The 55745-nt window shown below is 72.3% G+C and carries 56 protein-coding genes (1 of these 56 running past the window's edge); 28 read left to right on the plus strand and 28 right to left on the minus strand.

Annotated features, from left to right (window positions below):
• Nucleotides 1–458 (plus strand): HAD-IC family P-type ATPase (locus FLW16_RS37025; RefSeq protein ID WP_142560663.1); only part of this gene is annotated, 458 nt, incomplete at its 5' end.
• A 78-nt stretch (nt 459–536) separates the two neighbouring features.
• On the opposite strand, the gene FLW16_RS37030 is transcribed toward FLW16_RS37025, so the two are convergent.
• Nucleotides 537–857, minus strand: a complete 321-nt coding sequence (locus FLW16_RS37030) for a hypothetical protein (RefSeq protein WP_142565473.1) — start codon at nt 855–857, stop codon at nt 537–539.
• A gap of 171 nt (nt 858–1028) precedes the next feature.
• Here FLW16_RS37030 and FLW16_RS44130 point away from each other — a divergent pair, with 171 nt between their 5' ends.
• The 4 genes from FLW16_RS44130 (at nt 1029) to FLW16_RS37050 (ending at nt 4513) form a co-directional block, all read left to right on the plus strand.
• Nucleotides 1029–1307, plus strand: a complete 279-nt coding sequence (locus FLW16_RS44130; protein WP_185949758.1) for a hypothetical protein — start codon at nt 1029–1031, stop codon at nt 1305–1307.
• A 108-nt stretch (nt 1308–1415) separates the two neighbouring features.
• Nucleotides 1416–1886 (plus strand): MarR family winged helix-turn-helix transcriptional regulator, encoded by a 471-nt coding sequence (locus tag FLW16_RS37040; protein ID WP_142565477.1) that lies wholly within the window; start codon nt 1416–1418, stop codon nt 1884–1886.
• A 241-nt stretch (nt 1887–2127) separates the two neighbouring features.
• Nucleotides 2128–2961, plus strand: a complete 834-nt coding sequence (locus tag FLW16_RS37045) for an alpha/beta fold hydrolase (protein ID WP_139575377.1) — start codon at nt 2128–2130, stop codon at nt 2959–2961.
• Nucleotides 2962–3091: 130 nt separating this feature from the next.
• A complete protein-coding gene (locus tag FLW16_RS37050) occupies nt 3092–4513 on the plus strand; it encodes a PhoX family protein (RefSeq protein WP_260616005.1) in 1422 nt (473 codons plus the stop codon).
• 41 nt (nt 4514–4554) lie between these two features.
• Here the strand turns inward: FLW16_RS37050 and crcB (FLW16_RS37055) are convergent, their stop codons facing one another.
• The 3 genes from crcB (FLW16_RS37055) to crcB (FLW16_RS37065) are packed head-to-tail and all read right to left on the minus strand — an operon-like array spanning nt 4555 to nt 5809.
• Nucleotides 4555–4926: a fluoride efflux transporter CrcB gene (gene crcB / locus FLW16_RS37055; RefSeq protein ID WP_142565481.1), complete on the minus strand. Its 372-nt coding sequence runs from the start codon at nt 4924–4926 to the stop codon at nt 4555–4557.
• Complete coding sequence (locus FLW16_RS37060; RefSeq protein WP_142565483.1) at nt 4923–5276, minus strand: DUF190 domain-containing protein; 354 nt, start codon at nt 5274–5276, stop codon at nt 4923–4925. Before FLW16_RS37060 ends, crcB (FLW16_RS37055) begins: the two co-directional genes overlap by 4 nt.
• Nucleotides 5273–5809 (minus strand): fluoride efflux transporter CrcB, encoded by a 537-nt coding sequence (crcB, locus tag FLW16_RS37065; RefSeq protein WP_260616006.1) that lies wholly within the window; start codon nt 5807–5809, stop codon nt 5273–5275. The genes FLW16_RS37060 and crcB (FLW16_RS37065) overlap by 4 nt, the downstream gene beginning before the upstream one ends.
• Nucleotides 5810–6204: 395 nt before the next feature.
• Between crcB (FLW16_RS37065) and FLW16_RS37070 the strand changes: the two genes are divergently transcribed.
• The gene (locus tag FLW16_RS37070; RefSeq protein ID WP_142565485.1) at nt 6205–7356 is read left to right on the plus strand and encodes a hypothetical protein; all 1152 of its coding nucleotides are present in this window, start codon (nt 6205–6207) and stop codon (nt 7354–7356) included.
• A gap of 38 nt (nt 7357–7394) precedes the next feature.
• Nucleotides 7395–9200 (plus strand): BTAD domain-containing putative transcriptional regulator, encoded by a 1806-nt coding sequence (locus tag FLW16_RS37075; RefSeq protein WP_142565486.1) that lies wholly within the window; start codon nt 7395–7397, stop codon nt 9198–9200.
• Here the strand turns inward: FLW16_RS37075 and FLW16_RS37080 are convergent.
• A complete protein-coding gene (locus FLW16_RS37080; RefSeq protein WP_142565488.1) occupies nt 9147–10469 on the minus strand; it encodes an MFS transporter in 1323 nt (440 codons plus the stop codon). The two genes, FLW16_RS37075 and FLW16_RS37080, sit on opposite strands and share 54 nt — an antisense overlap.
• 210 nt (nt 10470–10679) lie before the next feature.
• Here FLW16_RS37080 and FLW16_RS37085 point away from each other — a divergent pair, with 210 nt between their 5' ends.
• From FLW16_RS37085 to FLW16_RS37105, 5 genes are all read left to right on the plus strand, one after another.
• Nucleotides 10680–10892 (plus strand): aroma-sacti cluster domain-containing protein, encoded by a 213-nt coding sequence (locus FLW16_RS37085; RefSeq protein ID WP_142565490.1) that lies wholly within the window; start codon nt 10680–10682, stop codon nt 10890–10892.
• On the plus strand, nt 10889–13981 hold the full coding sequence (locus FLW16_RS37090; protein WP_142565492.1) for an AAA family ATPase: 3093 nt from the start codon (nt 10889–10891) through the stop codon (nt 13979–13981). The genes FLW16_RS37085 and FLW16_RS37090 overlap by 4 nt, the downstream gene beginning before the upstream one ends.
• Nucleotides 13978–14904: a S8 family serine peptidase gene (locus FLW16_RS37095; RefSeq protein WP_142565494.1), complete on the plus strand. Its 927-nt coding sequence runs from the start codon at nt 13978–13980 to the stop codon at nt 14902–14904. The genes FLW16_RS37090 and FLW16_RS37095 overlap by 4 nt, the downstream gene beginning before the upstream one ends.
• Nucleotides 14891–15517 carry a GAF domain-containing protein gene (locus FLW16_RS37100; protein ID WP_142565496.1) on the plus strand — a complete coding sequence of 209 codons (627 nt, stop codon included), beginning with the start codon at nt 14891–14893 and terminating at the stop codon, nt 15515–15517. The genes FLW16_RS37095 and FLW16_RS37100 overlap by 14 nt, the downstream gene beginning before the upstream one ends.
• A 112-nt stretch (nt 15518–15629) precedes the next feature.
• The gene (locus tag FLW16_RS37105; protein WP_142565498.1) at nt 15630–15914 is read left to right on the plus strand and encodes a DUF1540 domain-containing protein; all 285 of its coding nucleotides are present in this window, start codon (nt 15630–15632) and stop codon (nt 15912–15914) included.
• A gap of 7 nt (nt 15915–15921) precedes the next feature.
• On the opposite strand, the gene FLW16_RS37110 is transcribed toward FLW16_RS37105, so the two are convergent.
• The 5 genes from FLW16_RS37110 to FLW16_RS37130 all read right to left on the minus strand — a co-directional run bounded on the left by FLW16_RS37110 (nt 15922) and on the right by FLW16_RS37130 (nt 22256).
• Nucleotides 15922–17733, minus strand: a complete 1812-nt coding sequence (locus FLW16_RS37110) for an IucA/IucC family siderophore biosynthesis protein (protein WP_142565500.1) — start codon at nt 17731–17733, stop codon at nt 15922–15924.
• Nucleotides 17730–18347, minus strand: coding sequence for a GNAT family N-acetyltransferase (locus FLW16_RS37115; protein ID WP_142565502.1), 618 nt, complete (start codon nt 18345–18347; stop codon nt 17730–17732). Before FLW16_RS37115 ends, FLW16_RS37110 begins: the two co-directional genes overlap by 4 nt.
• Nucleotides 18344–19636 carry a lysine N(6)-hydroxylase/L-ornithine N(5)-oxygenase family protein gene (locus FLW16_RS37120; protein ID WP_142565505.1) on the minus strand — a complete coding sequence of 431 codons (1293 nt, stop codon included), beginning with the start codon at nt 19634–19636 and terminating at the stop codon, nt 18344–18346. The genes FLW16_RS37115 and FLW16_RS37120 overlap by 4 nt, the downstream gene beginning before the upstream one ends.
• The gene (locus FLW16_RS37125; protein ID WP_142565507.1) at nt 19623–21143 is read right to left on the minus strand and encodes an aspartate aminotransferase family protein; all 1521 of its coding nucleotides are present in this window, start codon (nt 21141–21143) and stop codon (nt 19623–19625) included. Before FLW16_RS37125 ends, FLW16_RS37120 begins: the two co-directional genes overlap by 14 nt.
• 87 nt (nt 21144–21230) lie before the next feature.
• On the minus strand, nt 21231–22256 hold the full coding sequence (locus FLW16_RS37130) for an ABC transporter substrate-binding protein (RefSeq protein WP_142565509.1): 1026 nt from the start codon (nt 22254–22256) through the stop codon (nt 21231–21233).
• A gap of 87 nt (nt 22257–22343) precedes the next feature.
• Between FLW16_RS37130 and FLW16_RS37135 the strand changes: the two genes are divergently transcribed.
• The 6 genes from FLW16_RS37135 (at nt 22344) to FLW16_RS37160 (ending at nt 28983) form a co-directional block, all read left to right on the plus strand.
• A complete protein-coding gene (locus tag FLW16_RS37135; RefSeq protein WP_142565511.1) occupies nt 22344–23420 on the plus strand; it encodes an iron ABC transporter permease in 1077 nt (358 codons plus the stop codon).
• Nucleotides 23421–23496: 76 nt separating this feature from the next.
• On the plus strand, nt 23497–24537 hold the full coding sequence (locus FLW16_RS37140) for an iron chelate uptake ABC transporter family permease subunit (protein WP_260616008.1): 1041 nt from the start codon (nt 23497–23499) through the stop codon (nt 24535–24537).
• 50 nt (nt 24538–24587) lie between these two features.
• The gene (locus FLW16_RS37145; protein WP_142565607.1) at nt 24588–25403 is read left to right on the plus strand and encodes an ABC transporter ATP-binding protein; all 816 of its coding nucleotides are present in this window, start codon (nt 24588–24590) and stop codon (nt 25401–25403) included.
• A gap of 54 nt (nt 25404–25457) precedes the next feature.
• Complete coding sequence (locus tag FLW16_RS37150; protein ID WP_142565513.1) at nt 25458–27689, plus strand: penicillin acylase family protein; 2232 nt, start codon at nt 25458–25460, stop codon at nt 27687–27689.
• Nucleotides 27679–28260: a GNAT family N-acetyltransferase gene (locus FLW16_RS37155; RefSeq protein ID WP_142565516.1), complete on the plus strand. Its 582-nt coding sequence runs from the start codon at nt 27679–27681 to the stop codon at nt 28258–28260. The genes FLW16_RS37150 and FLW16_RS37155 overlap by 11 nt, the downstream gene beginning before the upstream one ends.
• 15 nt (nt 28261–28275) lie before the next feature.
• The gene (locus FLW16_RS37160) at nt 28276–28983 is read left to right on the plus strand and encodes a (2Fe-2S)-binding protein (RefSeq protein ID WP_142565518.1); all 708 of its coding nucleotides are present in this window, start codon (nt 28276–28278) and stop codon (nt 28981–28983) included.
• A gap of 49 nt (nt 28984–29032) precedes the next feature.
• Here FLW16_RS37160 and FLW16_RS37165 read toward each other — a convergent pair whose 3' ends face one another.
• From FLW16_RS37165 to FLW16_RS37210, 10 genes are all read right to left on the minus strand, one after another.
• The gene (locus tag FLW16_RS37165; RefSeq protein WP_142565520.1) at nt 29033–29950 is read right to left on the minus strand and encodes an RNA polymerase sigma-70 factor; all 918 of its coding nucleotides are present in this window, start codon (nt 29948–29950) and stop codon (nt 29033–29035) included.
• The gene (locus FLW16_RS37170) at nt 29950–31155 is read right to left on the minus strand and encodes an NAD(P)/FAD-dependent oxidoreductase (RefSeq protein ID WP_142565522.1); all 1206 of its coding nucleotides are present in this window, start codon (nt 31153–31155) and stop codon (nt 29950–29952) included. Before FLW16_RS37170 ends, FLW16_RS37165 begins: the two co-directional genes overlap by 1 nt.
• A 115-nt stretch (nt 31156–31270) precedes the next feature.
• A complete protein-coding gene (locus FLW16_RS37175) occupies nt 31271–31543 on the minus strand; it encodes a hypothetical protein (protein ID WP_142565524.1) in 273 nt (90 codons plus the stop codon).
• Complete coding sequence (locus FLW16_RS37180; RefSeq protein ID WP_142565526.1) at nt 31540–31740, minus strand: hypothetical protein; 201 nt, start codon at nt 31738–31740, stop codon at nt 31540–31542. Before FLW16_RS37180 ends, FLW16_RS37175 begins: the two co-directional genes overlap by 4 nt.
• Nucleotides 31741–31851: 111 nt before the next feature.
• On the minus strand, nt 31852–32520 hold the full coding sequence (locus tag FLW16_RS37185; RefSeq protein WP_142565528.1) for a response regulator: 669 nt from the start codon (nt 32518–32520) through the stop codon (nt 31852–31854).
• Complete coding sequence (locus tag FLW16_RS37190) at nt 32517–35135, minus strand: sensor histidine kinase KdpD (RefSeq protein ID WP_142565531.1); 2619 nt, start codon at nt 35133–35135, stop codon at nt 32517–32519. The genes FLW16_RS37185 and FLW16_RS37190 overlap by 4 nt, the downstream gene beginning before the upstream one ends.
• Nucleotides 35136–35141: 6 nt before the next feature.
• Nucleotides 35142–36005 carry a potassium-transporting ATPase subunit C gene (locus FLW16_RS37195; RefSeq protein ID WP_142565610.1) on the minus strand — a complete coding sequence of 288 codons (864 nt, stop codon included), beginning with the start codon at nt 36003–36005 and terminating at the stop codon, nt 35142–35144.
• Between the two features lie 14 nt (nt 36006–36019).
• Entirely contained in the window at nt 36020–38128 is a 2109-nt protein-coding gene (gene kdpB / locus FLW16_RS37200; RefSeq protein ID WP_142565533.1) for a potassium-transporting ATPase subunit KdpB, read from the minus strand.
• 2 nt (nt 38129–38130) lie between these two features.
• Nucleotides 38131–39792, minus strand: a complete 1662-nt coding sequence (kdpA, locus tag FLW16_RS37205) for a potassium-transporting ATPase subunit KdpA (RefSeq protein WP_142565535.1) — start codon at nt 39790–39792, stop codon at nt 38131–38133.
• A complete protein-coding gene (locus tag FLW16_RS37210) occupies nt 39792–39881 on the minus strand; it encodes a potassium-transporting ATPase subunit F (protein ID WP_051762707.1) in 90 nt (29 codons plus the stop codon). The genes kdpA and FLW16_RS37210 overlap by 1 nt, the downstream gene beginning before the upstream one ends.
• Nucleotides 39882–40203: 322 nt before the next feature.
• Between FLW16_RS37210 and FLW16_RS37220 the strand changes: the two genes are divergently transcribed.
• Nucleotides 40204–40656: a DUF3147 family protein gene (locus FLW16_RS37220; RefSeq protein ID WP_185949760.1), complete on the plus strand. Its 453-nt coding sequence runs from the start codon at nt 40204–40206 to the stop codon at nt 40654–40656.
• A complete protein-coding gene (locus FLW16_RS37225) occupies nt 40653–41096 on the plus strand; it encodes a DUF3147 family protein (RefSeq protein WP_142565539.1) in 444 nt (147 codons plus the stop codon). Before FLW16_RS37220 ends, FLW16_RS37225 begins: the two co-directional genes overlap by 4 nt.
• Before the next feature lie 36 nt (nt 41097–41132).
• On the opposite strand, the gene FLW16_RS37230 is transcribed toward FLW16_RS37225, so the two are convergent.
• Nucleotides 41133–41738: a dihydrofolate reductase family protein gene (locus FLW16_RS37230; protein ID WP_142565541.1), complete on the minus strand. Its 606-nt coding sequence runs from the start codon at nt 41736–41738 to the stop codon at nt 41133–41135.
• 312 nt (nt 41739–42050) lie between these two features.
• On the opposite strand from FLW16_RS37230, the gene FLW16_RS37235 reads away from it, so the two are divergent.
• Complete coding sequence (locus FLW16_RS37235) at nt 42051–43151, plus strand: RICIN domain-containing protein (RefSeq protein WP_142565543.1); 1101 nt, start codon at nt 42051–42053, stop codon at nt 43149–43151.
• A gap of 26 nt (nt 43152–43177) precedes the next feature.
• Here the strand turns inward: FLW16_RS37235 and FLW16_RS37240 are convergent, their stop codons facing one another.
• Entirely contained in the window at nt 43178–43822 is a 645-nt protein-coding gene (locus tag FLW16_RS37240; protein WP_142565545.1) for an isochorismatase family protein, read from the minus strand.
• A 94-nt stretch (nt 43823–43916) separates the two neighbouring features.
• On the opposite strand from FLW16_RS37240, the gene FLW16_RS37245 reads away from it, so the two are divergent.
• From FLW16_RS37245 to FLW16_RS37270, 6 genes are all read left to right on the plus strand, one after another.
• Nucleotides 43917–44555, plus strand: a complete 639-nt coding sequence (locus FLW16_RS37245; protein WP_142565547.1) for a TetR family transcriptional regulator — start codon at nt 43917–43919, stop codon at nt 44553–44555.
• Between the two features lie 143 nt (nt 44556–44698).
• Entirely contained in the window at nt 44699–45973 is a 1275-nt protein-coding gene (locus FLW16_RS37250; RefSeq protein WP_142565549.1) for a cytochrome ubiquinol oxidase subunit I, read from the plus strand.
• Nucleotides 45974–45986: 13 nt separating this feature from the next.
• On the plus strand, nt 45987–47000 hold the full coding sequence (cydB, locus tag FLW16_RS37255) for a cytochrome d ubiquinol oxidase subunit II (protein ID WP_142565551.1): 1014 nt from the start codon (nt 45987–45989) through the stop codon (nt 46998–47000).
• Nucleotides 47001–47102: 102 nt separating this feature from the next.
• The gene (locus FLW16_RS37260; protein WP_185949761.1) at nt 47103–47972 is read left to right on the plus strand and encodes an MEDS domain-containing protein; all 870 of its coding nucleotides are present in this window, start codon (nt 47103–47105) and stop codon (nt 47970–47972) included.
• Entirely contained in the window at nt 47962–48765 is an 804-nt protein-coding gene (locus FLW16_RS37265) for an STAS domain-containing protein (RefSeq protein ID WP_142565555.1), read from the plus strand. Before FLW16_RS37260 ends, FLW16_RS37265 begins: the two co-directional genes overlap by 11 nt.
• A gap of 47 nt (nt 48766–48812) precedes the next feature.
• Nucleotides 48813–49355, plus strand: coding sequence for a hypothetical protein (locus tag FLW16_RS37270; protein ID WP_142565557.1), 543 nt, complete (start codon nt 48813–48815; stop codon nt 49353–49355).
• A 4-nt stretch (nt 49356–49359) separates the two neighbouring features.
• On the opposite strand, the gene FLW16_RS37275 is transcribed toward FLW16_RS37270, so the two are convergent.
• From FLW16_RS37275 to FLW16_RS37285, 3 genes are all read right to left on the minus strand, one after another.
• Nucleotides 49360–50406, minus strand: coding sequence for a glucose 1-dehydrogenase (locus tag FLW16_RS37275; protein WP_142565559.1), 1047 nt, complete (start codon nt 50404–50406; stop codon nt 49360–49362).
• Nucleotides 50406–50630 carry a hypothetical protein gene (locus tag FLW16_RS37280; RefSeq protein WP_142565561.1) on the minus strand — a complete coding sequence of 75 codons (225 nt, stop codon included), beginning with the start codon at nt 50628–50630 and terminating at the stop codon, nt 50406–50408. Before FLW16_RS37280 ends, FLW16_RS37275 begins: the two co-directional genes overlap by 1 nt.
• Before the next feature lie 218 nt (nt 50631–50848).
• Nucleotides 50849–51259 (minus strand): helix-turn-helix domain-containing protein, encoded by a 411-nt coding sequence (locus tag FLW16_RS37285; RefSeq protein WP_260616010.1) that lies wholly within the window; start codon nt 51257–51259, stop codon nt 50849–50851.
• A gap of 50 nt (nt 51260–51309) precedes the next feature.
• On the opposite strand from FLW16_RS37285, the gene FLW16_RS37290 reads away from it, so the two are divergent.
• The gene (locus FLW16_RS37290; protein WP_142565563.1) at nt 51310–52206 is read left to right on the plus strand and encodes an NAD(P)-dependent oxidoreductase; all 897 of its coding nucleotides are present in this window, start codon (nt 51310–51312) and stop codon (nt 52204–52206) included.
• 57 nt (nt 52207–52263) lie between these two features.
• On the opposite strand, the gene argG is transcribed toward FLW16_RS37290, so the two are convergent.
• The 3 genes from argG to FLW16_RS37305 all read right to left on the minus strand — a co-directional run.
• Entirely contained in the window at nt 52264–53712 is a 1449-nt protein-coding gene (gene argG, locus FLW16_RS37295) for an argininosuccinate synthase (protein WP_142565565.1), read from the minus strand.
• Between the two features lie 89 nt (nt 53713–53801).
• Nucleotides 53802–54887 (minus strand): ROK family protein, encoded by a 1086-nt coding sequence (locus tag FLW16_RS37300; RefSeq protein ID WP_260616011.1) that lies wholly within the window; start codon nt 54885–54887, stop codon nt 53802–53804.
• A gap of 320 nt (nt 54888–55207) precedes the next feature.
• Nucleotides 55208–55745: the 3' portion of a M56 family metallopeptidase gene (locus tag FLW16_RS37305; protein WP_142565569.1), read on the minus strand. 536 nt of this gene lie beyond the right edge of the window; the window shows 538 of its 1074 coding nt (coding positions 537–1074); its start codon lies beyond the right edge, outside the window — the gene reads right to left on this strand; the stop codon is at nt 55208–55210.

Here is a 55745-nt window from a genome sequence, read left to right on the forward strand (position 1 = left end):
CCGGCGACAACCAGGCGGTCGCCCGGACGGTCGCCGCCCAGGTGGGCATCGATGAGGTGATCGCCGAGGTGTTGCCGGCCGACAAGGTCGATGTGGTCAAACGGTTGCAGGCCGAGGGCAAGACCGTGGCGATGGTCGGGGACGGGGTCAACGACGCCGCCGCGCTGGCTCAGGCGGATCTGGGGCTGGCCATGGGCACGGGCACCGACGTGGCGATCGAGGCGGCCGATCTGACCCTGGTGAGGGGGGATCTGCGGGTGGCGGCCGATGCGATCCGGCTGTCGCGGCGCACGTTGCGCACGATCAAGGGCAACTTGTTCTGGGCGTTCGCCTACAACGTCGCGGCTCTGCCGCTGGCCGCCGCGGGGCTGCTCAATCCCATGATCGCCGGAGCGGCGATGGCGTTCTCCAGCGTCTTCGTCGTCAGCAACAGTCTCAGGCTCCGCCGCTTCCGCTGAATGGTTCAAGGGCCGGGTCGTCCACAGCCTGTGGACGACCCGGCCTCAGTCATACGTGGAGCGCCGGCCGGCGGGGCGTCAGCGGGCCAGGCGGCGGCCGGTCTCCTCGATCAACTGCCACAGGACCGCCGCGAGCTCCGGACGCTCCTCCAGGACGCCCTCGATCCGGGCGCGCCAGGCGCCGACCTCGGCGGACAACGCGTCCTCGCGAACGCCCTGCACAGGCCGGGGCTCGTCTCGGTGGAGGCGCGCGCGGGTGCGGGTCAGGTCTCGTTCGTACGTGTGCCCGAGATGGCGTCCGAGCGTCTCACCGAGCCACCAGTAGGCGTCGTCCGTCGCGGCCGCGACGAACACCCTGGCGCTCTCCCACGCCACACGCTCCCTGTGGATGACGGCCACGCCATCGACGGTACGTCCGGACTTCACGGCGGGCAATGGCCGCTTCGCCACCGGTTTCTCGCCGGGCTTTTGGTGCTTCACCGGGAGCGCCCTGAGTTTGTCGCAACCCGCACACGGATACGAAGAGTAACGATCGAGCACGATTAGTTACACCTGAGATGAGGAATCTTCATGCACCACCCTTTCCGTCTTCTGTCCCTGGCCGCCCTGACCTGCGTGGGCCTGCTCGCCGCCGCGCCCGCCTACGCGGGCTGCGGTTGTGACACGCCGAAGGTCGCCAAGCCCGCGGCCGCCGCCGTGGACCTCGGCGCGAGGGCCGACGCGGGCCTCAGCCTGGGCCTCGGCCTCGCCGTCGACCTGGACCTCCGCCTCGGCCTGGACGCGCGGGCCGGCACCCACCCGGGGACCATGAGCTGCGGCAGGCCCATGGTGCTGCGCCGGTGCCGCTGACGGGGCCGGCGTGACCCGGCCGGCGCCGGGTCACGCCACCCGGAAAAACCTCGTGCACGATTGGACCGTTCACGTGCAGATGGCGGGCCAGGCTCCTAGAGTGGAAGGATGACCGGCACCACGAGCGAGCGGCTTCCCCGCATCCTCGATGACAAGATGTGCTTCGCGCTCTACGCCGCCTCCCGCGCCGTCACCGCCCTCTATCGTCCGCTTCTCGACGAGATGGGTCTCACGTACCCGCAGTTCCTGGTCCTGCTGGTCCTGTGGGACGGCCCCGAGGAGGGCGTCACGGTCAAGGAACTCGGCGCCGCGCTGCACCTCGACTACGGCACGATGACGCCGCTGCTCAAGCGCCTGGAGGCGAACGGCCTGCTGCGCCGGGAGCGCCGCATCGACGACGAGCGCACGGTGCAGATCACGCTGACCGAGAAGGGCGCCGGGCTGCGGGAGCGCAGCGACGACATCTTCGCCTCGGTCGGTGACGCGATGGCGCTCGAATCCGGGGAGTTCACCCGCACACTGGCCACGCTGCGCCGCCTGACCGCGAACGTCACCGCGTACGCGAACCGGCGAGACTGAGGGGCTGACGCTTCGCGACCAGCCGCCGCCTTTGTCGTCGGCAGCCCCGGCGGCCGGCCGCGCCCGCTCGCCTGCACCCTTCATGATCCGCACAACCGTGACCTTATCGGCGGCAGGCCCATGAGGTGCTGAGCGCGCGATTACCTTGCGCACAACTTAATTGTGCCCTAGTCTCTGGGGCGTGCGAGGAAACCGGTTGCAAAGGCCGGGGTCACGAACCGGAGATCAGAAGGAGCACGTCATGGCGTACATCACCGTCGGCCAGGAGAACAGCACCGACATCAACCTGTACTACGAGGACCACGGCAGCGGGCAGCCCATCGTGCTCATCCACGGCTACCCGCTGGACGGCCACTCGTGGGAGAAGCAGATCCCCGCCCTGCTCGGCGCCGGCTACCGCGTCATCACCTACGACCGCCGCGGCTTCGGCCAGTCGAGCCAGCCCACCGTCGGCTACGACTACGACACCTTCGCCGCCGACCTGAACACGCTGCTGGAGACCCTCGACCTGCGTGACGTGATCCTCGTCGGCTTCTCCATGGGCACCGGCGAGGTCGGCCGCTACCTCGGCACGTACGGCTCGGCGCGGGTGGCCAAGGCCGCGTTCCTGGCCTCCCTCGAACCGTTCCTGCTCAAGACGGAGGACAACCCGGAGGGCGTGGACGGCAGCGTGTTCGAGGGCATCCTCGAGGCCGTCACCAAGGACCGCTACGCCTACTTCACCGACTTCTACAACGCCTTCTACAACACCGACGAGAACCTCGGCACGCGCCTGAGCGAGGAGGTCGTCCGGGCCAACTGGAACACCGCCGCGGGAGCGTCGTGGTACGCCTCGTCCGCGGCCGTCCCCACCTGGACGACGGACTTCCGGGCCGACATCCCCAAGATCGACGTTCCGACGCTCATCGTGCACGGCACCGCCGACCGCATCCTGCCCATCGAGTCCACCGGCCGCCCGTTCCACCGGGCGCTCCCCCAGGCCGAGTACGTCGAGATCGAGGGCGCCCCGCACGGCCTGCTGTGGACCCACGCCCAAGAGGTCACCGACGCGCTCCTCGCCTTCCTGGCGAAGTGACCCGCAGGCGGGACATCCCGTCCTGAGATCGTTGTCGCGCGTTCACCCTCGCGTCCGTTTCACGGAAGGAGGGGTTCAGGACGAGGAAATGGGATCACATGGCCTGCCGTATGCACCGAAAGGTACGTCTGTGAGTTCCTCCCTCTCCCGCCGCGACCTCATGCGCTCGGCCGCCGCCGGCGGCCTCGGCATCGCCATCGCGGGCAGCATCGAGGCCATCGCCGGCCCCGCCGCCGCCCAGGCCGCCCAGGCGGGGGCCGGCAAGACGACCGGGTACGGCCCGGTCGTCGCCGACCCCGCCGGCCTGCTCGCCCTGCCCGCGGGCTTCTCCTACAAGATCGTCGCTCAGGCCGGCAAGACGGTGCTGGAGTCGGGCGAGCCGACCCCCAGCGACGCCGACGGCACCGGCTGCTTCCGCGGCCGTGACGGCTGGGTGCTGGTGAACAACCACGAGATCGGCGGCGACGAGCCCTACGGCGTGCCGGCCCTGCCCGGACTGACCTACGACCCGGGCGCGAAGGGCGGCACGACGACCATCGAGGTCGACAGGAACGGCAACAGGGTCCGCGAGTACGTCAGCGTGGCCGGCACGCACAACAACTGCGCGGGCGGCATCACGCCGTGGGACACGTGGCTGACCTGCGAGGAGACCGAGCAGCGGGCCGGCGGGGCCTTCCAGAAGGACCACGGATACGTCTTCGAGGTGGACCCGTTCGACCGCGAGGCCAACAAGAACCCGGTGCCGCTGAAGTTCCTCGGCCGCTACTCCCACGAGGCCGTCGCGGTCAACCCGCGCAACTCCGAGATTTACCTGACCGAGGACGCGAGCGGCCCGAACGGCCTGTACTTCCGCTGGACCCCGCCCCACGGCTTCCACGGCCGCAAGGGCGCGCTGCGCGCGCTGGCCCTGGGCCCCGGCGGCGACACCGCGGGGAAGCTGCAGGCCATGCGGTGCCGCAAGGGCAACAGGCACATCGCCGACCTGTCCGAGGCGACCCAGCCGGGCACCCGCTACAAGGTCGAGTGGGTCGACGTGCCGGACCGGGACGCCAAGACGACCTCCGTGCGCAAGCAGTTCACCGACGACCAGATCACCCGCAGCCGCAAGCTGGAGGGCGCCTGGTGGGGCGACGGCGGCGCGTACTTCGTCGCCAGCTACGCCCGGCACGACGACGGCAGCGTCAACGAGCACGACGGCCAGGTCTGGTTCTACGACCCCGAGTCGGAGACCGTCACGCTCAAGACGATCTTCGGTGTCAACCCCGACCCGGAGCAGGACACCGACTACGACGGGCCGGACAACATCACCGTCTCGCCGTACGGCGGCGTCATCCTGGCCGAGGACGGCGAGGGCCTGTCGCACCTGGTCGGCGTGACCGACAAGGGCACGCCCTACCCGATGGCCCGCAACGAGCTCAACGACAGCGAGTTCACCGGCCCGACGTTCAGCGACGACGGCCGCATCCTGTTCGCCAACATCCAGACCCCCGGCTACGTCTTCGCGATCACCGGTCCCTGGACCCAGAAGCACAACGGCCACGGGCACCACTGACCCCGTGCCGCAACCGCCCCACCCGGCCGGGTGGGGCGGTTTCAGGCCAGGAGGGCGGCCAGCGCGAATCCGGCGGCGGCGGCGAGAAGGCCGAGGACCAGGCTGCCGAGCGCGTTGAGCCCGGCCTCCAGGACCGAGCCCTCCTCCAGCAGCCGTACGGTCTCGAAGCCGAACGTGCTGAACGTCGTGAACGCACCGCAGAAGCCGGTGCCGAGCAGGGTGACCATCGCGGCGGGCAGCCCGAGGTCGTCCCGCGCGCCGAGCAGCAGCCCGAGCACGAGCGACCCGGACACGTTGATCGTCAGCGTGCCCCAGGGGAACACGCTGTCGTGCAGGCGCTGCACCAGCCGATCGATCAGATAACGGGCGGGGGCGCCGACGACGCCGCCGAGGAAGACGAGCAGCAGGGTCACGGCTCCGCCCGCCCCGGCTCACGCCCCACGTAGCGGTAGACCTCCACCGGATCGACGATCACCAGTCCCTCGGTCACCAGTTCGTCCAGTTCTGCCACGAACGCGCTGATCCTCTCCGGGACGTCCACGATGACGACGGCGACGGGCAGGTCCTCGCTGAGCGACAGCAGGCGGCTGGTGTGGATGCGCGAGGAGGCGCCGAAGCCCTCGATGCCCCGGAACACGCTCGCCCCGGCCAGTCCCATGGCGCGCGCCCGGTGCACGATCTCGGTGTACAGCGGCCGGTGCCGATACTGGTCGCTCTCCCCTATCAAGATCGTCAGGCGCTGCGCGGGGCCGTGCAGCCTCATCCGTCCCCCCTCCTGCGCCGCCGTACGGGGAGGCCCGCCAAGGCGCGGGCGAGGACGATGCCGCACCAGACCGCGACCAGCCCGGCGACCAGGCTGCCCGCCGCGTACACAGCGGCCGTCGGCCACGCACCGCGCGCCGACCTGTCCACGATCTCCGTCGTGAAGGTGGAGAACGTGGTGAATCCGCCGAGGAAGCCGACCCCGAGGAACGGACGGACGTAGCGGCGCGGCGGCCAGACGTCCAGGACGAAGACCATCAGGACCCCGAGCGCGAAGCAGCCGGTGACGTTGGCGAGGAACGTCGCCCAGGGGAATCCGGTGGGCGGCGCAGGGAAGGCCCGGCCGAGCAGAAACCTGGCCACGGCGCCGGCTCCGCCGCCGAGGGCGATCACCGCGAGGACGTCCCAGGTCCGGCGGCGGGCCGGGGCCGGGGCCGCCGGCCCGCGGAACATGTCCCGCTCGTGGCGAAGGTCCACGTCGGGGTCGACCGGCAGATCAGCCTCTTCCCGATCGCCGCGTACGCGCCGGCTCACGCCGCCCTCCTCACCTCGCCACCGCGCATCTCAGTTTAGGTGCCGCACCGGAACGGCCATCCGGGCCGCCGTGGCCGTCGCGGGCGATTCGCGATCAACAGCGGGATGCCCCTATTCAGGAATTGCTCACGACCACAATTTACGGGTCGGGACAGAACAGCAGCCAGGGCTTCCGACAGTCGCCGCTTTCCGGACATAGACCTGTAATGACCTGCTCGAATGCAACTCCTACATATAACAATAAACATATCAATTAACCACATAAGGTTCTATTGACAGCAAACCGGAGCCACCGTTGACTGGTGGGATATGGGCGTGATCACGAAAATGCCGCCGGTGGAAGCGTCGCCGGCGCGAGGTGACGGATTCGGATCGCGCACGGCTGCGGTCACGCCTTGTTGAGCGCCACCGGCGTCCCGGGCCAGGCCGGGCCCGGACGGTCGTGCGACCCTCACCTCACCGTCGACCTGCGCGGATCGCCGGGCTCGGTGTCGTGGCGGCTCCCGGAAACCGGGCCGGCCACGGACGCCGCACCCTGCGTCGTGCTGGCCGACCGTGCGGGCTGCGCCGAGTTCGCCGTCCTCCAGGAGACCCTGCACCACCTCGGCGTGCCGAGCGTACGCGTCGACGCCGAGAGCGTTGCCGCGCTGCGGCTGTCCGCCACAGTGACCGGCGGGGCCGGGCACGACCGCACCTGGCGCGTGCTCGACCTGGACGGCCGCCGGATCGCTCCGACCGTCGTCTGGGCGCGTCACTTCTCCCCCCGGGCCGTGCCCGCGACGGCGGATGCCGCACAGACCCTGCTGCGGGCCGAGTCCTGGCACGCGTTCGTCCGCCAGCTCCGCTCGCTCGCGCCGTCCAGCCTGCCCGGCAACCGTCCCGGCCGCCTGGAGCAGCTCGCCGGGGCGGCGGCGGCCGGGATCCGCGTCCCCCGGACGGTCGTCACCACCGCCCCGGCGGAGGCCGCCGCCGCGATGCCGGGCCGCCGGGTCGTGGTCAAGGTCGTCGGGGAGCATTTCATCGAGACCTCGCCCGGCCTCCTGACCGGGGTGCTCCCCGAGATCGCGGCACGTGCGGAGGTCCTGCGCCGGCCCGCCCTCGACTATCCGGTCATCGTGCAGGAACACGTCGAACACGACGCCGAGCTGCGGGTCTACCACGTCGCCGGGGCCGTGCACGCCTACGCCGTCGGCAAGCGCGCCCCCGACTCGCCGTGGCGGGAGGAGGCCGAGGTGACGGTCACGCCGGTCGCCGCCCCGCCCGCGGTCGCCGACGCCGTACGCAGGCTCGCGAGCCTGTGGGGGCTGACCTACGGCGCCTTCGACCTGCTGCTCAGCGCGGGCGAGGTGGTGTTCCTCGAAGTCAACACCGACGGCGACTGGCGCTGGTTCGAGGCGAAGGCCGGAGGGCGCGAGGTCTCCACGGCCGTCGCGCTCGCGATCAGGACGCTCCACCTTGCGGCCCTGGGGAACACCGGACCCCCGTCGCCGCTCGGACTCGTCGACTTCCTCCTGCTGGGCACTCGGACACCCGGCTCCCGCCGGTGACCGGGGTCGCCGCGCAGACCCGGACCAAGGAAAGCGCCATGGGTGACGTGAGCTCGCCTCGACTGCACTGCTCGATTCTCGGCTCGCTGGAGGTCCGCGTCGCGGGCCGCAGGGCCGTCATCGGCGCTCCGAAACAGCGGCTCCTCCTGGCGATACTGCTGTGCCACGCGAACGCGGTCATCCCGTCGGACCAGCTGATCGACTCGTTGTGGGGCGAGACCCCGCCGCGTACGGCCCGCAAGAACCTGCAGGTCTACATGTCCGCGCTCCGAAAGATCGTGGGCGATCGGATCAGCTTCCAGGGATGGGGCTACCGCATCAGCGCCGATCGCGAGGAGCTCGACCTGCTGCGCTTCCTGGAACTGGGCAGGTCGGGGCGCGCCGCCGTCCGGAGCGGAGACCTCGCCACCGCCGCCGCGCTGCTGGGCGACGCCGTCCGCATGTGGCGGGAACGGCCGCTCGAGGAGTTCTGCCATGTCCCGCTCGTGGCCGCCGAAGTGGGCCGCTTCACCGAGCTCTTCCTGTCGATCTACGAGGACTGGGTCGAGCTGGAGATCGAGCTGGGCCGCCACGTCGAGGCCCTGGGCTCCCTCGACGTCGTCGCCGCGCGGTTCCCCGCCCGCGAGCGCGTCGCCGCGGCCAGGATGACCGCGCTGTCGCGGTGCGGGCGGGCCGCCGAGGCCCTGGCCCACTTCGAGGGCCTGCGCCGGCACCTCGCCGGCGAGATGGGAATCGATCCCAGCCCGGTGATCAGGCAGCTCTACCAGGCCATCCTCCGCGGCGACGGATCCCCGCCCGCACGTCTGCCCGGCCTGGCCGGCGCCGCCCGTCCCCGGACCGTACGGGCCCTGGCGAACCGGCTGCCCCGCGCCATCGACGACTTCGTGGGCCGGGAGGCGGAGGTGCGGCGCATCCTGGACGAGCCCGCGCCCGTCACGGTGATCACGGGCGGGCTCGGCGCCGGCAAGACCTCCCTCGCCGTGCACGTCGCGCACCTGCTCGCCCCCCGCTATCCGGACGGCGCCGTGGTGATCCCGCTGCGGCGTCACGGCGTCCCGCGGCCGGCCGCGGACGTCCAGCGGGAGATCCTTGAGGGCGTCGGCCTTGAGGTCGCCGGCGTGCGCGAGGACGACGTGCTGGCCTCCGTCTGGCGGTCGTGGCTCGCCGACCGGAAGGTCCTGCTGGTCCTCGACGACTCGCCGGACGAGTCGAGCGTCCGCATGCTGCTCCCCGGCACCACGTCGAGCAGGGTCCTGGTGACGAGCCGGGGCAGGCTCAGCGGGCTGGAGTCGGTGGCCAGGATCGATCTCGATGACCTGTCCACGAGTGAGGGCGTCGAGTTCCTGAGCCGGTTGATCGGCCGCGACCGGGTGGCCGGGGATCTGCCCGCCGTCCTGCGGATCTTCCGCAGGTGCGGGCTGTCGCCCCTGGTCCTGCGCCTGCTCGGGGGCCGGCTCGCCGGGCTGCGGCACCTGCCGCTCGGCCTGCTGGCGGAGCGGCTGGAACGTACCGAGGACGTGCTGGACGAGTTCGTCGCGGGGGACGTGTCACTGCGCCGGCGGTTCGAGGAGTGCTACGCCCACCCGTCGTGGTCGCATCGCGCGGCGTTCCTCGCCCTGGGCGCGCTCGACGGCCCGGTCTTCGGGCACGAGGAGCTCGTCGCGGCGCTGGACGGCACAGAAGGGCGGGGCGAGCGGGTCATCGAGTCCCTGTTGGAGGCCGGTGTCCTGTCGATTCCGCAGGCCGAGACCGACGCCGAGGTGGTCGCCCACTCCTTGTCGTACGCGATGTCACCGCTCGCCCACCGGTTCGCGGCCGAGCTCGGCGAGGACCGGAACCGCTGAGGGCGCGGAACCGGCGGCGGGGGCAGCCGGCACGTCGAGGCCGCGCAGCGCGGGGCTGATCGAGGCCACCGCGCAGCCCGCCGCGAGCAGGCCGCCCACCGCCACCAGCGCGCCGGCGCCGCCGACGTACTGCGCCAGCAGGCCGCCGAGCAGCGGCCCCACCGGGGTCAGGCCCATGGTGGCCATGGTGAACACGGAGACCACCCGGCCCGTCATCGCGTCCGGGACGAGCCTCGCGAGCAGGACACGCAGGACCACGTTGAGCGCCGGCGCCGCGACCATCGCGAGGAAGAGCGGGACCACCGGCCAGTACGGCCCGAACGGCAGGGCGGTCGCGCAGACGGCCAGCGCGAAGAACCCGACCACGGCCAGCATGAGCCTGCCCGGCGGCAGCAGGCGTCCGATCCTGGCCGACAGGGTCGCGCCGAGCAGGCCGCCCAGGCCCAGCCCGGCCAGCACGACGCCGGTCGCGGCCGCATCACCGCCGCGCGACTCCACCATGACGATGACGGGCAGCAGCAGCGCGTTCGCGACGAGGTTGGCGACCAGGGCGAACGCCAGCCCGGCGCGCAGGCCGCGATGGCGCCACAGCCAGCCCGCCGCCTCCATGACGTCGGCCCGCATCCCGGTCTCGCGCCGCTCCACCGCCTCCGCCGGCCGGCGCGGCACCCGCACGCGCACCAGGCACACCAGCGAGACCAGGTAGCTGAGCGCGTCCACGGCGAACGGGAGGGCCCGGCCCAGGCCGAACAGGAAGCCGCCGAGTGGCGGCCCGGCGAGGGAGGCCGCGTGCCCGCGCGCCTCCTCCTGGGCGTACGCCTCGGGGAGCTGCCCGGGAGCCACGACCGCGCGGATCGCGGCGGCTCTGGCGGGCCCGAAGAAGGAGTCGGCCGCGCCGGTCACCACCGCGACCGCCACGATCTGCCACAGCGCCACCCTGCCGGTCAGGACGGCGGCGGCGAGCGCGGCCAGGGCGAGACACCGGACGACCTCGGCGGCGATCAGGATCCGGCGCCGGTCCCACCGGTCGACCCACGCCCCTGCGGGCAGGGAGAACAGGAGATTGGCCGTGATCCGGCAGGCGCCGACCAGCCCGGCCAGCGCGGCGGAGCCGGTGACGGCCAGGATCAGCAGCGGGAAGGCCACCCAGGTGAGCGTGGTCCCCAGCTCCGATGCCGCCGCCCCCGTCCAGAGCATCTGGAACCGGGAGTTACGGCGCAGCGGCGGCAGCTCACTGTGCTTGCCGGTGCGATCGCTCCGCTCACTCATGCTCGGAGCGTGCCAACCGGCGGTTGGCGTCCAGTAGGGACGCGGTATGGCGCCGGTATGCGCGGCCGGACCAGGCGTGATCGGGGCCAGTATGGCGGCGGCATGGCGTCGCCATACTGGCCCTGAACCCTCCGTCCTTACCGTTGGCGGCGTACCCCTGTGGCCGACAGGTCCCGCACGACCCGTCCCCGCACGACCAGGAGGTGGCCGATGAACAGCCGCGAGGTTCAGGGCGGGCCGGCACCGTTCGACCCGTTGACGGCCCTGCGTGAGGCGGGCCACCCGGTGGAACTGCTCAACGAGCGGCAGCGGCAGGTGTTCGCCGAGCTGAGCAGGCCGGAGGTCGAGCTGCTCAACTCGATCAAGACCCGCCTGGACGCGGCGGCCGGCGAGGTCGAGGGGCAGGAGCTCAAGCTCGTATGAGCGCCGGGGCGGCCCGCCCTGCGCGCCGGAACGTCGTCGTCGTCTTCATCGACCTGGTCGGCTCGACGGAGCTCGCCGAACGGCTCGATCCCGAGCTGCTCAGGGACGTCCTCGACCGCTACTACCGGGCGTGCACCTCCGGCGTCGAGGAGCACGGCGGCGTGGTGGAGAAGTACATCGGGGACGCGATCATGGCCGCCTTCGGCATCCCCGCCGGCCGCGAGGACGACGCGCTCAGGGCGGTCCGCGCCGCGCACGCCGCGCTGCAGCGGGTGCGCGAGCTGAGCGAGGACCTGGCCCCCACGCACGGCATCCGGCTCGACGTGCACTGCGGCGTGAGCGCCGGGGAGGCGGTGGTCATCGCCACTCCGGGAGCGGACCTGCGGGTCATCGGCGACACCGTCAACACGGCCGCCCGCCTGCAGTCGGCCGCGGGCGTCGGCGAGATCCTCGTCGGGGACGAGGTCGCGCGCATGGTCCGTGCCCAGGCGCGTCTCGAGCCCGTGCCGCCGCTCACGCTGAAGGGCAAGAGCAACCCCGTACGGGCCTGGCGGGTGACCTCCCTGGAGCCCGACACCGGCCACGACGACGACCAGATCCCGCTCATCGGCCGCGACTCCGAGATCGGGCGCCTGCGCGCGGCCTACCGGGACGCGGTGCGGGACCGCCGGTGCCGGGTGGTGACCGTGCTCGGCGTGCCGGGCATCGGCAAGTCCCGGCTCGTGCGCGACTTCGTCCACGAGCTGCCCGCCGGGGTCACCGTGATCAGCGGCCGGTGCCGCTCGTACGGCGTGGGGATCACCTATCGCCCCATCGTGGAGATGGTCGAATCCCTCGGCGACGACTGGCGGGACATCCAGCCTGCCCTGGAGGCGTCGAGTGGCTCCACCCTGCGCGGCCTGGCGACCGCCGACGCCTCGCGCGCGCCGCGCACCGGGGAGGACGCCGGCGTCGAGGAGATCTCGCGGGCGGTGCGCGCGCTGTTCGAGGCGCTGGCCCGGCGCGGCCCGCTGGTGGCGGTCTGGGAGGACCTGCACTGGGCCGAGCCGACCCTGCTCGACCTGATCGACGACCTCGCGGCGTGGCTCGCCGACGTGCCGGTCCTGGTCGTACGGGTGGCCAGGCCCGAGCTGCTGGATGCGCGGCCCGCCTGGGGGGACGACGCGGAGCGTGCCGCCGCGTTCGAGCTGGGGGCGCTCGACGCCGCCCAGATGGAACGGCTGGTCGCCGAGCTGGCCGCACACCGGCTGCCGGACGCCGAGGTGGTCGCCCACGACATGGCCGCCGGCCGGGCCCTGTGCCTGCGGGTGGCGCGGAGCTCCGACGGCAACCCGCTGTTCGCCGAGCTGCTGCTGGAGACGCTTGCCGAGGAGGGCGAGGACGCCCCGCTGCCGCCCACCATCCAGGCGCTGCTCGGCGCGCGCCTCGACCGGCTCGACGAGGGGGAGCGCGACGTGCTCGAACGCGCCGCGACGATCGGCCACGTCTTCACCCGCGACCAGCTCGGCATCCTCTGCGCCGCCGAGCCGCAGGCCCGGCTCGACGTCGACGAGCTGCTCGGGCGCCTGATCCGCACGCGCATGGTCCGGCGCGGGGAGGCGCCGGGGTCGTTCCGCTTCACCCAGACGCTGACCCGGGACACGGTCTACGCCATGACCCGCAAGGACCTGCGGGCCACCTGGCATCTGGCCCTCGCCGACCGGATCGCCGGCCAGGCCGGCGCCGCCGAGGCGTCCCGCGCCGCCCTTTCGTCCCATACCGGCGAGGAGAGCTCGCACGGCGACCTGACCCACCACCTGGAGACCGCCTGCCTGCTCAAACGGGAGGTGCGGCCGGACGACCCGATGCTGCCGGCGCTCACCGAGCGGGCCGCCCGCGCCCTGGTGGGCGAGGGCACCCAGGCGCTGCACCGCAAGGACCTGCCCGCCGCCATCGCCCTGCTGGAGCGGGGCCGCGACCTGCTGCCGGCCGGCCACGCCGAGCACCGGGTGCTGGCCGTGCGCATCTGCGACGCCGGGCTGGCCCGCGGCGAGGCCGACCGGCCGTACGACGCGCTGGACGTGGCCGAGCGGATGCTGCCGGACGACCGGCGCAACCGGCTGATCTGCGCCATCCAGCGCGAGACGCTGGCGGTGCGCTTCGGCACCCGCCCCGCGTCGGGCGAGCCGCTCCGCGACCTGCTGGCCGCCGACCCCGGCGACGACCTCGGCTGGTGCCGTTTCCACCATCTCGAGGCGCTGGTGCGCATCGGCGAGGGCCGGTTCGGGGCGGCCGAGGCGGCGCTGCGCGACGCCCTGGCCCGGGCCCGCTCCCTCGGCGACAGATATGAGGAGAACCGCCTGCTCAGCGGGCTCTGCGAGTTGGCGCAGTGGTCCCCCACGCCGCTGGCCGAGGGGCTGAGCCTGTGCGTCGGGGTGTCGGGCAGGTTCCGCGCCGACCGGGCGATGCTCCTGCCCGTCCTGGTCACCGAGGCGCGGCTGCTCGCGCTCGCCGGCTACGTCACCGCCGCCAGGGCCGTCCTCGACAAGGCCGACCAGTACGCCGGCGACCTCCACCTCGATCTCGCGGCGACGGCGGTCCTCCAGGTGCGCGGGCTGGTGGAGTCGCTCGTCGACCGGCACGCCGAGGCGGAGGCGCTGTTCCGCAGGGCGGCGGCGGACCTCCATCGGGCGGGCCAGTCCGAGCCGGCGAGGACGCTGGAGCTCTACGCCGCGCGCGAGCTGCTCCGGCAGGGGCGGCACCCCGAGGCCGCGCGGGAGCTGGACCGGTTGCGTGCCGCGGGCGGACGGCTGCAGACCCGCGGCGAGCTGACCCTGCTCGCGCTGAGCGCCCGGGTCGCGGCTCTCGACGGCGGCCACGGCGCGGCGGGCGCCCTCGCCGCCCAGGCGGAGGAGCTGCTCGCCCGCACCGACGACCCCTGCCTGCGCGGGGACGTGCTGGCCGACCTGGCGGTGGCGCACCGCGCGGGCGGGCGCACCGGCCCGGCGGCCCAGGCCGCGGCCCGCGCGCTGCGCGACTACGCGGCCAAGGGGGCGGAGCTGCCCGCCCGGCGCGTACGCCGGTGGATCGAGGAGGAGAGGCCAACGTGACGCAGCCCCCATGGCGCCGGGAGCGGCGTGAGCACTTCCCCGGCGTGCCGGCCTGGAGTCTGGCGACCTCACGGCTGGCCCCGGAGGAGTTCGGCGTGAGCCGCCTGGAGGACGTCACCAGGGAGTGGGCATGGGGTGACGACAGCGCGGGTGACGACAGCACAGGTGACGGCACGGGTGATGACGGCGCGGGCCGCGCCGACGGAGCGGGCGTGCGCGTCTGCGTGCTCGACACCGGGGTGGACGCCTCTCATCCGCGGGTCGGGGGCCTGGAGCGCTCGCTGGTGGTCGCCGACGGCGAGGACCTGACGGTCGTCGACTGCGACCCGGTGGACCCCGTGGGGCACGGGACCGCGTGCGCCGGTGTGATCCGCTCGATCGCCCCGGCCGTCTCGCTGACCTCGGTGCGGGTGCTGACCGACGGGCGCTCCGGCAGCGGGGCCGCCCTCCTGGCGGGGCTGCGCTGGGCCGTCGAGGAGGGGTTCGACCTCGTCAACCTCAGCCTGTCCACCACCAGGAGCCAATATCTGCCCGCGCTGCACGAGCTGGCCGACCGCGCGTACTTCCGGCGCTGCCTGCTGGTGGCCTCGGCCCACAACATGCCGGTCGTCAGCTTCCCCTGGACCTTCTCCTCGGTCATCTCGGTGGCCAGCCATGACGAGCCCGACCCCATGACCTACTACTACAACCCCGCGCCGCCGGCCGAGTTCCTCGCCCGGGGCGTCCGGGTCCCGGTGGCCTGGCGCCGCGGCAGGGAGATCCGCAGCACCGGGAACAGCTTCGCCGCGCCGCACATCACCGGGATCTGCGCGCTCATCCTGAGCAAGCACCGGTGGATGACCCCCTTCCAGCTCAAGTCCGTGCTCTACCTGGCCGCCAGCAACGTCGTCACATCCAAGGGAGGCGCGCATGTCCGTGCATGAACGGCGCTCCGACAGCGAAATCACCGAGCGCAGGCTGCTGCAGTCCACCGTCGAGGTCGCCCGGCACGTCTTCGCCTCGGCCGCCGCGTCGGTCTTCCTGGTGGACCAGGAGACCGGCGAGCTGGTCTTCGAGGCCGTGTCGGGCGAGGGGGAGCAGCACCTGGTCGGGACGCGCTTCCCGCCCGGCACAGGCATCGCGGGCTGGGTCGCGGCGAGCGGCCAGCCGATGATCGCCGACGAGGTGGCCGCGGTGCCGCAGTTCGCCCACGACGCCGCCGAGTCCACCGGCTATGTCCCCCGCAGCATCATGGCGGCGCCGGTGATCCGGCAGGAGAGCTGCATCGGGGTGCTGGAGGTGCTCGACAGATCCGCCACCTGGCGGGGGGACCTCGCCGACGTGGACCTCCTCGCGATGCTCGCCGCCCAGGCCGCGTACGGCCTGGAGCTTCTGCTGCGGCTGCGGCGGGCCGAGGCGGCGCTGCCGGCGGCGCCCGGCGGCGACGACGTCCACGTGCTGCTGCAGAGGATCTCCGACCGGGTGCCGCGCGACGGCGGCGCCGCCGACCCGACCGCCCTGAAGCTCCTCGCCGTGGCCGAGGAGCTGCTGCACTGAATCCCCTGGCGTGGTTTGGCCGAGTCTGGGACCGCGGCGGAGATTGCCGACCTGGTCGAAGGCGGTATGAGCCAGGACGAAAGCCACGATCGTCAGGGGGGAACAGCCGCTCATGGAGATGCCCGTAGTCAACCGTTGCGAGGCCACCTCGTGCGCGTACAACCGCGACCGCGTGTGCCACGCCACCGCGATCACGGTCGGAGACGCGTCCCACGCGCACTGCGACACGTTCTTCACCGCGCCCGCGCAGGGTGGCGACCAGGAGACCGTGGGCCGGGTGGGCGCCTGCAAGATGTCCGACTGCCGGCACAACGTGGCGCTGGAGTGCCAGGCGCCCGGCATCGACATCGGCTACTCCCAGGACGAGGCCGACTGCCTCACGTACGCCCCGGCGTAGGCGGCGCTCAGCTCTCCGGCCGGACCGCAGCGACCGCGGCGACCGGGGCGACCGGGGCGAAGCGGCCGATGGGGTTGACCAGCTCGCCGGCCATCTGCAGCGCGGCCGACGGGTCGGTCAGGTCCACCATCTGCCGGTTGTCGCGCAGTTGCAGGCGGTTGAGGCACGACAGGGCGAACCTCTCGGCGAACAGGTCGTAGCGCCGGAACCGGTCCGCGAGGTGCGGGACCGACCGCTGGTAGGCCGCCGCGCACTCGGCGACGGTCCGCCAGAAGGCGTCCTCGTCCAGCACGCCGTCCGTGGCGAGCACCGCGTTGAGGAAGCGCAGGAAGCAGTCGAAGACGTCGGTGAAGATCGACAGCAGCCGGTGGTCCTCGGGCACCTCCGCGCGGATCCGCCGGACCTCGGGCGGCAGGTCCGCGTCCGGGTCCATGACCACGATCTCCTCGGCGATGTCCTTGAAGATCACCCGTTCCACCGCGCCGCCGTCGAGGACCAGGATGACGTTCTCGCCGTGCGGCATGAACGCCAGGTCGTACGCGTAGAAGGCGTGCAGCAACGGGACGAGGTACGCGTCGAGGTAGCGCCGCAGCCACACCTCGGGGGCGAGGCCCGACTGCTCGACCAGCGCCGCCGCGAACGACCGTCCTTCTTGATCGGTATGCAGCAGGGAGGCCATCGTGGCCGGCCGCCGGCCCGGCTCCAGGCCCGCGACCGGGCTCTCCCGCCACAGCGCCGCCAGCATCTTCCGGTAGGGCGAGTGGCGGTCGGTGGCCGCCTCGTACAGACGGTTGCGGTAGCCCACGGCCGCCCGCTCACGAATTATCGTCAGGCCGGTCGCGCGGAGGACCTCGTCGTGCCTGATCAGGTCGGCGAGCCAGTCGTTGATCGCCGGGGTGCCCTCCATGTACGCCGCCGACAGGCCCCGCATGAAGCCCATGTTCAGCACCGACAGGGCCGTCTTGACGTAGTGCCTGGACGGCTCGCTCGCGTTGAAGAACGTGCGGACCGACTGCTGGGCGAGGTGCTCGTCGTCGCCGGGGCCCAGGCAGACCAGCCGCCGCTCGGCGAGCTCCGCCGCGAACGTCACCGAGATCCGGTTCCACCACTGCCAGGGATGCACCGGCACGAGCAGGTAGTCGGCCATGTCGAGCCCCAGGCCGGCCAGTGTTCCCGCGAAGCGGGCCAGGGCCTCCTCGCCCAGTTCGCCGCGCATGAGCCGGTCGTAGTCGATGTCGCGCGAGCAGGTGAACGTGGTGTGGTCGCGGTGGGCGGCCAGCCAGATCAGCCGTACGGGCGCGGCGGCCTCGGGAGCGTAGAGATGGTGGTCGTCGATCCCGTAGCCGATCCGGCCGCTGTTGGCCACGAAGCACGGGTGGCCCTCGGTCATGGCGGCCTCGATCTCCTGGAAGCCGGCCTTCGCCAGCTCGGCCGCGCCGACCTGCGGGCGGCTCAGCTTGTACGCGAGGCTCGCCAGCGTGGAGGTGATCTCCTCCAGGTAGACCGGGAGGATCTCGTCGCTCAGCCCGAGCGGGCCGCGCATCTCGGTGACGAACTCCAGCGCGTCGAGCGGCAGGGGCTCGCCGGAGGGCCCGTGGCGGGTGACCTCGCCGATGTGCCAGTGGTCGAGGGACATGACCGTGGCGGCGAAGCGATACTCCACGTGATCGCCGCGCACGGCGAAACGGCCGTCGCCGAGCGGGCGCGGGGCGAGCAGCCGCTCGTGGGCGAACTCGGCGAGCGCCTTGCGCACCAGCCGCCGGTTGGCCTTCTCCCACGTGGCGGGGGTGAGATGGGAGACCGCCTCGATGGGATTCACGCCGTCGCCTCCCGGGTCGCCGCGAGGAACCGCTCCCGGGTCGCGGCGAGGAACCTCTCCCGGGTGCAGACGCTCAGCAGGGCGTCCTTCTCCGGCTTGGCGACGGTGCCGACGACCTCGAAGCCGACGGCCGCGTTGAGCGCGTGCACCGCCGTGTTGCGCACGTCGGGCTCGACCACCACCCGCCGGGTCGCGGGATCGGCGAACAGCAGCTCCATGACCGTGGTGATCACGGCCAGGGTGAAGCCGTGAACCGGCGTCTCGGCGGGCGCGCACAGGAAGTGCATGCCGGCGTCGCCCTCCTCGGCGTCGTAGAGGCCCGCCAGCTCGACCCGGGCGGGGTCGTAGCGCTCGGCCAGGAAGGCCGGACGGCCGTTCACCAGCCCGAGGAACGCGTCGCGGTGCGGGTGTCCGACGATCTCGCGGTACTCCTGCTCCACGCGGGCGACGTCGGCGTCCTGCATCATCCAGAACACCGCCTTGGGGTGGGTGACCCAGGCGTGCACGACCGGGGCGTCGGCCTCCGGGTCGAGCCGGCGTACGGCGAGCTCGCCGACCCGGGCGTCCGTGCGGCGGAAGACGACGTCGCTGTGCCCACCGCTTCGCTCGCTCATGCCACCACGCCCTCGGGCGCGCCGAACTCCTGGAAGGCGATGGCCTTCTCGATGGGGTAGTGCTCCCGGCCCAGGATCTGGCCGATGATCCACGAGTTGCGGTAGGGGCCCATGCCGAGGTCGGGGGAGGTGACGCCGTGGGCGTGGGTGGCGCCGTTCTGCACGAAGATCCCCCGGCCGGTGACGTCGACGCTGTAGTTCCTGGCCACGTCGAACCGGCCGTGCCGGTCCCACCGGATCCGGTCGCGTACGGGGTCGAGGAAGGCGGGGGGCGCGTAGCGGTAGCCGGTGGCCAGCACGAGCCCCTGGGTGACGAGCGTGAAGTCGCGCTCCTGCTCCACGTGACGCAGCCCGAGCGTGTATTCGCCCCGGTCGGCGTCGTAGGCCGCCTCGCGCAGCTCGGTGCAGGTCAGCAGCCGGGTGGGGATCGGACCGCCGACGGTCTTGGCGTAGAGCAGGTCGAAGATGTCGTTGATCAGCGCCGCGTCGATGCCCTTGTAGAGGCCCTTCTGCTCGGCTTCGAGGCGATATCGGGTGTCCTCGGGCAGCGCGTGGAAGTAGTCGACGTACTCGGGGGAGGTCATCTCCAGGGTCAGCTTGGTGTATTCCAGCGGGAAGAACCGCGGGGACCTGGTCACCCAGTTCAGCCTGTAGCCGCAGGTGTCGATGTCGGCCAGCAGATCGCGGTAGATCTCGGCGGCGCTCTGCCCGCTGCCGACGATCGTGATGCTCTCCTTCGCCTGCAGCGCGGCCTTGGCGTCGAGGTAGCCGGCGTTGTGGACGAGGTCGCCGCCGAGGCCCCGGCAGGCCTCCGGCACGTAGGGCGGGGTGCCGGTGCCGAGCACGAGGTGCGGGGCCCGGTGTTCGGTCTCGCCGCCGCCGGTGACGGCGCGTACGACGTAGTGGCCGTCGGCCTCGTCGTACGTCACCGAGGTCACCCGGTGGCCGAAGCGGACGCTGCGCAGCCGCGCGGCGGCCCACCGGCAGTACGCGTCGTATTCGGCGCGGAGCTGGTAGAAGCTCTCGCGGATGTAGAAGGGGTACAGCCTGCCGGTCTCCTTCAGGTAGTTGAGGAAGGAGTAGGGCGAGGTGGGGTCGGCCAGCGTGACGAGGTCGGCGATGAACGGCGTCTGCAGCGTCACGGAGTCGAGCATCATCCCGGGGTGCCAGGCGAAGCCGGGCCTCGCCTCCAGGAACACGCCGTCGAGCTCGGCGATGGGCTCGGCGAGGCAGGCCAGGCCCAGGTTGAACGGCCCCAGCCCGATCGCGACGAAGTCATGAGTGGACATGCGTTACCTCCGAGTGGTCGGCGAGCGGGGCGAGATCGTCCACGTACCGCTGGGCGTGTCCGGCGAGGAGGTCGAGGACGTGCGCGACGTCGTCCAGCGTGGTCTCCGGATTGAGAAGGGTGAACTTCAGGTAGTGGCGTCCGCCGACCGTGGTCCCCGCGACGACGGCCTCGCCGGAGGCGGCCAGGGCCTCACGGGCGTACAGGTTCGCGTCGTCGGCGAGCTTGCGGCCGGGACCTTCCCGCGGCAGGTAGCGGAAGACCAGCGTGCTCAGCGGCGACCGCGTGACGATCTCGAAGCGCGGGTCCGCCGCGACCAGGGCGTACGAGGCGGCCGCGCGGTCCACGACCTCGTCGAACAGCTCGCCGACCGCGTCCGGGCCCATCACCCGCAGCGTCAGCCAGAGTTTGAGCGCGTCGAAGCGGCGGGTGGTCTGCAGGCTCTTGTCCACCTGGTTGGGGATCCCCCGCTCGGCCATCCGCCGGGGGTTGAGGTAGTCGGCGTGGTGGGCCGCGTGCCTCAGCACCGCGCCGTCGCGCACCAGCAGGGCGCTCGAGCTGACGGGCTGGAAGAAGGACTTGTGGAAGTCGACGGTGACCGAGCCGGCCCGCTCGATCCCGTCGAGCAGGTGCCGCCGTCTGCGCGAGACCAGCAGCCCGCAGCCGTACGCCGCGTCCACGTGCAGCCACACCCCGCCGGATTCACTCACCCCGGTCGATTCACACAGGGCGGCGATCTCCGGCAGGGGGTCGATCGAGCCGAAGTCGGTGGTGCCGGCGGTGGCCACCACGGCCATGACCACCAGTCCGGCGCGGCGGCAGCGGTCGAGTTCGCGGGCGAGCGCGGCCGGCCGCATCCGCCGTTCGTCGTCGGTCTTCACGGCGACGACGGCGTCCGGCCCGAGGCCGAGCAGGTTCGCCGCCTTGCGCACGCTGAAGTGCCCGGCCTCGGACGTGATCACGCGCAGCCGCGACGGAACGGCGCCGGCGTTCGTCAGGGCCTCCTCGCGGGCGAGCAGCAGGGCATGGAGGTTCGACTGCGTGCCACCGCTGGTGAAGACGCCGTCGGCGGCGGGACCGAAGCCGATCCGGCCGGCCGTCCACTCGATCAGGCGGCGCTCGATGAGCGTGCCGCCCGCGCTCTGGTCCCACGTGTCGAGCGAGGAGTTCACCGCCGACAGCACCGCCTCTCCCAGCAGCGCGGGGATCACCACCGGGCAGTTGAGGTGCGCCAGGTAGCGGGGGTGGTGGAAGTAGACGGCGTCGCGCAGGTAGACCCGTTCGAGCTCGTCGAGGGCGGCGGCGTGGTCGTGCAGCGGACGTTCGAGGTCGATCGCGGCGATCTCCGGCGCGAGCCGTTCCGGGGACACGCCGCTGAACGGCCGGTCGGCGCGCCGGATCCGGTCCGCCACCCGCTCGGTCGCCGCGGCCATCGCCCGCCGGTAGCCCTCCACCGTCCGGTCGTTGAACAGGTATGGCCGCGCGGCCCCGGCATGGGGATAGGTCATTGTCATCCTTACCGTGAGGAGTTAGGTTAGGCAAACCTAACTTTTGGGAGTCGACACGTGTCCCCGGGTGATTCCTCCGAAGCGTGGTCAGCCGAGCTTCTTGGCGTTCCGGATCGCCGAGGCAAGGCCCTCCAGGATCGGCGCGGCTCCGGCGTACGAGAAGCGCGGCACGGGGTCCCAGCCCACGACCTGGTCGGCCTTGACGGCGGGCAGCTTGGCCCAAGACGGCTTGGACGTCAGGTCCTCGGGCTGCAGCGCGGTGCCGCGGTTGTCGAGCAGGACCAGATCGGCGTCGTACTTGTCGGCGTTCTCCCAGCTCAGGTTCTCGTAGTAGCCGCCGTCGCCGGGCTTTTCCGGCTTGACGACGTCGACCCCGAGCTGGGTGAAGTACATGAGGTCGGTGTTGACCTCCGGGTTGGACACGTACAGCACGTCGGGGCTGCCCGAGGCGGCCAGGACCTTGATGCCGGGGTTCTCGGCGACCGCCTTGCGCACGCTCTCGGCGGCGGCCTCGAACCTGGCCTTGGCCTCGGCGACCTTCGGGGCCTTGAGGTCGGCGCCCAGCGACTCGGCGAGGGCGGCGTAGCGCTCGATCGGCTCGGTCATCGGGACGCGGGCCGTGCTGATGGCGACCGTGGGAGCGAGCTTGACGATCTTGTCCTTGCTCTCGTCCGGGACGTACCACAGGGCCCCGGGGTCGTACATGTGCGTCACGAGAAGCTCGGGACGCAGCGCGGCGTACTTCTCGATGTTGAACTCGCCCCAGACGTTGCCGAGGATCGTGACCTTGTTCACGTCCAGGTCGCCGGCCTGCGGCTCGGGCGAGCCGCCGGCGCGCTTCGTCTCGCCGAAGACGCCGACGACCTTCTGCTGCAGTCCGTAGTCGGCGAGCACCGCCGCCGTCCCGGTGAACGCCACGACCCGCGACGGAACGGCCCCCGCCGTGACCGTCTCCTTCCTGTCGTCGGTGAAGGACCACGATTTCGCGCTCTGACCTGCGGTGGAGGGCGCCGGATCGCTCGACCCGCAGGCGGCCAGCGCCAGGGTGAGTACGGCCGCTCCGCCCGCCGCGAAGAAGCCGCGACGGGACGTGGGGGAGTTCAGGTTTCGCACGGTTCGTCTTTCTCTCGCATGACCCAGGGGTCTTGGGGCTGATCGTTAGTTAGGTTACCCTTACCTAAGTTCTTGTCCAGAGGGGTGATGGAAATCGCCCCACGCCCCCCACCGGAGCCGGTCGTGGTCGTCATGGAGTCCTCGCAGATCAGCGGGCCTGCGGGGCCGCCGCGTAAACGCGCGGAAAACGGCCGGCGCGCCGCGGCGCTGCTGGGCTCGGCGGTCGCCCTGGCCGCCCTCCTCGTGCTCAGCCTCGGGCTCGGCGCCCGGCAGCTCTCCCCGGCCGAGGTCTGGCACGGGCTCGTCGACGCCGACTCGGCCGCCTACACGGTCGTCCACCAGATGCGGCTGCCGCGCACCCTCCTCGGGCTGCTCGCCGGAGTCGCGCTGGGGGTCGCCGGCGGCGTCATGCAGGCGCTGACCCGCAACCCGCTGGCCGACCCCGGCCTGCTGGGGATCAACGCGGGCGCCTCGGCTGCGGTGGCCACGGCCGCCGGGCTTTTCGGGGTGGCGACGTTCCAGGGCTACGTCTGGTTCGCCCTGGCCGGCGCGGCGGTCGTGTCCGTGCTGGTGTACGCGGTGGGCGGCGGGCGCGCGGCCACCCCGGCGCGGCTGGCGCTCGCGGGAGCCGCCATAAACGCCGCGCTCTACTCGTACGTGAACGGGACGATGCTGCTCGACGCGGCCTCGCTGGAGACCATGCGCTTCTGGACGGTCGGCTCGCTGGCGAGCGCGCAGGGCGAGACCGCGGCCATGCTGACGCCGTTCGTCGCGGCGGGCCTGCTGCTGGCTCTGGCCCTGGCCAGGCCGCTCAACGCGCTCGCGCTCGGCGACGACTCGGCGCGCTCGCTCGGCGCGCATCCCGCCCGGGTGCGGGCGGGCGCCATCGTGGCGGTGACGCTGCTGTGCGGGGCGGCGACGGCGGCCTGCGGGCCCATCGTCTTCGTCGGGCTCATGGTGCCGCACCTCGTCCGGGCGCTGACCGGCCCCGACCAGCGCTGGATGCTCCCCTGCTGCGCGCTGCTCGCGCCCGTGCTGCTGCTCGGCGCCGACGTGCTCGGGCGGCTGGTGGCCAGGCCGGGCGAGCTGCAGGCGGGCATCGTCACGGCGGTGCTGGGCGGCCCGCTGTTCCTGTACTTCGTGCGAAGGAAGGTCCGCGCATGAGCGAGCTCAGCGAGCGAATCAATAGGCACAGCGCGATTCGCTCATGCGACTCCGAGCCGTCAGGCGAGGAGGTGGCATGAGCGCCGTACGGCCGATGGCCGTTCGAAGGATCGCCGGCGGTGTGCCCCTGCGGGTCAGGGCCGTCGCCGTGGGAGCCGGCGGCCTGCTGCTCGCGCTCGTCTTCGGCGTGCTCGCGGTCGGCGGCGGCGACTACCCGATGAGCCCCTCCGACGTCGTCCGCACCGTCCTGGGCGGCGGCAGCCCGGCCGAGGACTTCATCGTGCACGAGCTCCGGCTGCCCCGCGTGGTCACCGCGCTGCTCGTGGGCGCCGCCCTCGCGCTGGCCGGCGCGGTCTTCCAGTCGCTCGTACGCAATCCGCTGGGCAGCCCCGACCTGCTCGGGTTCACCCAGGGCTCGGCGGCCGGGGCGCTCCTCGTGGTCGTCACGGGAGGCGGCAGCGCGGCGCTCGCGGGCGGCGCGGTGCTCGGCGGGGTCGTCACCGGAGCGGTCATCTACGCGCTGGCCTGGCGCGGCGGCCTGCACGGCCATCGCCTCGTGCTGGTGGGCATCGGCGCCACCGCGATCCTCACCGGCGTCAACGGCTACCTGCTGACCCGGGGACGGCTGATGGAGGCGGCGCGGGCCATGCTGTGGCTCACCGGCAGCCTGGACGGGCGCGGCTGGGAGGACGTCCTCCCGCTGCTCGTCGCGACGGCGGTGCTGGCGCCGGTGGTGCTGCTCGGCTGCGCGCGCCCGCTGGCGATCACGGAGATGGGCGACGACCTGGCGCGCGGCCTCGGCGTACGCGTCCAGGGCCTGCGGCTGGTCCTGCTGACGGCGGCCGTGCTGCTCACCTCTCTCGCGGCGGCGGCCGCCGGGCCGGTGTCGTTCGTCGCGCTCACCGCCCCGCACCTGGCCAGGCGGATGACCGGGGCGCCCGGGCCGAACCTGCTCGTCGCGACGTGCACGGGCGCGGCGCTGCTGACGGGCGCCGATCTGGCCGCGCAGCGGCTGTTCGCGGGCCACCAACTGCCCGTCGGGGTGGTGACGGGGGTGCTCGGCGGCGGCTACCTCGTCTGGCTGCTCGCCGCCCAGCGGAAGGCGGGACGGATATGACCCGGACGATCGAGCACGGAACCAGCGGACATGGGAACGGAGTGGCGGGCATGCACGACGACGGGCCGCGCCTGAGCGGCAGCGCGCTGACCCTCTCCTACGACAAGAGGGTCGTCGCCGAGGGCCTCGACGTCGTCATCCCCGACCGGTCCTTCACCGTGATCATCGGGCCCAACGCCTGTGGCAAGTCGACGCTGCTCCGGGCGCTGGCACGCATGCTCCGTCCGGCCGCCGGGACCGTGCTGCTCGACGGGCGGGACATCACCTCTCTGCCCGCCAGGAAGGTCGCCAGGACCCTCGGCCTGCTGCCCCAGACGTCCGTCGCGCCGGACGGCATCACGGTCGCCGAACTGGTCGGCCGCGGGCGCTATCCCCACCAGCGGCTGCTGCGCCAGTGGTCGGCCGGCGACGAGCGGGTGGTGCGCGAGTCGATGGAGGCGACCGGGGTCGCCGACCTGGCCGGACGCCTGGTCGACGAGCTGTCCGGGGGGCAGCGCCAGCGCGTGTGGATCGCGATGGCGCTGGCGCAGGAGACGCCGCTGCTGCTCCTGGACGAGCCGACGACCTACCTCGACATCGCCCACCAGATCGAGGTCCTCGACCTGTGCGCCCGGCTGCACGAGGAGCGCGGACGCACGCTCGTGGCGGTGCTCCACGATCTCAACCACGCCGCCCGCTACGCCACCCATCTGATCGCGATGCGCGACGGCCGGGTCGTGGCCGCCGGGGCGCCCGGAGAGGTCATGACCGCCGACCTGGTGGAGGAGGTCTTCCGGCTGCCCTGCCGGGTGATCGACGACCCGGAGACCGGCACTCCGCTGGTCGTTCCCGCCGCCCGCCGCCGTGCCGAATCGGCCACGCGGTGATGAGGACTCCGCCGGGGACGACGTCGTGAACATCCTGCTGTCGGAGACGGCGTCATGAGCAGGGTGTATCGGGACGCCTGGGGCATCCCCCACCTGCGCGCGGGCGATCCGTACGAACTGGCCTTCGCCCAGGGGCGGGTCACGGCCCTTGACCGGGCCTGGCAGATCGAGGTCGAGCGGCGCAGGGCGACCGGCACGTCGGCGGCGATCCTCGGGCCGGACGCCGTCTCGTGGGACCGCTTCGCCCGGCAGGCCCGGCTCGCGGACACCGCCGAGCGCTGCCTGCACGCCCTGGACGACGACACGGCGCGCTGGCTGAACGCCTACGTGGACGGGGTCAACGCCGGGCTCCCCGAAGGGGCGCGCCGGGCTCCGGAGTTCACCGCGACGGAAGCGGCACGCCCCGAAACGGCACGGCACGACGGCACACGGCTCGAAGCGGCAGGGCTCGAAACGGCAGGGCTCGAAACGGCAGGGCTCGAAACGGCAGGGCTCGCGCCGGGCCGGTGGGAGCCGTGGACGCCGATGGCGGTCTGGCTGTCCCACCACATCCTCTTCGCGCACTTCCCGGCCAAGCTGTGGCGCGAGGCGGTGGCCGAGCGGCTGGGTCCCGAGGCGGTCGCGCTGTTCGCGGCCGACGGGCCGGGCACCGGCGGGAGCAACGGCTGGCTGGTTCCCGCCGATCGCACCGCCACCGGCGCGGCCCTGATCGCGGGCGATCCCCACCGGTTCATCGAGGACCCCGGCTTCTACCAGCAGATCCGCCTGGCCTGTCCCGAGTTCGACGTGGTGGGACTGGCCGTGCCGGGTGTTCCGGGCATCGCCCACTTCGGGCACGCCGGCTCGGTCGCCTGGGCGATCACCAACGCCATGGCCGACTACCAGGACCTCTACCGCGAGCGGCTCCGGCGCGGGGACGGCGGCGTCGAGGCGCTGGGACCGGACGGCTGGCGTCCCTGCACCGCCCACGTCGAGGCCGTCGAGGTGGCGGGGGAGGCGCCGGTCGAGGTCGAGGTCGTCGAGACCGAGCGCGGCCCGGTCGTCATGACGGACACCCGCGTCCGGAGGGAGACCGGCCACGGACGCGTGTGGGAGGCGGTGAGCCTGCGATACCCGCCTCGGGTGCGCCGTGACCTGGGGTTCGCGGCGCTGCCGGCGCTGCTGCGGGCGAAGACCGTGGCCGACGTGGACCGGGCCCTCGACCGCTGGGCCGAGCCCGTCAACGTCGTGCTCGCCGCGGACACCGACGGCGGGCTGCTGCACCGCGTCGCCGGGACCGTGCCCGTCCGCCACCCCGACAACGGGCTCCGGGTCGTGCCCGCCTGGGAGCCCGGCCACGAGTGGGACGACCGGCCCGCGCCGATGCCACGCCGCGAGGTCCGCGGCATCACCGTTATGGCCAACGAGCGGGGGATCGCCGCGCCGCTCGGCGTCGAGTTCGCCCCGCCCCACCGCGCCGACCGGATCAGGCGCCTGCTCGACGGGTCGCCGCGCTGGTCGGCCGGGGACATGGCGGCCGTCCACACCGACACCCTGCTGCCCGGCGCCGGCCCTCTCCTCGACCTGCTGGCCGGACTGGACGGGCTCGGCCCCGAGGCCGTACGCCTGCGGGACCGGCTGTCGGCCTGGGACCGGCGCATGGACGCCGGCAGCACCGGCGCGGCGGCGTACGCGGCGGTCCGGGCCGAGGTGGTGCGTCGCCTGACGGCCCATCCCGCCCTGGCCTCCCTGGCCGGACTGGACGAGGAGGTACCCGAGGTCTTCCGGCCGTGGCTCGCGCCGGCGCCCCGTGTCGCGTACGCCCTGGAGAGCCTGCTGACGACCGGCCTGCTGCCCGGGCTGGACCGGGCGGCCCTCGCCGAACCGGCCCGGGCGGCGCTGGAGGACGTTGCGGCGCGCGGTGAGACGAGCGGCGTCTCGTGGGGCGACCTGCACCGGCTCGCCCCCTGGCGGGCGGTGCCGTCCCCTGCGATCTCACCCCCTGTGGACGACCCGGGCTCTGTGGGCGCGGCGCCGGTGGAGGCGGGCCTGCCGGGCGACCACGACTGTGTGCTGTCCACGTCGAGCGTGCCGGGCGTCACCCATCACTGCGCCCGGGGCCCGGCGGCGCGCTACGTGTGGGACCTCGCCCGGCGTGACGGGAGCCTGTGGATCGTCCCGTTCGGCGCGAGCGGCGTGCCCGGCGACCCCCATCGGCGTGACCAGCACCCGCTGTGGCTGCGCGGCGAGCTCGTGCCGGTGATCACGGACTGGAACCGATTGACGGAGGAGCGACATGACCCCTGACGCACACACCCCGGCCCCCGCACGGCGCGAGGCCGTGTGGGAGCAGGTGGTCGAGGGATTCGGTGCCTTCCGCATCGTGCCGGTGGACCCGCCCGCCGACGCCGGGCTGATCCACTCCTGGGTCGTCGAGGAGCGGGCCCGGTTCTGGGGCATGCTCGACGCGAGCCGCGAACGCGTTCTGGAGATCTACGACTACCTGGACGGTCTCGCCACCCACCACGCCTATCTCGTCCACCGCGACGACCGGCCGGTGGCGCTCTTCCAGACGTACGAGCCCGAGGCCGACCCGGTCGGGGAGTGCTACGACGTCCAGCCGGGCGACTTCGGCGTCCACCTGCTCCTCGGACCGGCGTCGGGGGAGGGCGAGCGCGGCTTCACCCCCGCCCTGCTGTCCGTGCTCCTCGCGTACGCGTTCTCCGACCCGCGCAACACCCGGATCGTGGCCGAGCCGGACACCCGCAACGACAAGGTGATCGACCGGATGCTGCGGACCGGCTTCACCCTCGGGCCCGAGATCGACCTGCCGGACAAGCGGGCCCGGCTGCTCTTCCTCACCAGAGACCACCGCTGACACAAGGAGTGCGGAGTGCTGCTCGACGCCCTTTCCGACCATCTGGAAGGCCTCGCGGCGGAGCGGGGCGGCGTGCTGGGGGTCCTGCCCAGGCTGGTCGCCGACGACTCCCCCGGCTGGATCCCCGCCGCCGCCCTCGTGCGGGAGCCGTACGAGGGGCTGCTCGCGCTGGTGGACGAGACGGGCGGACGCTGGAGCGCGCCGCGTCACGTCGCGGCGGCGCTGCTGTGGAAGACCTACGGCTACTGGCACACGATGCCGATGGCCCTGGGCTGGGGTCTCGGCCGCCGGGTGCCGCTGATGCGCCTGAAGGACACGCTGGTCAGGCCGTCCGCGGCCGGGGTGACGGTGGCGGCGTCGCGGGTGACCGTGGCCGTGCTCCCCGGCGACCCGCTGGCCGGGATCGAGGGCACCGTCGTCGTCCCCGACCTCGCGGCGGCCATCAGGGAGGCGCTCCTGGAGAGCCAGTATCCGTTCGTCAAAGCGCTCGGCGCCCTGACCAAGGTGGGCGAGCGCACCCTGTGGGGCTCCACCGCGGAGGCGTTCGCCCACCCGCTGCTCACGCTCGGGTCGTACGCCGAGGCGGCCCGGCTGCTGGACGAGATCGGGCCGCCGGTGGCCGGACTGCTCGTGCCCGACGGTGACGGATACCGCCGCCGCACGTGCTGCCTGTGGGTCACGCTGCCGGACGCCGACCCCTGCTCCACCTGCTGCGTACGGTGAGCCGCACATGAGATCGTGACAGTCTCCCGCGCCCGCCGGGGACCGGTGCTCACCGCGTCCCGAGGCTGCGGGTGATGCCATCGGCGACCGCCTGGAGTTTGTCCGGGTTGGCGACGTTGTGGATGGTGGTGATCCGGCCGTCGGTGTCGAAGTCGAAGGTGACGGTGGCGATCACACGACCGGGGCCGCTGAAGACGATGCCGGGACCGCCGTTGATCTCGACGAGCTCGGCGTTCATGTCGGCGGGCGCGATGCCCTGGTAGCTGACGGTGCCGACGGCCGCGAACCAGGCGGCCACCGTCGCCGCGCCCACCACCGGGCGCAGGGCCTGGCGGACCTTGCCGCCGCCGTCGGTCCACAGGGTGACGTCCGGGGACAGCAACTCCATCAGGGCGTTCATGTCGCCACCGGTCGCGGCGGCGAAGAACCGCTCGGTGACCTCACGCTGCCGCGACCGGTCCGCCGCGAAGCGCGGCCGCCGGGCCCGCACATGCTCGCGAGCGCGGTGCGCCGCCTGCCGGACCGCGGTTTCCGAGCGCTCGACCGCCTCCGCGATCTCGGCGTGGCTGAAGCCGAAGACCTCCTTCAGCACGAACACCGCGCGTTCGAGCGGGCTCAGCGTCTCCAGCACCACGAGCATCGCCATCGACACCGACTCGGCGTCCGCGACGGTCTCAGCGGTGTCTCCGCTGGTGAGGATGGGCTCCGGAAGCCACGGCCCCACATAGGCCTCACGCTTGCGCTGGGTGGAGCGCAGCCGTTCCAGCGCCACATTCGACACGATCCGCGTCAGGTACGCCTTCGGGTCGGCCACCTGCGAGCGGTCGGCCGCCGCCCAGTTGATCCAGGCGTCCTGGACCGCGTCCTCGGCATCGGCCGCGGTGCCGAGGATGCGGTAGGCCACCGAGAACAGCAGGTTCCGATGCTGGACGAACACCTGATGGTCGAGGTCGGAAGGCCGGCTCATCACACCTCCCGCACCCGGGTGAAGCGGCCCCCGCGGGGCCAGAACGCGCCCGAGGCGGGCATCTTCTTCATGCGGCCCCACGTCGGCCAGGGTGCAGCAGTCACCGTCTCCTTGTATCGGACGGCGATGCGTCCGGTCAGGTACAGCCCCCGGGGGCTGTCGTCGGGGTGGGTGAACTGCACGACCGCGTCGTTCCTGCCCAGGCTGACCGGCGTGTGGTAGTAGCCGAAGCGGAACGGCTTGGGCCGCTTGCCCTTCAGCTCCCGGACGATCGACACCGCGGCGTGCACACCGGTCGGCATGCCGCCCTGGCAGGTGCCGTGCATGACGCCGTAGCCCTGGCGGATCGCCGCCGCGTCGCCCACGGCGTACACCTTGGGGTGGGACACCGACCGCAGCGCGGCGTCGGTGACGACGCGGCCGCGTTCGTCGACGGTGATTCCGGCGGCGGCCGCCAGCGGTGACACCCGCGTACCGCTCGTCCACAGGACCGCGTCTGCCGCCACGCTCTCCCCGCCGGCCAGCTCGACCGTGCCGGGCAGCACCTTCACCACCTCGACCCCGCTGCGGACCCGCACGCCCAGGCGGTCGAGCGCGGACCGCAGATAAGCCCTGGCCTTCGGGTTCATGGCCGCACCCGGCTCATCGCGGCCCAGCAGCACGACGTTCAGCTCCGGGTGCCGCTCGGCGATCTCCGCGGCCGACTCGACGCCGGTCAGCCCACTGCCGACGACCACCACCGTGCCGCTGCCGAGCCGCGACAGCCGGTCGGCCAGCACCTCGGCGTCCTGGGCGCTGTTCAGGGTGTACGCGTGGTCCTCGACGCCCGGCACCGCCGCCGTGTCGGCCACGCCGCCCAACGCGTACACCAGCGTGTCGTAGGGCAGGACGCGTTCGTCGTCGATCCGCACGGTCTTCGCGTCCACGTCCACCGCCGTCACCCACCCGCGCTCGAAGTTCGCGCCCGTACCCTCAAGCAGCTCGGGGATGCTCAGCTCGGCGAGCCGCTGTCCGGTCGCCGTCATGTGCAGCCGCAGCCGCTCGGTGAACCGCTCCTGCGCGTTCACCAGGGTCACCCGCACCTGCTCGCTCCGCTTGCCGACCCGGCACGCGAGCTGGATCGCCGCGGACAGGCCCGCGTACCCCGCTCCCAGGATCACCACGCGGTGGGTGGTCGCCGTGCCGGCTTCGTGCTGTGCGCTCATCGCTTCCGCCTCCTCGCTTGACCGTTGACGACCAGCAGATGGAGGCAGGCCACCCGGACGTGACATGCGCCCGATGTGATCCGCGCCACAGCCCCTCAGTCAGGGGAGAGGCGGGTCAGGCCGGATCGGGTGTGACGGTGGCGACGATGTGCGCCGCGACCTCTGTCGGCGAAATACTCGTCGTGTCGACGACCTGCGCCTCGCGGCTGAGCCAGGGGAGAGCGTCCTGGTAGGCCGTCAGGTGGTGCAGCGGCAGGCCCGTGGCATGCCTGAGCATGACGCCCACCTGCTCGGGGTCGAAGAAGTGGGCTCCCGGGATCAATCGCACGAGTTCCGCCGCCGTGGTGGTCTTCCCCACGCCGAACGTCCCGTTCAGCCAGACGATCACAGGGATTCGTTCCGCCGCCGTACGGCTGCGGCCCGGGCGGCGAGGAGCACGGACAGGGCCTCGCAGTCGTCCGGGGTGAGCGGCGCGAAGGGGAGCAGGTAGAGCCCGCCTCCCGGGCCGTCGACGAGCTCGACCGGCAGGGGACGTGTGGGCACGTCAGTCGGCGCGGTGATGGTCGGCGCGGTGATGGTGGTCATGATGAAGCGATTCTTCCGCACCCGACCGACAGTTCCGCACCCGCGACGCCCGGCCTCGGGCGCCGCCGCGGGCGTGCGTGCCGGGCGCTCGAAGAGCACTACGCCCCGCCGTCAGGGGGTGAATCGGTAGCCCATGCCCGGCTCGGTGATCAGGTGCACGGGGTGGGCGGGCTCCTTCTCCAGCTTGCGCCGGAGCTGGGCCATGTACTGCCGCAGGTAGTGCGTCTCCTTGACGTACTGCGCGCCCCACACCTCGCTCAGCAGCTGCCGCTGGCTGATCAGCTTGCCGGGGTTGCGGACCAGGAGTTCGAGGATGTGCCACTCGGTCGGGGTCAGCCGTACGTCGCCAGAGACGGTCTTGTCGGCGAGGTCGATCACGTGCTCCCCGATCCGTACGCGGGCGGGCTCGCTCTCCCGGGAGCCGGTGCGCCGGGTCACGGCGCGCACGCGGGCCAGCAGCTCGTCCACCCCGAAGGGCTTGGTCACGTAGTCGTCCGCCCCTGCGTCCAGCGCGTCGATCTTGTCCTGGTTGCCGGTGCGCCCCGACAGCACGATGATCGGAACGCTGCTCCAGCCGCGTACGCCGTGGATGACCTCGACTCCGTCCATGTCGGGCAGCCCGAGGTCCAGCACGATCAGGTCGGGACGCCGGTCGGCGGCCTCCCGCAACGCGGAGCCGCCGTCCGCCGCGACGGCGACCTCGTATCCGCGCGCGGCCAGGTTGATCCGCAGCGCGCGGAGGATCTGCGGCTCGTCGTCGACGACGAGGATCCGGCTCACGGCGCCGCGCCGCCGAGATCCGGAGAACCGCCGGAATCCAGAGAACCGCCGAGCTTCGCCGGGCTTTCGACCACGTCGTGGGTGTGCACGGCGACGGGCAGGGTCAGGATCATGGTGAGCCCTCCCCCGGGCGTCTCGTCGGGCGTCAACTCTCCTCCCATCGCCTCGGTCAGTCCGCGCGCCAGGGCCAGGCCCAGCCCGACCCCGCTGTGGTTGTCCCGGTCCCCCAGCCGCTGGAAGGGCAGGAAGATCCGGTCGTAGGCGTCGCGCGGCACACCGGGCCCACGGTCGATTATCCGGATCTCGGCCCGGTCGCCGTACCTGCTGGCGGTGACGAGCACGCTCTCCCCTGCGGGGCTGTAACGGACGGCGTTGGCGACCACGTTGGCGAGCACCCGCTCCAGCAGCGCCGGATCGGCGACGACCTCGGGCAGGTCGGGCGGGATGTCGATCTTCACCTCGGCGGCGAGCGGCCCGAGGTCGTCGACCGCCAGGGGCACGATCTCCTCGACGGCGACCGGCTGGGCGGCCACGCCGAGCACCCCGGCCTGCAGGCGGCTCATGTCGAGCAGGTTCGCCACCAGGCGGTCGAGCCTGGCCAGCGACTCGTCCGCGGCCTCCAGCAACTCGGCGCGGTCCTCCGCGGACCACTCGACGTCGGTGGCGCGCAGGCTCTCCACGGCGGCCTTCGCCGCGGCCAGCGGAGTGCGCAGGTCGTGGCTGACCGCCGCGAGCAGCGCGGTGCGCATCCTGTCGGCCTCCGCGAGCGGCCTGGCCTGCCCGGCCTCCTCCTCCAGCCGTTCCTGCCGCAGGGCGACGGCGATCTGCGCGGCGAACGCCTCGATCACGCGCCGTTCCGAGGCGTCGAGCAGCCGCCCGCGCGCGGCGAGCACGAGGTCGCCGTCGATGTCCACGTCGGTGCCGGCGGCGTCCGGGCAGGTGCACGGCTCTCCCCCCGAGGTGGCGACGATCCGCCAGGAGGCGGGATCGGTTCGGTCGTCCGGCCCCTGCCCCGCCTCGGGCCGCCGTTCCAGCAGGGTGACCGAGACCAGGCCGAACGTCTCCCGCGTACGCGCGAGCAGGGAGGGCACGGCGGCCTCGCCGCGCAGCACGTGCCCGGCCAGCGCGGACAGGATCTCCGCGTCCGCCCCGGCGCGGGCCGCCTCCCTCGTACGGCGGGCCGCCACGTCCACGATCATGCTGACCGCCGCCGCGACGAACACGAAGACGACCAGGGCGAAGAGGTTCTCCGGGTTGGCGATCGTCAGGGTGTGCAGGGGCGGGGTGAAGAAGAAGTTGAGCAGCAGCGACCCGGCGACCGCCGCCGTGATCGCCGGCCACATGCCGCCGATCAGCGCCACGCCCACGACGGTGGTCAGGAACAGCAGGATGAAGCTCGGCAGCGCCAGCGTGCCCCGGAAGGGGAGCAGGACGGCGCTGAGCAGCGGCAGACCGGTGAGCGCGACGGCCCACCCCGCCAGCCTGCGCCGCCGGGTGAGCGCCGCGCGCGACCGCTGCGGGCGCTCCCGTCCCTTCTTGACCTGCTCGTGCGTGATCATGTGGACGTCGATCGAGCCTGACCTGGCGGTCGTCTCGACGCCCACCCCTCTGCTGAAGATCTGGGCGACCCGGCCGCGCCGGGAGGCGCCGAGCACGAGCTGGGTGGCGTTGACGCCGCGGGCGAACTCCAGCAGCGCCCGCGGCACGTCGTCGCCCACCACCTGGTGGTAGGTGCCGCCCATGCTCTCCACGAGGGCGCGCTGGCGCGCCAGCAGCGCCGGGTCGCCTCCGGCGAGCCCGTCCGCCCGGGTGACGTGGACGGCGAGCAGGTCGGCGCCCTTGGTGCGGGCGGCGACGCGGGCGGCCCGCCGGACGAGCGTGTCGCCCTCCGGGCCCCCGGTCAGCGCGACGACGACCCGCTCGCGCGCCTCCCACGTGTCGGCGATGCCGTGCTCGGCGCGGTAGCGGTCGAGCTGCTCGTCCACCTCGTCGGCGAGCCACAGCAGGGCCAGCTCGCGAAGCGCGGTGAGGTTGCCGACGCGGAAGTAGTTGGCCAGGGCGGCGTCCACCTTCTCCGGCATGTACACGTTGCCGTGCGCGAGCCGCCGCCGCAGCGCCTCCGGGGTCATGTCGACCAGCTCGACCTGGTCGGCCCGCCGTACGACCTCGTCGGGCACGGTCTCGCGCTGCGGGATGCCGGTGATGTGCTGGACGACGTCGTTGACCGACTCCAGGTGCTGGATGTTCACCGTGGAGATCACGTCGATTCCGGCGTCGAGGAGCTCGTCGATGTCCTGCCAGCGCTTGGCGTTGCGCGAGCCCGGCACGTTGGTGTGCGCCAGCTCGTCGACCAGGGCGACCCGCGGGCGCCGGGCGACGACCGCGTCGACGTCCAGCTCGGTGAAGTCCGCCCCCCGGTACGTCAGGGTCCTGCGGGGGACGATCTCCAGCCCCTCCAGCAGTCGCGCGGTGCGTACGCGGCCGTGGGTCTCCACCAGGCCGACCACGACGTCCGTGCCGCGTTCCCTGCGGCGGTGCCCCTCGCAGAGCATGGCGTACGTCTTGCCGACCCCGGGTGCCGCGCCGAGGTAGATCCGCAGCCGCCCGCGTGGCATGGCCGCTCACCTCTCCCTGTCGAGGGCCAGATTGAGCTCCAGCACGTTCACGCCCGGCTCCCCCAGGAAGCCGAGGGCGCGGCCGGCCGTGTGCGCCCTGATGAGGGCCAGCACCCTGCGCACGTCCAGTCCCCGCTCCCTGGCCACCCGGGGGGCCTGCAGTTCGGCGTACGCGACGGAGATGTGCGGGTCGAGCCCGCTGCCGCTCGCCGTCACGGCGTCCGGCGGGACGACCGCGTGGGCGTTTCCCCGCACCGGCACCGTATGCCCTGATGAATAGTCCTCACCAGGTCTGCCGCACTCGACCTTCACGCCCTCGTACGTGGCGACGAACGGCGTGGCCGGGCACGCCTGGTTGACGCTGACGGCCCTCGTGGGCCTGCCGGCGACGGGAAAGACCTTGAGCACCGCGCCCACCCCGTCCGCCGTGCAGTAGGGCCTGGCCCCGCTGACGCCCTCCAGCTCGCCGACCGCCTTGGAGCGCGCGCACACCTGGGTGAGCAGGGAGACCCTGCCCTTCCTCGCGGCCTGGTCGGCCCCCCGGGGGTCGGGCAGCCGGTCGACCACGTCCTGCGGGCCGAGGTTGCTCGCGCCCGAGGCCATCGGGTCGTAGCCGCCCGCGGAGGGGCGGCTCTGGAAGTACTTCGTGAGCGGGGCGCCGTCCTTGCCGGTGAAGCTCTGCCCGATGAGGGCGCTGCCCACGTCCCTGCCGTCCTCGCGCAGGATCGAGCCACCGGCCCGGTGGGGGAGGAGGACCTGGGCGATGCCGGTCACCAGCAGGGGATACAGCCCGCCCAGGATCACGGTGAGCACGGCGACGGCCCGGACCGCCGCGAGGTGCCGGCGGAGCGTGTTCGGCAGGCGTTCCATCACGTTCCCAGCCATCAGGACATCCCCGGAAGGAATTGAACGAACAGGTCGATGAGCTTGATGCCGACGAAGGGCGTGACGACACCGCCCAGGCCGTACAGGCAGAGGTTGCGGCCGAGCAGCTTCGACGCGCTCGAGGGCCGGTAACGCACGCCGCGCAGGGCGAGGGGGATCAGCGCGACGATGACCAGGGCGTTGAAGATCACCGCGGACAGGATGGCCGACTGCGGGCTGTGCAGCCGCATGACGTTCAGCGTGTCGAGACCCGGATAGACGGCCGCGAACATGGCCGGGATGATCGCGAAATACTTCGCGATGTCGTTGGCGATCGAGAACGTGGTCAGCGCCCCCCGCGTGATCAGCAACTGCTTGCCGATCTCGACGATCTCGATGAGCTTGGTCGGGTTGGAGTCGAGGTCGACCATGTTCCCGGCCTCCTTGGCCGCCGAGGTGCCGGTGTTCATCGCCACCCCCACGTCTGCCTGGGCCAGCGCCGGGGCGTCGTTGGTGCCGTCGCCGGTCATCGCGACCAGCCGCCCGCCCTCCTGCTCCTTGCGGATCAGCGCGAGCTTGTCCTCCGGAGTCGCCTCGGCCAGGAAGTCGTCCACTCCGGCCTCCCTGGCGATGGCCCTGGCGGTCATCGGGTTGTCCCCGGTGATCATCACGGTGCGGATGCCCATGCGGCGCATCTCGTCGAACCGTTCCCGCATGCCCTGTTTGACCACGTCCTTGAGGTGGATCACCCCGAGCACGCGGGCCGTGCCGCCGCTCACCTCGCCGACGACGAGGGGCGTGCCGCCGGAGGCGGAGATCCCGTCCACCAGGTGACCGACACCCCCGGTGGGATGGCCGCCGTTGTCGCGCACCCACTTCATGACGGAGGTCGCGGCGCCCTTGCGAACCTGGCGCCCGTCCACGTTCACCCCGGACATCCGGGTCTGGGCGGTGAAGGCGATCCACTCCGCGTGGGCCAGCTCGCCCGGCTGGCGTTCGCGCAGGTCGTAGGCGCGTTTGGCGTGGACGACGACGGAACGCCCCTCGGGGGTCTCGTCGGCGAGGCTCGCCAGCTGCGCCGCCTCGGCCAGGTCGAGCTCGGAGACGCCCTCGGCCGGCACGAACTGCGACGCCTGCCGGTTGCCCAAGGTGATCGTGCCGGTCTTGTCCAGGAGGAGCGTCGTGACGTCGCCCGCGGCCTCGACCGCCCGCCCGCTCATCGCCAGCACGTTGCGCTGCACCAGGCGGTCCATGCCCGCGATCCCGATGGCCGACAGCAGCGCCCCGATCGTGGTCGGGATCAGGCAGACCAGCAACGACACCAGCACCACCCCGCTCACCCCGTCGGCGCCGAGCGCGGGTGTGTCCGGTACGCCGGGGTTCTGGGCCTTGGAGTAGATGGCCAGCGGCTGCATGGTCACCGTGGCGATCAGGAAGATGACCGTGAGCGCGGCCAGCAGGATGTTGAGTGCGATCTCGTTGGGGGTCTTCTGCCGGTCGGCGCCCTCGACCAGGGCGATCATCCGGTCGATGAAGCTCTCCCCCGGCTTCTGCGTGATCCGCACCACGATCCGGTCCGACAGCACCTTCGTGCCGCCCGTGACCGCCGACCGGTCCCCGCCCGACTCGCGGATCACCGGCGCGGACTCCCCGGTGATCGCCGACTCGTCCACGCTGGCGATGCCCTCGACCACGTCGCCGTCGCCCGGGATGACCTCCCCGGCCTCGACGACGACATGATCGCCCTGTCGCAGCTCCTGGGCGCCGACGACCTCCCATCGGGCGGGGTCGCGCGGGTCCGCCAGGCGGCGGGCCATGGTGTCGCGCTTGGCCGCCCGCAGCGTGGCGGCCTGGGCCTTGCCGCGGCCCTCGGCCACGGCCTCGGCCAGGGTGGCGAACAGCACGGTCAGCCACAGCCAGACCGCGATCGCCCAGGCGAACGCCGAAGGGGTCGCGACCGCCAGGCCCGTGGTGAGGAACGCGCCGATCTCGACGACGAACATGACCGGGTTGCGCCACAGCGTCGCCGGGTTCAGCTTGCGTACGGCGTCGGGCAGCGACCTCACGAGTTGCCGGGGATCGAGCAGGCCGCCGCTTCTGCCCTTCGCGCCTCGTGGTGACGTCGGCATGGCTAGGAGAGTCCTTCCGCGAGCGGCGCGAGCGCGAGGGCAGGCAGGAACGTGAGGGCGACGAGGACGACCGTGACGCCGGCCACCATCCCGACGAACTGGGGGCGGTGGGTGGGCAGCGTCCCCGCGGAGACCGGCACCGGCGCCTGCCGGGCCAGCGATCCGGCCAGCGCGAGGATGAAGACGATCGGCAGGAACCGGCCGAAGGCCATGCACAGGCCGAGCGCGACGCACCACCAGGGCGTGCCCGCCGAGATCCCGGCGAACGCCGAGCCGTTGTTGTTGGCCGCGCTCGTGAACGCGTAGAGGATCTCCGAGAGCCCGTGCGGGCCGCCGTTCAGCATGGCAGCGAGACCCGCCCGGTTGCCCATCGCCGCGGCCGTGCCGGCGAGCACGAGCGCCGGGGTGACCAGGAAGTAGAGCGAGGCCAGCTTGATCTCGCGCGAGCCGATCTTCTTGCCCAGGTATTCCGGCGTACGGCCCACCATCAGACCGGCCACGAAGACGGTGATCACGGCCAGCACGAGGATGCCGTACAGGCCGGAACCGGCGCCGCCGGGCGCGACCTCGCCGAGCATCATGTTCAGCATCGTCATCATGCCGCCCAGGGGCGTGAAGGAGTCGTGGGCGGAATTGGCGGCGCCGGTCGAGGTCAGCGTGCTCGCGGCGGCGAACGTCGCGGAGCCGGGCACACCGAAGCGGACCTCCTTGCCCTCCAGTGCCGCCCCGGCGGCCCGGGGGACCGTGGCGCCGCCGGAGACCTCGAAGACGTTCGTCAGCAGCACGCTCGCCAGGGCGATCACCGCCATGACGGCGAGGATCGCGTGTCCCTGCCGCACCTGGCCGACCATTCGGCCGAAGGTGCGCGGCAGCGCGACCGGGATCGCCAGGAGCAGGACGATCTGCAGCCAGTTCGTCCATCCCGCCGGATTCTCGAAGGGATGGGCGGAGTTGGCGTTGTAGAAGCCGCCGCCGTTGGTGCCGAGCTCCTTGACGGCCTCCTGGCTCGCCACCGGACCCCCGGTGATCGCCTGGGTGCCGCCGGTCAGCGTCGCCACCTCGTGCGGCGACGCGAGGTTCTGCACCACGCCCCCGGCGACCAGGACCAGCGCGGCGACGAACGCGATCGGCAGCAGGACCCGGAACGTGCCGCGCACGAGGTCCACCCAGAAGTTGCCGATGGTGTCGGTCTGCCTGCGGGCGAAGCCCCGCACGAGCGCGACCGCCACGGCCATGCCGACCGCCGCCGACACGAAGTTCTGCACCGCGAGGGCGGCCATCTGCACCAGGTGACCCATGACGGCCTCGCCCGGGTACGACTGCCAGTTGGTGTTCGTCACGAAGCTGACGGCCGTGTTCCAGGCGACGTGGGCGGGGACCGGCGGCCGCCCGAGGTCGAGGACCAGCCTGTCCTGCAGGCGCTGCATGCCGTACACGACCAGCACGGAGACCGCGGAGAAGGCCAGCAGGGCGCGTGCGTAGACCGCCCAGGGCTGCTCGGCGTCCGGCCGCACGCCGACGAGGCGGTAGACGAGGCGCTCGGCCGCGCTGTGGCGGGTGCCGGTGTAGACCCGGTACAGGTAGTCGCCCAGCAGCAGGTACACCACGGCGAGCACCGCGACGACGGACAGCACGAGCACGGCCCCTGCCGCTGCCGCGCCCATCAGAAGCGCTCCGGGAACAGCAGGGCCGCGACCATGAAGACCAGCAGCGCCGCGGCCACGCCGAGACCGACGGCGTTGATCACGCTCACAGGCGCTCCACCGCCCTCACGACGAGCCCGAAAACCGTGAACACCGCGATCGTCAGAGCGACGAAGATGACGTCCGCCATCCCCACTCCTCGGTTGTGATTACGTCCGCCGGCCTACGGCGGTCTCAGCACAAGCAAAGTCCGAGATCGTGGGCATTTGGCCGCTCTTGACGGCTTTCATACGGGTTCGAACCGAGTCTTGACGGGCTCTGTACGCGGCCCACGCCGGGGGTTTCGGGCGCACCCGCGCCGGAAATCAACGCGGTTCAACCGGCGAGCGGCGCCCCCCGAACATCTGTGTCGGCTTGGGGAGGGGACGCGGCGTGGGTGAGGTGACCGACCAGATCGTGGAGGTCCTCCTGAAGGCGCTGGCCGGGGGCGTCTTCGTGCTGGCCTTCGCCGCGCTGGCCGAGATGCTGACGCCGAAACGACTCGCCGGGGTGTTCTGCGCCGCCCCTTCGGTCGCCCTGGCCAGCCTCATCGTCACCGCGGGCATCGCCGGCGTCCCCGACGTCCTCGCCTCGGCCCGGGGCATGCAGATCGGCGCGGTCGGTTTCGCCCTCTACTGCCTGATCGCCGTTCCCCTGCTGACCAGGTGGGGCGCCTGGCGGGGGGCGCTGGCCGCGCTCGCCGTCTGGGGCGTCGTCGTGGCCGCCGGGTACGCGCTGGCGCCGCAGGGCTTCGGCCTGCTCGGCGTCCGGACCACGGCGGTCCCCGCTCCGCTTCCTCAATCGGCGGCCCTGGAACTCCTCCCGCCACCGGCGCGCCTGTCGTGAGCGCCCGTCATGACGACGGCCCGGCTCCCGGCGACGGCCGGACTCCTGACGACGACCGGAAGGTGCGGCTGCGGCTCAGTGAGCTGAGGCGACCGCCCATGCGCGACTGGGCGGTCCGGTTCGCGTTCGGCGCCGGGGTGTCGGCGCTCGCCGGGGTGGTGTCCGTGCTGGCCGGCCCGCGCGCGGGCGGGCTCTTCCTCGCGTTCCCGGCGATCCTGCTGGCGAGCGTCACCCTCGTCGCCAAGGAGGAGGGCGTGCGCCAGGCGGGGCAGGACGTGACGGGGGCGACCTTCGGCACCATCGGCCTGATCGGCTTCGCCGTCGTCGTGGCGCTCACGGTGACCGTCTGGCCGCTGTGGCTGTCCCTCACGATCGCCACCCTGACCTGGGCGGCCCTCTCCCTGGCCCTGTACGCCGCCGTGGCCCGGCTCCGCCGCTGAGCACGATCCACGGCGCCGGGTCACGACGGCGCTCGATCACCCCCCGGCGTTCGCCTCGGCAGCCCGGCGTGCGGCGGCCGGATCGGCGAGGCCCTCGCCGGTCGGCTCGTAGGTGAGCAGGACCACGCCCGAGGAGAACGCCTGCGTGCCGGCGAGCCGCAGCGTGGCGGGGTCCGCGGAGTCGTCGTCGAACAGGCGGGCGCCGCGACCGGCGAGCACGGGGTAGACGGCCAGGCGCATCTCGTCGAGGAGGTTCTCCCTCAGCAGCCACCGCACCAGCGCCGCGCTGCCGAAGACGAGGATGTCGCCGTCCACCTCCTTCTTCAGGACCTCGATCCGGGTCGCGGCGTCCGCGCCGATGATCGTGCTGTTGTTCCAGGGGGCCTCGGTCAGCGTGGTCGACACGACGTACTTCGGCAGGGTGTTCATCGCGTCGGCGTAGCCCACCTCGTCGGTCATCGACGGCCAGGAGGCCGCGAAGCCCTCGTAGGTGATCCGTCCGAGGAGCAGTGCCCGCGCCGCGCGGATCTGGTCGAGGCCGGCCTGCATCGAGTCCTCGCTGACGAATCCGAAAGCCCACTCGTGCGGGTTCTCGATGACGCCGTCAAGGGTGGTGAAAACAGACAGAACTATGCGTCCCATGGTTCGTATCCCTCATGTCGAGTGAGATGCGGCGGCGGACGTGCGCCAGTCGCCCGCGGAGATTGCGTGCGCCGCCACCCGCTGCAGAGATGGGCGATCACGTCCGCCGCCACGGCCCGCCCCCGCGACGCCACCCCCGAGCACCTGGGTGCTCCGGCGCCGACGGGCCGTTGTGCAAGGCCACCGTGGCCCGGCGCGCGGGCTCCCGTCCACACATCGGCGGTGTCCCGGACACTCCCGGACGATCTCGGACACGCCGGAGCGTGCATAGGCTGCCGTGGAAGCGCAGGGGATCTAGGGGAGGGAGAGAGCGTGACCGACAGCCGGCCACAGCCGCGGACCGCCACCACGCCCGCGGAGTTCGCCGCCCTGATGAGGCGCCTCCGGGCGTGGAGCGGGTGCAGTTACCGGCAGCTCGAACGCCGCGCAGAAGCCGTGGGCGACATCCTGCCGCGTGCCACTCTGGCCGACGCGCTCAATCGCCGGGATCTGCCGCGCGAAGACCTGCTCGCCGCGTTCGTACGGGCCTGCGGGGCGGACGACGACACCGTCGCCGAGTGGGTGGACGCCCGCCGCCGCCTGGCCGTCGCCCGCGAGACGACCACCCCGCTGCCCGGCGGCACGCCTGCCGCGGCCGGGGGTGAGACGCGTGTCGTGGCCTCCGACGAGATGCCGGCGGCGCCGTCACCCGCGTCCGCCCCGCCGGCTGCCGGACTGGCCGACGACGCGGGCGGGAGCGGCACCGGCCGGGTCCCGGCCTCGTCTCCCGTGAGCGCGGTCTCCGGGCGGAAGGCTCCGGTCGGCCGGAGACTGGTGGCGGGCGTCGCGGCCGCGGCCCTGCTCAGCCTGATCGGAGCCTGGCAGTTCGACCGCATCTCCACCGGCGTGGCGACCTCCCACACCTCCTCCACAGGCCAGGCGGGGTCGGACGAGGCCGCCCGGGCGGGCGGACCGGCGCCGGCCCGCAGGTGGGTCCGCGTGCGGCCGGCCGCCGACCCCTCCCTGTGCCTGACGGCGGGCCGTGCCAGGGACGTTCCGCACGATGACGAGGTCGCGGTCCTGCGTCCCTGCGCCGCGGCGGTACCGCCGCGGACCTTCCTCACCCCGGCGGGCGACGGCCTGTTCCGCCTCCAGTGGGATCACCCCGACCCGGCGAAGGGCGTCGGCTGCCTGACGGTGATCCCGGCAGGCCCGGCGGCGGGCATGCTGGAGCCCTGGAACGACTGCACCGGTGCCCGGCCCAACCAGCGCTTCCGGCTCGAACCGACCGGCGGGGACGGCTACCGCATCCGCCCGGCGTCGAGCGGCCGGTGCCTCGCGGTCAACGGAGACGACGGCGAGCCCGGGGCGGAGGCCGTCGAACGCCCCTGCGCCTCCGCGGCCGGACAGACCTTCCTCATCGAGCCCGAATAGCCCGCCGCATTCCAGGCCCCCGCGTTTCAGGCCGTCGTGGGCGCGAGCCGCCCCTGGTGCACACCGGCGAAGAACGTGCGGCCCGCCATCGTCATGGCCGGCTGGAACTCGGTCATCAACTGCGTGCGGTACGGCGCGTCGGCGAAGCGCGGATCCAGCTGGAACTCGGCGGCCAGCGACCACCAGGTGACCGGCACGACGCCGGACATCACCATCCGCTGCACCGCCGCGTCGTGCGCCTCCCTGCTGAGGCTCGCCGTGGCGTCCACCACGACGTACGCCTCGTATCCCTCGCGCAACGCGCCCAGTGCGGTCTGCAGCACGCAGCCGTCAGTGGCGATGCCGCCGATGACCAGCCGGCGGCGGCCGGTGGCGCGCACCGCCTCGGCGAAAGCCGGATCGAGGAAGGAGTTGAACGCCGTCGTGCGCTCGATCACCGGCCGATCGCCGACGACGTCCAGCAGTTCCGGATAGAGCGGGCCCGAGGGCTTGGACGCCTCGCCGTTGGTCACCACGAGGCCGCTGCCGTACAACGTGGCGGTCTTGGCGAGGCCGACGACGTTGGCGAGGTGCTCGCGCAGGTCGTGCGAGCGGAGCAGGTTGGCGAAGCCGACGGCGTAGTCGACCAGGACCACGGTGGTGTCGTCGGGGGAAAGCGGGGCGAGGTTCATCGCGATCACTCCTGGTATGCGAGGTCCCTAATGACCATCTGGTCAGTAATGTACGCCTGCATCGCCGCTACTGTCCACGTGTACAGTAAGCGGCATGGTGTCTGACGCGTCACAGGCCGACTCCGCGGAGCCCACGCCCGCGCCCACGAGGAAGCGGGTGCGCGACCCCGAGGCACGACGAGCCGCCATCCTCGCCGCGGCGCGCTCGGTCTTCGCCGAGCGCGGGTACGCGAAGGCGACCATCAGGGAGATCGCGCAGCGGGCAGGGGTGACCCACGGGCTCGTGGTGATGCACTTCTCGTCCAAGGAGCAGCTCTTCCTCGCCGCCGTTCCGGGGACGCGGGACCTCGCCGACAGCGTCCAGGGAGACGCCGAGGGATTGGCCGGGCGGGTCGCGCATGCCTACGTCGCCCGCATGGAGTCGGCCGACAGCGCCGATCCCTTCATCGCCCTCGTACGCAGCGCCGCCGGCGACCAGGAAGCCGCCAAGGGACTGCTGCGCGCCATGCGCGAGGAGAGCATCTCCGCCTACCGCACCGTGCTCACCGGCCCGGACGTCGCGCTGCGGGTCGACCTGCTCGGCGCGCACCTCATCGGGGTCACGTTCAGCCGATACGTCCTGGCCGACGGTCCGATCGCGGCCATGTCGGCCGACGAGCTGACCCGCTACCTCACCATGACACTCGACGGCATCCTGTTCGGCTCCGCCGGAGCGGCCCGCTCGTCCTCCTGATCGGGCCGGCGGCCCGATCACCCTGCCGCGAGATGTGTGAGGATATGATCCGTCCACTCTTGCGGACTTTGCGAGGAAAGGGCTGATTTGCCGCTCCACCACGCACCCCTGACCTCTCCTCGCCGGGTGACGGGCGTACGCCGATGACGGACGAGACGCTGGCGCGCCTGCAGTTCGCGACGACGGCCGGCTTCCACTGGCTGTTCGTGATGCTCACCCTCGGCCTCGCCCCGCTGATCGCGGTGATGCACACCCGGCACGCCCTCGGCGGCGCACCGCTCATGGAGCGCATGACCCGGTTCTGGGGCCAGATCTACGTCGTGAACTACGTGCTGGGCATCGTCACCGGCCTGGTCATGGAGTTCCAGTTCGGGCTCGCGTGGAGCGGGCTGGCCGAATACGCGGGCAACGTCTTCGGCGCGCCGCTCGCACTCGAGACGATCGTCGCCTTCTTCGCCGAGTCCACCTTCCTGGGCATGTGGATCTTCGGCTGGGGGAAGCTGCCCAAGGCCGTGCACGTCACGTTGATCTGGCTGGTCACCCTCACCGCGTACGCCTCGGCGTACTGGATCATGGTGGCCAACGGCTTCCTGCAGCACCCGGTGGGGCACGAGGTGCGCGGCGGCGTCGCCTACCTCACCGACTTCGGCGCCATGCTCACCAACCCCAACGCGATCAACGCGCTGGTGCACGCCGGCACCGCCGCGCTGATGACCGGCGGAGTGTTCGTGGCGGGGGTGAGCTCCTACCACTTCCTCAAGCGCACGGCGGAGCGGGAGTTCTTCCGCGCGTCACTGCGGCTCGGCCTGTTCGTGGCCACGCCCGCGGCGTTCGTGGCGCTCTACTACGGGTTCGTGCAGATCCCGACGCTCGTGGACACCCAGCCGATGAAGGCGGCGACCCTGCGGGGCCACATCGACGACATCGGCTCCCTGCGGGTCGAGGACGTGCAGGCGCAACTGGCGCAGCGGTTCGGCGCGGGGGACTACCGGCCGCCCACCTGGATCGCCACCGCCTTCGACGTCATGCAGGGCGTCGGCTATCTGATCTTCCTGCTGATCGTCGTGGCCCTCGTCCTGCTCTACCGGGACTGGTACCTCCGGTTCCGCCCCGCGGCGTACCTGATGCTGGTCGCGGTGCCCCTGCCCTTCGTCGCCGCGCTCGGCGGATGGCTGCTGCGCGAGGTGGGACGCCAGCCGTGGGCGGTGTACGGCGAGCTCACCACGGCCGCTGCGCGGTCACCCGTCGGCTCGATGACGGCGTCCCTGGTCCTGTTCTGCGGGGTGTTCCTCGCGCTGGCGGTCGCCGACTGGGCGCTGATCGCCCGGTACGCCCGCCGCGGCCCGGCCGACACCGACCTGGGCGGATCACCCGGCGACGGGCAGGCGGAGCGGCCCACCGCGTCGCTCGCCCTGTGAAAGAGGAGCCCTCGTGACTGTCGAACTCCTGTGGCCGGCCCTGCTCGGGCTGCTGCTCGCCGGCTACTTCGTCCTGGCCGGTTTCGACTACGGCGTGCAGATGCTCACCCCCTGGCTCGGCCGTGACGACCGCGAGCGGCGGGCGCTGCTCAACGCCTTCGGCCCGTTCTTCCTCGGCAACGAGGTCTGGCTGGTGGCCGCAGCCGGGGTGCTGTTCGGCGCCTTCCCCTTCCTGGAAGGGCGGCTGCTGTCCGGGATGTACTTCCTGTTCGCGGCGATCCTGGCCGGGATCGTCGTCGGCAACGCCGCCGTACAGTTGCGCAGCCGCCACCGGGGCGCCTCGGCACGCCGCCTCTGGGATGGGTTGATCTTCCTGGGCGGGCTGGTGCCCGCCGTGGGGTGGGGGCTCGTGACCGGCCGCCTCCTCGCCGGGGTGCCGCTGGACGCCCGGAACGCCTTCTCGCTCGGACCGGCCGACCTCCTTCACCCCTTCGTGCTGCTGTGCGGCGCCACGACCACCGCGGTGTTCCTCGCGCACGGAGCGTCCTTCCTGGCGTGGCGGACCGGCGGCGAGCCGAGCGCGCGGGCGGCGAGGGCCGGCCGTCGCGCCCTGCTCGTGGCGGCCGTGGCGGCGGCCGCCGTCCTCGTCACCGGCTTCCTCTCCTCGGCGCGGCACGCCCTCGTCAACCCGTGGCCCGCCCTCGTGGCCGGCGCGGCCCTGGTGGTCGCGCTCCTCGCAGGGGCGGCTCTGCTGCGCTCGGGCCGTAAGGGCCGTGCTTTCGCCGCGACCTCGTGCGCGGCCGCCCTGCCCGTCGTCGCCCTCGGTGCAGGCCTGCACCCCTTCGTACTGGTCTCCTCCGGCGCACCCGGCACCGGCCTGCGGCTGGCGGAGGCGATGGCCGAGGCGGGCACCCTGCGGCTGCTGACCGGTTTCGCCGCGGTCATGGTGCCGCTGATGCTCCTTTCCCAGGTCTGGAACTGGTGGATGTTCCGCGACCGAGCCGGCCGTACGCCGACGTACCTGTAGCCCTCCTGCCATCCGAGACCGATTCTTGACGAATGCCGGTCACTAGGATGGGTAGCCCGATGAGACGGTGGGCGGCCGGGACTGCCCGGGGGTGGTGGCGCGGTGACCGTCGGTGCTGAGGTGCAGATCACGGATCTAGCGATCAACGATCACGCGTGCCTGACCTTCGGCGAGCCGGAAGAACTGCTCGACCTCACCGCGGCGTTCGTCCGGGACGGGCTGGCGGGAGGGCTGCGCGTCGTCTGGTTGTGCGAGGAGCCGCAGGGAGCGCTGGCCGAGCTGAACCGCCGCGGGATCGCCGTGCGGTCCGCCACCGCGAGCGGCCGGATGGACGTCGTCGCGTCTCAGGAGGGCCTGCTGTCCGGGCAGGTCTTCTCGGTGGATCACGCGATGGGGTGGCTGAGCTCCCAGATGGAGCAGACCTCGCACGAGGGCTACTCGGGGCTGCGGGTGGCCCTCGACATGGGCTGGGCGCTGCGGCCGGTCCACGGTGTAGAGCAGCTGCCCGCCTTCGAGGAGAAGATCGCGACGATCCTGTCGGACAGCAGTGTGTCGGTGTTGTGCCAGTACGACCGGGAACGCTTCGACCCGGTCACCCTCGCCTCGGTCTCCCCGTTCCACACGCGGGCGGTCGCCGCGGCCACCTACTACGACGACCCGTTGCTGCGGATCTGCCGCCAGTACGCACCGCCCGGCATCCGGATGGCGGGACAGATCGACCGGGCGGCCGAGGACGCCCTGGCCGTGGCGCTGAGCGAGGCGATCAGGACGGACGGCCCCGTCACGATCAACATGGCCGAGCTGTCCTTCATCGATCTCTCCTGCACCCGGACGATCATCGACGTGGCGCGGAGCCTGGCCCCCGCCCGCACGGTCGTCCTGCGATGCAACCCCGCCATCGTGCCGCGGTTCGTGCTGCTCGGCGCTCAGGGCATTCCCGGGATCAGCCTGGTGACCGCGCATGAGCGATGACGGAACCAACCACGCCTCCCACGTCGCCTCGGGCTCCGGCAGCGGGAAGCGGAGCACCGCTACGCCGGTGCTGATCCTCGACCACGCGTTCGACCGCGGGTCGCTCTATCCCCTGCGGGAGACGCTGGAAGCACACGTCGTCCACGCCGGGCTTCCCCACGGACGGTCTGTGGACCTGGTTCTCACCGTCCACGAACTCGCCACCAACGCGGTCTTCCACGGCTCGGGAACCGGACGGGCGAGGATCTGGCAGCTCGACGGCGTGCTGCGGTGCGAGGTCGGCGACTCCGGCACGCCCGGGCACGACGCCGCCGGATGGCCGGTCAGGCACGGGCACGGGCTGTGGCTCGCCCGCTACCTGTCGGACCGGTTCACGATCGACTCCGGTCCGGACGGCACCCTCGCCACGGCCGACTTCACCCTCCCCGGACCCGCGTCGCATCGGTCCGCCACTCCACGGCTGCGCCGTCTCGAGTCGCACACCGTTCTGGAGTTGGACGGCGCCCTCGACGAGCAGGCGGCCCCCGAGATCACCGCGGCGGTCGGGGAGCTCGTCTCCGGCACACCGGCGCCGGGGCTGGTGATCGACCTTTCCGCGGTGACCTACTGGGACAGCACCGGCATCACCGCCCTGATCGTGGCGCAGCAGCGTGTGTCGGAGACGGCGACGGGGATGCTGGTCCTGACCGGCCTCGCGACCGAGTTCGCCGAGCGCCTCGACGCGCTCAGCCCGGTTCCGTTCACGACCCGCGAGACACCCGCCAAGGCCGTTCCCCTGTTTCCGCCCCCCTGAAGCTGTTTCCGCCCCCCTGAAGCGCACGCATGTGCTGAAATGTGCCGATGGATCGGACGAGGCAGGCGATGGGTGAGATGCTCGTCTACCTTTTCGCGGTCTTCCTGATCACGGGCGGCGTCCTGGCCTTCTCCTACGTGCCGAGCGGCGAGACGGTCGGCTACACCGGCAGCTACGAGCCGCTGCGGGGCGTCCAGATGTCCGCCGCCTACGACTCGATCCTCGACATCAGCTTCGACGTGCGCGGCGGCCTGTTCGTGCGGCAACTTCACCATCGCAGTGCGGTCCTGCTCGGCCTGGGGACCGTCGTCTGGGCCCTGCTCGGCCGGTTCCGGTACGCGCTCCCGGTGCTGGGCCTGGCCGCGGCCGCCGCGCTCGGCGGCTACGGCTCCGCCGACGACCTGCTGTCCGAGACCTTCCTTGCCAGGGTGCCCGTTCCCGTGTGGTACGGCCTGCACCTCGTGGCGGCGCTCGCCGTGGGCGCCCTGCTGGTGGTCTCCTCTCGCCGGGAGGCCGCCCGGCAGCCCAGGACGGCCGGTTTCGTGGCGGTGACCCTCGGCCTCTCCGCCATGCTGATCTTCTTGGTGTGAGACGTCACAGCTCGACGACGACCTTGACGTCCTGCGGCCCGGCGGTGAAGGCGTCGCGGAACGACTCCAGCGGCACCCTGCGGGTGATCAGCCGGTTCAGCCAGGCGAGGTCGGCCTTGCCCAGGGCGTCGGCCGCGGCGGCGTAGTGGGCGAGGTTGGCGCTGACCGAGCCGATGAGCACGTCGTTCTCCAGCACGATGTCGCGGTTGAGGCTGCCCGCGTCGAGCGTGATCCGGCACCCGGCCGAGGAGACGCCGGTGAGACAGACGATGCCGTACGGCGCGGTGTTCGCGGCCACGGCGAAGATGACCGGCCCTGCGCCCGTCGCCTCGATGACGACGTCGGGGCGCACCTTCGCGGCGACCTCCCCGGCGTCCTCGGCGTGGTAGACCGCGCCGAGGTCCCGCACGAGGGCCGGTTTGGGGCCGTCCGTGACCCGGTCGAGGACGTGCACCTCCAGCCCGCGCTGCACGCCGAGCAACGCCGCGAGCAGGCCGATCGGCCCGGCGCCGGTGACCAGCGCGGTCTTCGGCGCGAACCAGGCCCGGGCGCCGACCTTCTCCACCTCGTCCCAGGCCTTGGCGACGACGCTGGTGGGCTCGAGGAGCATTCCGACGTCGGCCAGTCCGGGATCCAGCCTGACGGCGTAGCCGGGCTCGACCACCCAGCTCTGGCTGGCGTATCCGTCCAGCTCCTTGATGCCGCGCTCGGTGTAGCGGCCGTTGCGGCACATGTCGAACTGCCCGTGCGCGCAGGCGCCGCACGGCACCGGGTCGGGCCGCCGGACCACTCCGACCACCAGGTCCCCCGGGGCGAAGCCGCTGCCGGAAGGCGCCTGCCGCACCCTGCCCAGCGATTCGTGGCCGATGACCAGGCGGTCGCGGCCGGGTGGGGCCCAGCCGTACTCCCCGGCGGCGATCTCCTTGTCGGTGCCGCACACGCCGACGGCGAGACCCTCGACGAGCAGGTCCCCCTCGCCCGGCTCGGGATCGGGGACCTCGGTGACGGCCAGGGAGTCCTTCTGCAGCGGAACGACGGTGAGAGCGCGCATCAGCGCTCACCTCCAACGCGATCGTGGCCGTGGGCGACGTACTCGGCCGGCCGGGTGCCGGACAGGTGACGGGCGACGTTCACGCCCGACGTGGCTGAACGCCTGCGGCGTGTTGCCGAGCTGCCGCCCGGTGACGGGTAGCAGTCGATCGATCCGTCGCGCCCCACCAGCGCGGCCGTGTGCAGGTCGCCGAGCAGCCCGTAGTCCTCGATCCGCATTGCCACCGCGCCTCCCCTCCGGCGGTCGATCCCGCGAACAAGGGCCGCGCTACCCGCGCAAAGGGAACGTACGCCACACTGCAAAGAACCGTCGTCCGGCCGACTCCGCGGCCTACCCACCTTTTTGTGGGTACTTGTCGGCCGGTCCTGAGCGGCGTGAAGCTTGGTTCCGGGCGGCCGGAAGGCCGCCGGATTCAGGCGGGAACGGGGGTGACGGCGGTGCGTCAGGAGACGGAGAGGGGCTCTGCCTGCGCCTCCCCGGCCTGCGCATCCTCGGCCGGCGCCTCCCGGGCCGGCTTCTCCAGGGCAAGCTTCTCCAGGCGGCGATGTCCCCAGTCGGACAGCGGCGCCAGCGCCTCGGACAGCTCACGGCCGAAATCGGTCAGTGAGTACACGGTCTTCAGCGGACGGCCGTCGTGCACCTCACGGTGCACCAGCCCGTCGGCCTCCATCTCCCGGAGCGTCTGAGTCAGCACCTTCTCGGTGAGGCCCGGCAGCCGCCGGACCAGCTCGCCGGGGCGACGCGGAGCGGTCTCCAGGAGCCAGAGCAGGATCGTCTTCCACTTGCCGTCGATCACGGCGATCGCGGCGGTGACCCCGCAGACGTTCAGGTCCCTGGCACGGCTACGCGTCATCTTTCCATCCCGTTCAGCGCCATCGCTGTCATGCACGCAGGAGTTGAGACATGAACAGGCACGCCCAACAGTCTGCCGTCACCGTGCTCGGCCTGGGCCCGATGGGCCGGGCCCTGGCCGGGGCCTTCCTGGACGCCGGTGTCCGGACCACGGTCTGGAACCGGACACCGGGCAGGGATCGTGAGTTGACCGAGCGGGGCGCGTACGGCGCGCCCACACCTGAGGAGGCGGTCGCCGCGAGCGAGCTGACCGTGATCTGCGTGGTGAACTACGACGCGGCGGACGACGTCGTGCGGCGCGACGCGGTCGCCGGCGCGCTCGGGGGACGCACGCTCGCGAACCTGACCGCCGACACGCCCGACCGCGCCCGGAGCACCGCGGCCTGGGCGGCCGCGCACGGCATCGGATATCTCGACGGCGCGATCATGACACCGACCACCACCATCGGCACCCCGGCCGCGGTGTTCCTGCACAGCGGCCCGGAGACGCTCTACCGGCGGCACCGGCCGGTGCTGGACGCCCTCGGCGGCACGCACACCCACCTTGGCGAGGAGATCGGCCGGGCGGCGGCCTACGACATCGCGTTGCTCGACGTCTTCTGGACCGCGATGGCGGGCTACGCGCACGCGCTGGCGGTGGCGCGGGCCGAGGGGGTGACCGCGCGGGAGCTGGCGCCGTTCGCCAAGGGCATCGGCGCGATCCTGCCGCCCATCTTCGAGGAGGCGGCGGCGGAAGTGGACAGCGGCGGATTCTCGGGCGAGGGCAACCCGATCACCTCGGCGGCCTCGTCCATGGCCCACATCGTCCACACCTCCGAGGCCCACGGCATCGACGCGAGTGTGATGCGCGCGGCCGAGGGCTGGGCCCGCCGCGTCATCGCACAGGGCCACGGCTCCGACGGGTTCGTCCGGATCACCGAGCTCCTGACTCCCCGCGCCCACGTCTGACCTGCCGGGCCGCGCATGCCGAGGCGCCCGGCACAGCGGGCGCCCCGGTCGTGCTTGTCAGTCGGTGCCGAGCTCCATGGCGGCCTGGTCGAGAAGCTCCTCCTCGGTGGAGACCTCGCCGCGAGAGGCGATCGCCTCGGCTCCACCCTCGGGCATCGCGCCGATCAGCCCGGTCGAGGCCGCCTGGGCGGCTCCGATCAGCGCCGGCTGCTGGCTGCCGACCATGCCGAGCCTGGCGTACTGCTCCAGCTTGGCGCGAGAGTCGGCGATGTCGAGGTTGCGCATCGTCAGCTGCCCGATGCGGTCCACCGGGCCGAAGGCGGAGTCCTCGGTGCGCTCCATCGAGAGCTTGTCCGGGTGGTAGCTGAACGCCGGTCCGGACGTGTCCAGCACGGAGTAGTCCTCACCGCGCCGCAACCGCAGGGTCACCTGCCCGGTCACGGCCATGCCGACCCAGCGCTGCAGCGACTCGCGCAGCATCAGCGCCTGCGGGTCCAGCCAGCGGCCCTCGTAGAGCAGCCGGCCCAGCCGCCGCCCCTCGATGTGGTAGCTGGCGAGGGTGTCCTCGTTGTGGATCGCGTTGACCAGCCGCTCGTAGGCCGCGTGCAGCAGGGCCATGCCCGGCGCCTCGTAGATGCCCCGGCTCTTGGCCTCGATGATCCGGTTCTCGATCTGGTCGGACATGCCCAGGCCGTGCCGGCCGCCGATGGCGTTGGCCTCCAGCACCAGATCGACGGCGGAGGGGAACTCCTTGCCGTTGATCGTCACCGGACGTCCCTGCTCGAAGCCGATCGTGACGTCCTCGGTGGCGATCTCGACGGCGGGGTCCCAGAAACGCACGCCCATGATGGGCTCGACGATTTCGATGCCCGTGTCGAGGTGCTCAAGAGACTTGGCCTCGTGCGTCGCGCCCCAGATGTTCGCGTCGGTCGAGTAGGCCTTCTCCACGCTGTCCCGGTAGGGCAGCCCGTGGGCGAGCAGCCACTCGGACATCTCCTTGCGCCCGCCGAGCTCGTTGACGAAGTCGGCGTCCAGCCAGGGCTTGTAGATCCGCAGGGAGGGGTTGGCGAGCAGACCGTAGCGGTAGAACCGCTCGATGTCGTTGCCCTTGAAGGTGGAGCCGTCTCCCCAGATCTGCACGCCGTCCTCGAGCATCGCGCGCACCAGCAGGGTGCCGGTGACGGCCCGCCCGAGCGGGGTGGTGTTGAAGTATGTGCGGCCGCCGGACCTGATGTGGAACGCCCCGCAGGCGAGAGCCGCGAGCCCCTCCTCGACCAGGGCCGCCCGGCAGTCGACCAGCCGGGAGATCTCCGCGCCGTACGCGGTGGCACGCCCCGGCACCGAGGCGATGTCAGGTTCGTCGTACTGGCCGATTTCGGCGGTGTAGGTGCACGGCACTGCACCCTTCTCCCGCATCCACGCGACCGCTACCGAAGTGTCGAGGCCGCCGGAGAAGGCGATCCCGACACGCTCGCCGACAGGCAGAGAAGTGAGCACCTTGGACACGAGTAGAATATATACACGGGAATGCATGATCATGCAATCCCGTGCGGCACGGATCTCGCCATCGGCGAACCGTCCGGTGCGAGCGCCGATCACCGGGGGAAGCCGTAGACCTCCTCGCTCACGAGCCTGGCCGCGCCGATGACGCCGGCCTGCGCGCCGAGGTCGCTCATCGTGATCGGCAGATTCCTGGTGGCGAGGGGCGGCGAGCGGCGGTAGATCGCGCCGCGGATCTCGGCGAGCAGGACGTGGCCCAGCAGCGTGAGCCCACCGCCCAGCACGATGAGGCTCGGGTTGAAGAACGACACCAGGCCCGCCAGCACCTCGCCCACGCGCCGTCCGCCGTCGCGCACCATCTGGACGGACGTCGCGTCACCCGCGGCGACCGCCTCGCCCACCTGCGCGGCGGTCAGCGTGCCGTCGCGTTCGAGGAGTTCCCCGAGCAGGGGCGAGCGCCCGGACCGGGCCGCGGCGAGCGCGTCGCGGGCCAGCGCGTCGCCGCCGAAGGACGCCTCCAGGCATCCCGTGTTGCCGCAGGCGCAGATCTCGCCGGAATCGGCGACCGGTATGTGCCCGATATCCCCCGCGCACCCGTCCACGCCGCGATAGAGCTCACCCTTGGCCACGATTCCGCAGCCGATGCCCGTGCCGACCTTGACGAACAGGAAGTTCTCGGCGGTGCCGGCCGCACCGGCGTGTTGTTCGCCCAGGGCCATTACATTGACATCGTTGTCCAGTACGACCGGACAATCGAACTTCCTGCCGAAAACATCGCGGGCCGGAAAACCGTCCCACCCCGGCATGATCGGCGGCGAGACCGGGATACCGCGCGAGAAGTCCACCGGGCCGGGCACGCCGACGCCGACTCCCATCGGCCGGTCCACTCCCAATTTCAGGAGCAGCCGGCGGCTCTGTTCCATGGCGAGTTCGAGCACGGGCTCGGGACCCTGGCGTACGTCGCATTCGGTGCGTTCGAATGCGAGGACGCGCAGCCTGCCGTCGGTGACCGCGGCGGACACCGAGGTCGCGCCGATCGCGACGCCGACGAACCGGACCCGGCCTGCGAGATCGATGACGGTCGACCGGCGCCCTCCACGAGACGCGGCCGGCCCGATTCCCTCGACGAGTTGAAGCGCCGTAAGCCGGCCGAGTTCCGCCCCGATCGTCGTACGTGACACTTCGAAGTGTTCCGACAGCTGAATGCGAGATTGCGGACCGGCGTCACGCAATCGCGTAAGTATTTTGGCCTGCAGCCGTGTTTCGGCTCGCCCTGGCACCGAGGTCTCCACCGCCCAAGTTTCGCACCGGGTGGCGCCTCATCCGTCATCCGCGCGTAGTCCGGCGTCGGCCGGAATTTCGCCGCTCCCACTCTTCCGGGAAGGATTTGCGGGGAAGTCCGGTCGGATCCGGAGACCGCCCGGCAATGAAACTTTCATTGACAACTCAGGCGAACTCCGCGGCTCGCGGAAGACTTAAAGGACAGGCGAAGGCCTGAGGATCACGGAACTCCCTTGATCAGCGAAACGCACGGACGTCCGGCCACGGCTTCGACCCCGGCCGGGCATCCTGTCCGAAGCGGCGCACCACGCAGAGCCTGCGTCTCCGCCACGCCCGCACGGTGCCCGCCGGCAACCACGTGCACGATCGGCGGAGAAGACTCCGCCTCTTCGAACAAGGACTCCGTATCCGCGCGGGACTCGTTGGTGGCGACGAGACAGGCGGCCACGGCCACGATCAGTACGGCCGCCGTCAAAGGACGGCGACGCGGCGGGGCGGTCAGCAGATGGTTGACCCGGGGAAGCACGTCGCCATGGCCGAAGGCGAGGGCGGCGAGGCCCGCCCGCCGCTGATGCTCCCCGCCGGCCAGCGCCGCCTTGACGATGGCGCGGGCCGCGACCCTCCGATCGCCCACTTCCTCGGCCGCCCGCTCGTCCGCCCAGCGCTCGGTGGTGTACTCCACCGCCCGCGGCAGGGACGCCAGCAGCGGGTTCAGTGCGGCGGCCACGGCGGCCACCGTCCGGTAGAGGTGATGGCGC

Origin of the sequence: Microbispora sp. KK1-11, assembly GCF_006874435.1 — a bacterium.
In the GTDB taxonomy this organism is placed as follows: Bacteria; Actinomycetota; Actinomycetes; order Streptosporangiales; family Streptosporangiaceae; genus Microbispora; species Microbispora catharanthi.

What these genes read in the sequence shown, in the direction of transcription:
- FLW16_RS44130 (WP_185949758.1), top strand. Translation starts at nt 1,029, where the DNA reads ATGCACCACCCTTTCCGTCTTCTGTCCCTGGCCGCCCTGACCTGCGTG.
- FLW16_RS37040 (WP_142565477.1), top strand. Translation starts at nt 1,416, where the DNA reads ATGACCGGCACCACGAGCGAGCGGCTTCCCCGCATCCTCGATGACAAG.
- FLW16_RS37045 (WP_139575377.1), top strand. Translation starts at nt 2,128, where the DNA reads ATGGCGTACATCACCGTCGGCCAGGAGAACAGCACCGACATCAACCTG.
- FLW16_RS37060 (WP_142565483.1), bottom strand. Translation starts at nt 5,276, where the DNA reads ATGAGGCTGCACGGCCCCGCGCAGCGCCTGACGATCTTGATAGGGGAG.
- FLW16_RS37075 (WP_142565486.1), top strand. Translation starts at nt 7,395, where the DNA reads ATGGGTGACGTGAGCTCGCCTCGACTGCACTGCTCGATTCTCGGCTCG.
- FLW16_RS37080 (WP_142565488.1), bottom strand. Translation starts at nt 10,469, where the DNA reads ATGAGTGAGCGGAGCGATCGCACCGGCAAGCACAGTGAGCTGCCGCCG.
- FLW16_RS37085 (WP_142565490.1), top strand. Translation starts at nt 10,680, where the DNA reads ATGAACAGCCGCGAGGTTCAGGGCGGGCCGGCACCGTTCGACCCGTTG.
- FLW16_RS37090 (WP_142565492.1), top strand. Translation starts at nt 10,889, where the DNA reads ATGAGCGCCGGGGCGGCCCGCCCTGCGCGCCGGAACGTCGTCGTCGTC.
- FLW16_RS37100 (WP_142565496.1), top strand. Translation starts at nt 14,891, where the DNA reads ATGTCCGTGCATGAACGGCGCTCCGACAGCGAAATCACCGAGCGCAGG.
- FLW16_RS37105 (WP_142565498.1), top strand. Translation starts at nt 15,630, where the DNA reads ATGGAGATGCCCGTAGTCAACCGTTGCGAGGCCACCTCGTGCGCGTAC.
- FLW16_RS37115 (WP_142565502.1), bottom strand. Translation starts at nt 18,347, where the DNA reads ATGAGCGAGCGAAGCGGTGGGCACAGCGACGTCGTCTTCCGCCGCACG.
- FLW16_RS37120 (WP_142565505.1), bottom strand. Translation starts at nt 19,636, where the DNA reads ATGTCCACTCATGACTTCGTCGCGATCGGGCTGGGGCCGTTCAACCTG.
- FLW16_RS37125 (WP_142565507.1), bottom strand. Translation starts at nt 21,143, where the DNA reads ATGACCTATCCCCATGCCGGGGCCGCGCGGCCATACCTGTTCAACGAC.
- FLW16_RS37135 (WP_142565511.1), top strand. Translation starts at nt 22,344, where the DNA reads ATGGAAATCGCCCCACGCCCCCCACCGGAGCCGGTCGTGGTCGTCATG.
- FLW16_RS37140 (WP_260616008.1), top strand. Translation starts at nt 23,497, where the DNA reads ATGAGCGCCGTACGGCCGATGGCCGTTCGAAGGATCGCCGGCGGTGTG.
- FLW16_RS37145 (WP_142565607.1), top strand. Translation starts at nt 24,588, where the DNA reads ATGCACGACGACGGGCCGCGCCTGAGCGGCAGCGCGCTGACCCTCTCC.
- FLW16_RS37150 (WP_142565513.1), top strand. Translation starts at nt 25,458, where the DNA reads ATGAGCAGGGTGTATCGGGACGCCTGGGGCATCCCCCACCTGCGCGCG.
- FLW16_RS37155 (WP_142565516.1), top strand. Translation starts at nt 27,679, where the DNA reads ATGACCCCTGACGCACACACCCCGGCCCCCGCACGGCGCGAGGCCGTG.
- FLW16_RS37165 (WP_142565520.1), bottom strand. Translation starts at nt 29,950, where the DNA reads ATGAGCCGGCCTTCCGACCTCGACCATCAGGTGTTCGTCCAGCATCGG.
- FLW16_RS37170 (WP_142565522.1), bottom strand. Translation starts at nt 31,155, where the DNA reads ATGAGCGCACAGCACGAAGCCGGCACGGCGACCACCCACCGCGTGGTG.
- FLW16_RS37180 (WP_142565526.1), bottom strand. Translation starts at nt 31,740, where the DNA reads ATGACCACCATCACCGCGCCGACCATCACCGCGCCGACTGACGTGCCC.
- FLW16_RS37190 (WP_142565531.1), bottom strand. Translation starts at nt 35,135, where the DNA reads ATGCCACGCGGGCGGCTGCGGATCTACCTCGGCGCGGCACCCGGGGTC.
- FLW16_RS37195 (WP_142565610.1), bottom strand. Translation starts at nt 36,005, where the DNA reads ATGGAACGCCTGCCGAACACGCTCCGCCGGCACCTCGCGGCGGTCCGG.
- kdpB (WP_142565533.1), bottom strand. Translation starts at nt 38,128, where the DNA reads ATGCCGACGTCACCACGAGGCGCGAAGGGCAGAAGCGGCGGCCTGCTC.
- kdpA (WP_142565535.1), bottom strand. Translation starts at nt 39,792, where the DNA reads ATGGGCGCGGCAGCGGCAGGGGCCGTGCTCGTGCTGTCCGTCGTCGCG.
- FLW16_RS37230 (WP_142565541.1), bottom strand. Translation starts at nt 41,738, where the DNA reads ATGGGACGCATAGTTCTGTCTGTTTTCACCACCCTTGACGGCGTCATC.
- FLW16_RS37240 (WP_142565545.1), bottom strand. Translation starts at nt 43,822, where the DNA reads ATGAACCTCGCCCCGCTTTCCCCCGACGACACCACCGTGGTCCTGGTC.
- FLW16_RS37245 (WP_142565547.1), top strand. Translation starts at nt 43,917, where the DNA reads ATGGTGTCTGACGCGTCACAGGCCGACTCCGCGGAGCCCACGCCCGCG.
- FLW16_RS37250 (WP_142565549.1), top strand. Translation starts at nt 44,699, where the DNA reads ATGACGGACGAGACGCTGGCGCGCCTGCAGTTCGCGACGACGGCCGGC.
- FLW16_RS37265 (WP_142565555.1), top strand. Translation starts at nt 47,962, where the DNA reads ATGAGCGATGACGGAACCAACCACGCCTCCCACGTCGCCTCGGGCTCC.
- FLW16_RS37270 (WP_142565557.1), top strand. Translation starts at nt 48,813, where the DNA reads ATGGATCGGACGAGGCAGGCGATGGGTGAGATGCTCGTCTACCTTTTC.
- FLW16_RS37275 (WP_142565559.1), bottom strand. Translation starts at nt 50,406, where the DNA reads ATGCGCGCTCTCACCGTCGTTCCGCTGCAGAAGGACTCCCTGGCCGTC.
- FLW16_RS37285 (WP_260616010.1), bottom strand. Translation starts at nt 51,259, where the DNA reads ATGACGCGTAGCCGTGCCAGGGACCTGAACGTCTGCGGGGTCACCGCC.
- FLW16_RS37290 (WP_142565563.1), top strand. Translation starts at nt 51,310, where the DNA reads ATGAACAGGCACGCCCAACAGTCTGCCGTCACCGTGCTCGGCCTGGGC.